We start from the raw sequence: 54,397 nt of genomic DNA, 5'->3' as shown, positions 1-54,397 counted from the left end.
CGGGGTGACGCCGAGCGGCGAAACGCGCGGCAGGGTGGCGTTCTGAATCGTAGGGCCATCGGCCAGCGGATCAGAGAATGGAATGCCCAGTTCCAGTGCGTCAGCACCGGCTTCAATCAGCGCATCAATGATTTTCAGCGACTGCTCAGGGCCAGGATCGCCAAGCGTGACGAAGGGAACAAACGCGCCTTCCTTGCGGGCCTTCAGTTGTGCAAACAAAGTCTCATAGCGTTCCATCAGATTTCCCCTCGCGCTTTCAGAATATCGTGTACGGTAAAGATGTCTTTATCACCGCGGCCGGACAGGTTCACTACCAGCAACTGCTCTTTCTGCGGATCGTCACGCATCATTTTCAGCGCGTGCGCCAGTGCATGCGACGACTCCAGCGCCGGGATGATGCCTTCGTGACGGCTCAGGGCTTTGAATGCATCCAGGGCTTCGTCATCGGTAATAGAGACATAATCCGCGCGACCGATGCTGTTGAGATACGCATGCTGCGGCCCGACAGACGGAAAATCGAGCCCGGCAGAAATAGAATAAGACTCTTCAATCTGACCTTCATCTGTTTGCATCATCGGCGATTTCATACCGAAGTAAATTCCCACGCGACCATGTTTCAGCGGCGCGCCGTGCTCGCCGGTTTCAATACCGTGGCCGGCAGGCTCCACACCAATCAGCCCAACGGACGTTTCATTGATAAAGTCAGCAAACATGCCGATGGCATTCGATCCGCCACCCACACAGGCAATAACCGCATCCGGCAGACGGCCTTCCTTTTCCTGAATCTGTGCTTTTGTCTCTTCGCCAATCATGCGCTGGAATTCACGCACGATGGTTGGGAACGGGTGTGGGCCTGCCGCAGTGCCGAGCATATAATGTGCGTTCTCGTAGCTGCCGGACCAGTCGCGCAGCGCCTCGTTGCAGGCATCTTTCAGGGTGGCGGAACCGCTGTGCACCGGGATCACTTCAGCGCCCATCAGACGCATACGGAAGACGTTCGGCGACTGACGTTCCACGTCTTTTGCGCCCATATAAATGCGGCATTTCAGGCCGAGCAGGGCGCTGGCGAGCGCGGAGGCCACGCCGTGCTGCCCGGCGCCAGTTTCGGCGATGATTTCGGTTTTACCCATGCGTTTCGCCAGCAGCGCCTGTCCCAGCACCTGGTTGGTTTTATGCGCGCCACCGTGGAGCAGATCTTCGCGCTTCAGGTACAGCGTGGTGTTGGTACCTGCCGTAAGGTTGCGGCATTTGGTCAGCGCGGTCGGTCGACCAGCATAGTTTTTCAGCAGGTCAGTAAATTCCGCCTGAAACGCAGGGTCTTTTTGCGCGCTGACAAACGCTTCTTCGAGCTGGCGCAGGGCAGGCATCAGGATCTGCGGCACGTACATGCCGCCAAACTCGCCGAAATACGGGTTAAGTAAAGTGCTCATTATTGCTCCTTAATATGCGCGCAGCGTCTGAAAAACCGAGGCCAGTTTGCTGGCATCTTTAATACCCGGTTGTGACTCTACACCTGAATTGAAATCGAGGCCGGCAGCACCGCTTCTGGCGGCTTCCACGCAGTTATCGGGGCTCAGGCCGCCTGCCAGCAACACGTTGCTGAGATCGGCACCGCTGAGCAATGACCAGTCAAAACGCACGCCTGTACCACCCTGGCCGTTGTCGAAAATGTATTTATCGACATGATTGAGATCGCGTGCGGGCAACGTGTCACCGACGCTGAGTGCTTTCCATATTTGCACCCGTTCCGGCAGCGTCGCGCGCAGGGCGTTGATGTACGCCTGGTTTTCGTCACCGTGTAACTGCACAGCGGCAAGTTTGAGCGTGGTGGCTTTCGCGACCACCTCATCAATGGTGGCGTTACGGAACACGCCGACGTAACTCAGCGGTGCCGCGCTGATGACATCGCGCGCCTGGGCGTCGTTCACGACGCGGGGTGATGAGGCGACAAAAATCAGTCCGCCATAAATGGCACCCGCTTCGTATGCCGCCTGGGCATCCTGTGCACGGGTCAGCCCGCAGACTTTATTTTCGCCCAGTAATACACGGCGTACGGCAGCGCTGAGATCATCATGGGACATCAGCGCCGAGCCAATCAGAAAACCGTTGGCGAAATGGCTCAGTTCGCGAACTTGGGCATACGTATTGATGCCGGATTCGCTGATCACCGTTACGCCGTGGCCCAGACGCGGCGCCAACTGGCGGGTACGGTTGAGATCGATAGAGAGATCACGCAAGTCACGGTTGTTAATTCCCACCACTTTCGCGCCGAGCGCCTGGGCTCGCGCCAGCTCTTCTTCGTTGCTCACTTCTGTCAGCACACCCATGCTCAGGCTGTGCGCGACCGCAGCAAGCTGTTGATATTGCTCGTCATCCAGTACGGAGAGCATCAGCAGGCAGGCATCGGCCTGGTAATAGCGCGCCAGGTAAATCTGGTAAGGATCGATAATGAAGTCCTTACACAAAATCGGTTGCGGCGCCATGTTGCTGACAATCGGCAGAAAATCAAAACTGCCCTGAAAGTATTTTTCATCTGTCAGCACGGAAATCGCCGAGGCATGATGCCGGTAAATACTGGCGATACGCGCCGGGTCGAAGTCGTCGCGGATCACCCCTTTGGATGGCGATGCCTTCTTACATTCCAGAATGAATGCGGTGCGCGCGCCCTGCAGGGCATCATAGAAGCTGCGCGTGCTGGGAATGATCTCGTTCTGAAAGGTCGCCAGCGGCTGCTGTTGTTTACGGGACTCTACCCAAATCGCTTTGTCGGCAACAATTTTCGCTAATACGGTCTGCATCATTTACCCTCTTGCCGCGAGTGCGGTCACTCTGTCATACGCTGCACCACTGTGCAGGACATCAATCACCTGCTGCGCATTGGCTTTGAGATCGTTATGGCCGTGCAAGCGCAACAACATCGCGACGTTGGCAGCCACCGCAGCCTCGTGAGCCGCGTCGCCCTTACCTTGTAGCAGACGGGTGAGAATGTCACGGTTTTCTTCCGGCGTGCCGCCCGCCAGCTGTTCCTGGCGATACGGCGTCAGACCGAAGTCCTCGGCGGTCAGCTGATAGCTGCTGATCTCGCCATCATTCAGTTCAGCAACGATGGTCGGCGCATGCAAGGAAACTTCGTCCATGCCGCCGCTATGCACTACGGCGGCACGCTGATAACCCAATACGCGCAGGGTTTCCGCAATCGGCAGCACCAGTTCGGCACTGTAGACGCCAATCAGCGCCAGCGGCGGATGCGCCGGGTTGATCAGTGGCCCAAGCACGTTAAACAGGGTGCGGGTTTTCAGTTGCTGACGCACCGGCATGGCGTGGCGGAACCCGGTGTGATATTTCGGCGCAAACAGGAAGCAAACGCCCAGCTCGTCCAGCGCGGCGCGGGATTTTTCGGCGTTCATATCGAGATTAATACCGAACGCGGCCAGCAGATCGGACGAACCGGATTTACTGGAGACGCTGCGGTTGCCGTGTTTCGCCACCTTCAGACCGCAGGCTGCCGCGACAAAGGCGCTGGCGGTGGAAATATTGATGCTGTTGCTGCCATCGCCGCCGGTGCCGACAATATCCGCAAACGGATAATCAGGGCGCGGGAAGGGTGCGGCATTTTCCAGCAGGGCCGTTGCGGCACCGGCAATCTCGTTCGGATGCTCGCCACGCACTTTCATGCTCACCAGCACCGCCGCAAGCTGCTCCGGTTTCATCTCGCCGCGCACCACGGCAGAGAAAAGCTGGTGGCTTTCCTGCTGCGTCAGCGTCTTCGCCTGGTAGAGTTTTTCCAGAATCGGCTGCAGCGTATTGACCGGCTCCAGCTTTTGCTGCGCCCAGGCCAGCGTCTGCTCAAGCAGGCGCGCGCCGTGGGTGGTCAGAATTGATTCCGGATGGAACTGGAAGCCACAGACGCGATCGGCGTCATGACGTACCGCCATCACCATGCCGCCAAAATGCGCGTTGATGGTCAGTCCCGCCGGAATGTCACTACCAACCAGCGAATGGTAGCGCGCCACCGGCAGCGGGTTTGGCAGCCCGGCAAACATCGCCTGGCTGTCGTGTTCAATGCTGGATGCCTTACCGTGCAGAATTTCCCCGGCCTGGCCGACATAACCGCCATACGCTTCAACAATCGCCTGATGGCCGAGACAGATGCCGATAATCGGCAGCTTGCCGCGCAGACGGGTCAGCAGTTCCGGCATGCAACCAGCCTCAGACGGTACGCCTGGTCCCGGTGATAACATCAGCACCGGATTTTTCATGGTCGCCAGACGGTCAATTAACGTTTGTGCCGGAACATGATTACGGTAAATCACCACATTGTGTCCCTTCGAACGCAGCTGATCCGCCAGGTTGTAAGTAAACGAGTCGATATTATCGAGCAGCAGAATATCAGCCATCAGAACGTCTCCTGTGCGTGGTGGGCCTGAGCGATTGCGCGCACCACTGCGCGTGCTTTATTACGAGTTTCATCCGCTTCCGCCTGCGGGATGGAGTCCAGCACCACGCCTGCGCCCGCCTGCACGGTGGCGATGCCATTTTCGACATAGGCCGAACGGATAACGATGCAGGTATCCAGATCGCCATGCGCGGTAAAGTAGCCCACCGCACCGCCGTAGCTGCCGCGACGTTTGCCTTCTGCGGCGGCAATCAGTTGCATCGCGCGGACTTTCGGCGCGCCGCTCAGGGTGCCCATATTCATGCAGGCGCGATAGGCGTGCAGTACATCAAGATCACTGCGCAGTTCACCCACCACACGGGAAACCAGATGCATCACGAAGGAATAGCGATCAACTTTGGTTAAGTCGGCGACGTAACGGCTGCCCGGTGTACAAATGCGCGCCAGATCGTTGCGCGCGAGGTCAACCAGCATCAGATGTTCAGAGAGCTCTTTATGGTCAGTCCGCATTTCCAGCTCGATGCGGCTGTCGAGGTCGCGATCCAGCGTGCCGTCAGCACGACGGCCGCGTGGACGGGTGCCGGCAATCGGGTAGATCTCAATCTGGCGCGTACTGGCGTCATATTTGAGCGAACTTTCCGGCGAGGCGCCAAACAGCGTGAAGTCATTGTCCTGCATGAAAAACATGTACGGGCTCGGGTTGCTTTTCTTCAGCACGTCATAGGCGGCGAGCGGTGACGGGCAGGGCAGCGAGAAACGACGGGATGGCACCACCTGGAAAATTTCCCCGGCACGAATTTCACGCTGCATTTTGCGCACCACCGCGCCGTACTGATCATCACTTTGATCGCACTCGCACGGCAGGTGTGCCATCAGCCGCACCGGCAGCGGCGATACCGGCTCGCCGAGTTGCTGCTCAAGTGCGGCAATGCGCTGCGTTAAGCGAGCTTTTTCGCTGGCGGACGGGGTGAACAGGCTGGCCTGAATACGGGTGCTTTTTGCCTGATGGTCGATGACCAGCAGCGTTTCTGCGAGGTAAAAGCAGTAATCGGGGCAGGCGTTGTCAGCATCAAGATGCGGCAATGCTTCGAACCCGGCCACCAGGTCATAGGCAAATAAGCCGCCGAAGAACATCGCTTCACGCTCGTTAGCCGGCACAGTGACCAGATCCTGCAGCAGACGGAAGGCGTCAAACACCGACAGCGAACGCAGGCGGGCGTCTTCGTCCAGTAGCGCGCTGACCGCCGGGAAACGCAGGACGCGGGACATCGGCTGGCGTTCGTTTTCAATCCCCGAGGGCAGCGCGTTATCGAGCAGCGCAAGCAGCGCAGCGCCGTTATCAGAAAGCGCCTGCAGGGTCACCGTATTACCGAGCGCGGTAATGCGCAGGGCGCTGTCGACCAGCAGCAGGCTCTTTAAATCATTTTTACTGTCGATATCTGCGGATTCGAGCAGCAGCGTGGCCGGACGCGCGCCGCACAACTGATGAAACAGTGCGGTCGGGTTATCCCGATAAAGGGCGTTACTGGTCAGAAGTTCAAGCGCAGGTTTTGGTGTTTGCATCTTTGTTCTCGCCTGTCTGGATAAAATTGTGTTCAAAAAAAAGCCCGCTTATACGCGGGCCTGGTATCTGTATGCGGATTGCAGACGTACGACACTTGCCCGTTAACAGGAAGTGCGCCACCAGCCATCATTAATGCGAATATGCGTTTTCATGTCAGATACCGATTTCTTATGAGCTTATGTACTAGTTAACTAGTTCGTGAAAATAAAGTCAACCCCGATTTCAGAAAAACCGCCTGACCCGCTATGATGTTGCGCTGACCCCACCGAAGTAACGGGTGCCATTTTGAGCGACCATAACGACAATTACGCGATTATTTACGACCTGCATAGCCACACCACCGCGTCAGACGGGCGTCTGACGCCACAGGAGCTGGTGCATCGCGCCCATGAAATGCGTGTCGGTACGCTGGCGATTACCGACCATGACAGCGTGGCGGCGATTCCGGCCGCACGGGCGGAAATCGCCCGCGCCGGTTTACCGCTGAACCTGATCACCGGCGTGGAGATCTCCACGGTCTGGGAAAACCATGAAATTCATATTGTGGGTCTGAATATCGACATTAACCATCCGCAAATGACCGACTTTCTGGCTGAGCAAAAAACACGCCGCCAGCAACGGGCGAAACTGATCGCCGAGCGGCTGGAAAGGGCGCATGTGCCGGGCGCCTGGGAAGGCGCGCTGGCATTGGCGGACGGCGGGGCGGTAACCCGCGGCCACTTCGCCCGTTTTCTGGTGGAAGCGGGGAAAGCGAGCAACATGGCCGATGTGTTTAAAAAATACCTCGCGCGCGGGAAAACGGGTTATGTTCCGCCGCAGTGGTGTACAATAGATCAAGCTATTGATGTGATTCATCATTCTGGCGGCAAAGCGGTGCTGGCGCATCCAGGGCGATACGATCTGTCCGCCAAATGGCTGAAAAGGCTATTGGCTTACTTCACCGAATGCGGTGGAGACGCGATGGAAGTTGCACAGTGTCAGCAGGCGCCGCATGAGCGTGCACTGCTTGCTACCTACGCCCGGCAGTATGGTTTACTGGGATCACAGGGCTCTGATTTTCACCAGCCCTGTCCGTGGATCGAACTCGGCCGGAAGCTATGGCTTCCCGCTGGCGTGGAAGGCGTGTGGCAGACCTGGGAACCGTCGCAGAATAATTCGTGAGAGGGAAGTATGAGTCAGTTTTTTTATATTCATCCGGACAATCCGCAGGCCCGCCTGATCAACCAGGCCGTGGAAATTGTGCGAAAAGGTGGCGTTATCGTTTATCCCACTGATTCCGGGTATGCGCTGGGCTGCAAAATTGAAGATAAAGGCGCGATGGAGCGCATCTGCCGCATCCGTCATCTCCCGGACGGGCATAACTTCACGCTGATGTGCCGCGATCTGTCCGAACTGTCGACCTACGCGTATGTCGACAACGTCGCGTTCCGCCTGATGAAAAACAACACGCCAGGCAACTACACGTTCATTCTTAAGGGTACCAAAGAGGTGCCGCGCCGTTTGTTGCAGGAGAAGCGTAAAACCATTGGGATGCGCGTGCCGTCGAATCCGATTGCGCAAATGCTGCTGGAAGCGCTTGGCGAGCCGATGCTTTCCACCTCACTGATGCTGCCCGGCAGCGATTTTACCGAGTCTGATCCGGAAGAGATCAAAGATCGTCTGGAGAAGCAGGTCGACCTGATCATTCATGGTGGTTACCTGGGCCAGCAACCGACTACGGTTATTGATTTGACCGACGAAGCGCCTGTGGTGCTACGTGAAGGCGTCGGTGACGTTAAGCCTTTCTTGTAACCAACGGGGCGACCGTGATGTCGCCCCTGCGGGAGTTAAAGTAAAACCAGAGGCATCCAGGTCAGCCCGGTGACGACCAGCAACACCAGGAAAACCAGCCCGAAAATGGCGCCCAGCCGCCAGTAATCCGCCGTCGGCAGATAACCACTACCGTAGTAGATCGGGCTTGGACCGGTCGCATATGGGGTAAGAATGCTGCCCAGACCAATTGCCGCGCCGACCATCAGGCCAAAGACAGGTAACGGAATGTCCGGCATAGCCAGCGCGGCCGCAATCATCATGGGCGCCAGCGCGGAGGTATATGCCGTGGCGCTGGCGAAGAAGTAGCGCAATAAATAAAACACCACGATCAGCGCCACCATCACCATCATCGGCGAGTAACCGCTCAGTCCGTTTGCCAGCAGCTTACCAAACCAGGTGATGAAGCCGGTGTCGTTAAGGCCGGTGGCAAGCGTTATCAGCGATGCCAGCCAGAAGAAGACGTTCCATGCTGATTTATTACTGATGATGTCATCCCAGCAGATGATGCGTAATACCAGCATCAGCGCGACCACGCTGTAGCCGACCATTGCGGCATCAATATAACTTCCCCCGAAGATCCACAACACCAGCGCGCCGACCATCAGCACCAGCATCTGTTTTTCGCGGGTGCAGAGCGGCCCCATCGCCTTCAGTTCCGCCTCTGCCCAGCGCGGTACCTGATCGCCTGATTTCAGAACTGGCGGGTACAACACATAGGCCAGCCACGGCACCAGCAGTACCAGCAGAATACTCAGCGGCAGCATACCCAGGAACCAGTCTCCCCAGCTCAGCGCGGTATGCGAGGCGCTCTTCATCAGACCAATCAGCAACAGGTTGGGCGCCATCGCCGTCAGGAATATGGCGCTGGTCACACAGTCGGCGGTGATCCCCATCCACATAATGTAAGAGCCAATGGAGCGGGCGCTGCCGTCGCCAGGTTGTGAGTTATACAGTGGTGGCAGGTTGCGGATGATCGGGTAGATAATCCCTGCGCCGCGCGCGGAGTTGGACGGCGTAACGGGGGAAAGGATCAGCTCAGAGAACATCACCGCGTAGCCCAGGAACAGCGTGCGATGCCCCATCTTTTTGACCAGCATCAGTGCGATACGCCGACCGAGGCCCGTTTTTTCATAGCCGGTACCAAACATAAAGGCGGCGAAAATCAGCCAGATAACGGAGTTGGAAAAACCCGACACCGCCCACGACAACGCTTTGGATGTAAATTTGAAACCCGCCTGGGCAAGTTGTTCCGGGCTGAACAGCAGCCAGGGCGAAAGGACAGCAATGATCGAAATGCCGATCATTGCCACGACCGCGCCCGGTACAGGCTCCAGAATGAGTCCCACGATGACGCCGGTAAAGACCGCAAAATAGAGCCAGGAATGGCTCTCAAGACCGGCGGGAACGGGCAAAACAGCAATAATGGCGATGACCACCAGCGGAGCCAGATATCGCCACCAACCAGTTAATGGTGCCATAGTCGTATCCCTGCATGAAGGGAGAGACAGCGCGTCTCTCCGGAAGGGTTATTTGATGTAATGCACGTGCTCGCAGATTTCGTCGACGATGGGGCCGCGACGCTCAGCGAACATTTTTTTGTTTTCGGCGATCAGGTTGTTGCCGTGGGTATCTATTGAGACGATCAGTGGCCCGAACTCTTTCACCCGACATACCCATAGTGATTCCGGCATGCCCAGTTCCGTCCAGTACACCTCTTCAATCTCTTCAACCTGGGTTGCCGCCAGCACGGCGCAACCTGCCGGGAAGATCACATGCAATGCCTTAAATTTCTGGCAGCCTTCTTCCGTCAGTGGTCCCATGCCGCCTTTCCCCACTACCAGTTTGACGCCAGTCTGTTCAATGAACTCCTTCTCGAAGGCTTCCATTCTCATGCTGGTGGTCGGACCAACGGAGACCATCTCCCATTTTTCACCGTTCTTACGCACGATCGGCCCGGCGTGGAAAATCGCCTTACCGTTCAGGTCGTACGGGATGGGGCGTTTGAGTTCAATCAGGCGGCGGTGACAGACATCGCGGCAGGTCACCAGCATGCCGGTCAGGTAGATAACATCACCCACGCGGATGTCTTCCAGATCGTCGGCTTTGATCGGGGTTGTCAGGATCTTTTTCATAACGCGCTCCGGGTGTGAGACAGGTTTTCGAAAGAGAGGTCAGAATGAACCCGCAGCGTGCCACGCCGGTGCGCCCAGCAACCGGTGGAGACCGCCACACCAATCGTTGACGGGTGACGCGCGGCGGATTCGATATGAACCCCCATCACCGAACTGTTGCCGGTGAGTCCTTGCGGACCAATCCCCAGGCGATTTAATCCCTCTTCCAGACGCAGTTCGAGCTCAGCCGCTTTTGGATTCGGGTGACGGGTACCGATAGGACGCAGGATGGCTTTGCGTGAAAGCACGGCGGCGGTTTCAACGGAAGTGGCAATCCCCACACCGACCAGCACCGGCGGGCAGGCATTTACTGCTAACGTCGAAATATTTTCAAAGACGAATTTGACGACGCCTTCGTAGCCTTCCGAGGGCATCAGTACTTTCGAGCGCCCTGGCAGCGTGCAGCCGCCGCCCGCCATGTAAACTTCGATTTCAGCATTGTCGCCATCCGGGATGATGTCCCAGGTCACCCACGGCACGCCGCTGCCGGTATTTTTCCCGGTATTCACCTCGTCAAAAATCTCTACCGCGTTATGACGCAGCGGCGCTTTCGCCGTGGCATCTTCTACTGCCTGTTTAAGGATTCGTTGCAGTTCGCCGAGCAGAGGAAAGCGCGAGCCCACCTTCACAAAGAACATGATTTCACCCGTGTCCTGGCAGGCCGGACGATTAAGATCGATAGCCTTTTGCATGTTGTCGAACATCGTGTGGTAGATGATTTTCCCCATGGAGGATGTTTCGGCGTCCCGCAGCTGTTTTAATTTATCCACCACGTCATCGGGCATCCGGGTGGATATCATGGCGGTAAAATTAGCGACAATTTCCGTCAGCGTATTCACCGCGGCTTGATTATTTTGATTGCTCATCCTGTTAACTCCAGTTCTTTTATTTATCTGGAAAGAAACTCTCCGCAGTAAACTAACACTAAAAATGTGGTTTTATATTTTTTGGTACTGTGAATGTGCAATTAACACTTCGTAAATCACGCTGAAGAAAGACGCTGAAAATTGAGCAAGGGCAGGGATTAATCGCTTTTTGCGAATTACACTGCGGGTATTAACATCACGGGTAATGTGACGATGCTGAAAACGTGGCCCTTAGCCAAAGATCTGCAAGTGCTGGTGGAAATTGTTCATACAGGAAGCTTCAGCGCTGCCGCCGCCGCGTTGGGGCAGACACCGGCGTTTGTCACCAAGCGGATTCAGATCCTGGAGACGACGCTTGATACCACACTGCTTAACCGCTCGGCGCGGGCGGTCGCGCTCACGGAGAGCGGGCAGCGCTGCTATGAACAGGCGCTGACGATCCTCACGCAATACCAGCGGTTAGTTGATGAGGTCACGCAAATCAGAATGCGGCCAGAAGGGATGATTCGCATTGGTTGTAGCTTTGGATTTGGCCGTAGTCATATTGCGCCAGCCATTACTGAATTGATGCGCATCTATCCTGAGTTACAGGTTCACTTTGAGCTCTTCGATCGGCAAATTGATTTGGTGCAGGATAATATCGATCTGGATATCCGTATTAATGATGAGATTCCTGATTATTATATTGCGCATTTGTTAACGAAGAATAAAAGGATATTGTGTGCGTCCCCGGAGTATTTGCAAAAATATTCCATGCCTGAGTCCCTGCAGGAATTAAGTCGACATGATTGCCTGGTAACAAAAGAACGTGATATGACGCACGGAATATGGGAGCTGGATAATGGCACAACGAAAAAGTCAGTCAAAGTAAGCGGGCACCTCTCCTCAAACAGTGGTGAAATTGTGCTGCAATGGGCGCTGGAAGGAAAAGGGATTATGCTGCGCTCGCAATGGGATGTGCAGCCGTTTCTGGCGAGCGGCAAGCTGGTTCGGGTTCTGCCGGCGTATGCGCAGAGTGCAAATATCTGGGCAGTCTATCAGGAGCCACTGTATCGCAGCGTGAAACTCAGAGTCTGCGTAGAGTTTCTGGCGGCATGGTGCCAGCAGAGGCTGGGCAAGCCAGATGAGGGTTATCAGGTGCCCCGTCATCCTTAAACCCCCCATATCCCACGGGTTGTTCTGACCAGGGCTGATGAAACTAGATGAATCATTTAGACTAAAGTTCGTGTAGTATGTGCGCCCACGAATCAGCGTGTGAGACACGTTGTGTGCCATGAAATAGTTTCATAGCAGTGAGTTAATATGAGATTGTTATTAACTTATTGTTTTATAAAGTATATCAGACGCCTGTGAAGGCGACACCTATAGGAAGCTCTATGAGCGAAAAATTGCAGAAAGTGCTGGCCCGTGCGGGCCACGGCTCGCGTCGTGAAATTGAATCCATTATTGAAGCCGGTCGCGTGAGTGTGGACGGCAAAATCGCCACGCTGGGTGATCGCGTGGAAATCACGCCGGGTCTGCGGATCCGCATTGATGGTCATCTTGTCTCCGTAAAAGAATCCGCCGAACAGATTTGCCGTGTACTGGCGTACTACAAGCCGGAAGGCGAACTCTGTACCCGTAACGATCCAGAAGGGCGCCCGACCGTGTTTGACCGCCTGCCGAAGTTGCGCGGCGCACGGTGGATTGCTGTCGGTCGTCTGGACGTTAACACCTGTGGTCTGCTGCTGTTCACCACCGATGGCGAACTGGCGAACCGTCTGATGCACCCGAGCCGCGAAGTTGAACGTGAATATGCGGTGCGTGTGTTTGGTCAGGTGGAAGAGAGCAAAGTGCGCGATCTGGCGCGTGGCGTTCAACTGGAAGATGGTCCGGCGGCGTTCAAAACCATCAAGTTCAGTGGTGGTGAAGGCATTAACCAGTGGTACAACGTCACCCTGACAGAAGGGCGTAACCGCGAGGTGCGTCGCCTGTGGGAAGCGGTCGGTGTGCAGGTCAGCCGCCTGATCCGCGTACGCTATGGTGATATCCCGCTGCCAAAAGGCCTGCCTCGCGGCGGCTGGACGGAACTCGACCTGGCGCAGACCAACTACCTGCGCGAGCTGGTGGGGCTGAAGCCTGAAACCGAATCCAAAGTGGCTGTCGAAAAAGATCGTCGTCGGATGAAGGCGAATCAGATCCGCCGTGCCGTGAAGCGTCACAGCCAGGTCAGCAGTAATCGCCGCTCTGGTAGCCGCAACAACAACGGCTAATCTTCTCTCCCGGCTCAGGGGCGAATACCGCCCCTGACGTCGTTTCCCGCCGCAAGAAAAAATCTCATTTTGTAGACGGCTCGATTCCCACACGTTTACTGCCAGAATAAAATTCCTCCTTCACAGAAAGGCGTTTTAGCTTCGCTGCAAAGGGACAGGACACGCATGGAAATTTATCTGGTACTCGCCGTTATTGCCGTTGTCATTATCTGGTTCATCTTCACCTATAACCGTTTTATTCGTCTGCGCCGTTTTAAGGATGAGGCGTGGAGTGGTATTGCCGTCCAGCTTAAACGTCGTCACGATCTGGCACCAAACCTGCTGAGCCTGGTGAAGCGCTATGCCGGGCATGAAAAAGAACTGCTGGAAGCGATTTCACGCCAGCGCGGCGATCTGACAGGCAACACGCGCGATATTGCCGAAAACGAGCGCGATTATGCCGGTATTCTGGGGCGTGTCTTCGCCCTCGCCGAAGCCTGGCCTGAACTCAAGGCGAATGAGAACTTCCTCTCACTACAGCAAACCCTTGAAGAAATCGAAGAACAACTCCAGCTGGCCCGTCGCTATTTCAACGGTACGGTACGCGATCTGAATATTCTGGTGGAGTCTTTCCCGAGTCTTATCGTGGCGCGGGTTTTTGCGTTTAAAACCGGTGACTTTTTTGAGCTGGAGGAGCCGACTGATGCTGCTGTTCCACGGATGGACGTTTAGTCGTAAAAGCGTGCGCGGACTGTTGTTCTGGGGATGGATCTGTTTCTGGTCACCGTTTTCCTTCGCGGCGTCTGATTATGAGCATATTCTCGCCTTCGACGTGCAGGCCAGCTTCAGTAACGATGGCAGCATGGCGGTGACCGAGTCGATTACGGTCTATGCCACTGGTGACGAGATCAACCACGGTATTTTCCGCACGCTGCCACTGACCTGGAATCGTCAGGACGGCAAAATTTTCCGCGTCGGGTATCAGGTGGAACGGGTGCTGCGCGACGGTAGCCCTGAGCCGTACAGCGAAGCGCGCACCGGCGACATGCTGGAACTGCGCATCGGAGATGCCTTCCGCACGGTGGACACCGGCGAGCATACGTACGTCATTTACTATCGGGTCTCCAACCATTTCAGCCGCTTCCCGGACTGGGATGAACTTTACTGGAACGTGACGGGCAACGGCTGGCCGTACGACATCGACAGCGCCAGTTTTCAGCTAACGTTGCCAGACTCAGCGGCCCATCTGAACAGCGAAGGCTATGACCAGCGTCTGCGCAGCATCGATGTCTATACCGGTTATCAGGGCGAACGCGACGCGCAGGCCGAAATTCTGGCGGACGGCAGCGTCAGCACGGTGGCATCGCTGAGTGCGCAACAGGGACTGACGGTGGTCTATACCTGGCCGCGCGGGATTCTGGCAAATGCCCCCGACCCGAATGCGGTCAATCCGTGGATTTATGCGCTGCTGCCGAACGAAAAATCACTGGTATTGTGGATGCCGGTACTGGCGATGCTCGTCTGGTTCCCGGTCTGGTGCTGGCGAAAATTTGTCCGCGCCGGGTTGAAAAAGCCGCCGGTGATCCCGTTGTACGATATTCCGGAAGGTATTACACCGGGTTTCATTCGCTACGTCAGCCAGCGCCGTTTTGATAACGTCGTATTCAGCAGCGACCTGCTGGATCTGGTGGCCCGGCGGGCGCTCTCCCTGACGCTGAAAACGCCGAAAGTGGGCAAGCAGGGGTTCTGGTCCTCATCACCGAAAGAAGAACAGTGGCTGTCACGACAGACTGAGGGCCGGACGGTGGATATCACCCCGGATGATCAGCAACTGCTGAAAACGCTGTTTCCCGATGCAAAGAGAAGCATCAACCTCAATCAGGCGCATCAGCCAGTGATGCAGAAAGCGCTCAGGCTGGTGGAACAACGTTACAGCGCCCAAAAGAGCGCGCTGTTTCTGGGCTGGAGAAAAGCATTCTGGGTCGGCATTCTTCTCCTGCTGGCTGTCCCGTTGCTGTGTGCCGTTTTTATCAATGGCGGGGTGGGCGTGTTGACGCTACTGGCGCTGGCCTTCCTTCTTTTTACCGCGATTTTTGCGTTTATCGCGTTTACTGTTCTGCGAGCATCAAGCCGGGGTGTCGTGCGCTGGGGCTGTGCGCCGCTTATTCTGCTGGCTGTCTCGATACCAAACGTTATCGCTGTGCTGAGCTGGACTACGTCGATGTCGCTGGGGCAACTGCCTGCGGGGTATATCGGCGCATTACTGGCGGGGATGGCGATCCTGCTGGTGTTCGGGATAACGGTGCCGAAATACACACAGCAAGGGCTGGAGGCGCTGGCGATGGCGGAAGGGCTAAAGCGTTATCTGAGTACCGCTGAAACGCATCGTTATGAAACGCTCTATCCGCCGGAGCAGCGGGTGACACATTTCGAGCGCATGCTGCCTTATGCGCTGGCGCTGGGCGTCGGAGAAACCTGGGCCAATGCGTTTTCGGATTATCTGGTGGATAGCGGCAGCATGTCGGAGATCTTTAGCAACACGGACTGGCACCATGTGCGCTCCTTCAGTGATTCATGTCGCTCATCGGCGATGGCAAAACCCAGCGCGGGTCGTGGCAGGTCTGGATCGCGATCCAGCGGTTCGGGTTCATCGGGCAGAGGGTCGTCAGGGGGCGGTTCGGGTGGCGGCGGAGGCGGCGGCTGGTAAAAACGGCTGGCGCTGAGGCCAGCCGCAGGGCACTAGTAATCTATGCCCGGCTGCGCTTTGACGCCTGCATCAAACGCATGTTTTACCGGACGAAGCTCGCTGACGGTGTCTGCCAGTTCCGTAATCTCACGGTGACAACCACGACCGGTGATGATCACTGATTGCTGCGTCGGGCGGTTTTTCAGCGCTGTCAGCACCTCTTCCAGTGGCAGATAGTCATACGCCACCATATAGGTGAGCTCATCAAGCACCACCAGGTCGAGGGTCGGGTCGGCAAGCATGCGTTTGCCATGCTGCCACACGTCGAGACAAGCCGCGGTATCGCTTTCCCGGTTTTGTGTGTCCCAGGTAAACCCGGTCGCCATCACCTGAAACTCGACGCCGTGCGGCTCAAGTAAATTGCGCTCGCCGTTCGGCCAGTTGCCTTTAATAAACTGCACCACACCGACTTTTTTGCCGTGCCCGACGGCGCGTGTGGCGGTACCAAACGCCGCGGTCGTTTTACCTTTACCGTTGCCGGTAAACACCATCAAAACGCCACGTTCGTCCTGCGCTGCGGCTACGCGGGCATCGACCTTCTCTTTGACCCGCTGCTGACGCTCACGATAACGTTCTTCACTCATTGTGCGATCCCCGGTTTACGGCCTGGCTGGGCGTCAAACGTCATTCCGGTTTTGCGGCGACTGTCGTCGCCCATCAGCCACAGGTAAACCGGCATAATGTCCGCCGGGGTTTTCAGTTTTAACGGATCTTCTGTCGGGAACGCGCTGGCACGCATACCGGTTCGGGTGCCGCCCGGGTTGATACAGTTCACGCGCAGTCGACCCTGGTACTCTTCCGCCAGCACCTGCATCATGCCTTCGGTGGCGAATTTCGAGGCGGCATAGGCGCCCCAGTTGGCGCGACCTTCACGCCCGACGCTCGATGATGTGAACACCAGCGATCCGGCATCGGATTTGAGTAATAAAGGAAGCAACGCCTGTGTCAGCATAAAGGTGGCGTTCACGTTGACCTGCATCACCTGCTGCCAGACGTCGGGACGCTGTTCTGCCATCGGGGCGACATCGCCCAGTAAGCCCGCATTATGCAGAACGCCGTCCAGACGCGGCGAATGAATAGCGATTTTCTGCGCTAGCTGCTGGCACTCTTCCGGTGTGCAGGTCAGCAAATCGAGAGTGAACCAGGTAGCGGGAAGAAGCCCTTCGGTGTCGAACTGTTGAGCAACGGCACGGAGCTTGTCTTCGTTTCGCCCGAGCAGGATCACGGACGCACCGTGACGGGCGTAGGTTATCGCAGCTTCGCGACCAATACCGTCGCTGGCGCCGGTGACCAGAATAATATGATTTTGCAGCAAATCGCGCTGTGGTTGGTAATGCACGGTGACTCCTTGACTGGTCACTTTCGGACCAGACCTTGTTCATTTGATCTGACTTTTCGGCTTTATGCCCTAAATAGCGCCTCATTACAATCAGCCAGGCGGAAAGTCCGCCATACTGTTAACATTTTGCAACGCTTTCATTGTTCAGGAAAAAAACGGGAAGGCGGCTCGCAGCGTAGAATAACGCCAGAGACGCTGCCCGGGCTGTGATGTAAACTGAGCGCGTATGTTGGGTGAACTTAACCAAGGTGGAAGAGTGGAATTACTTTCTCAATACGGGTTGTTTTTAGCAAAGATTGTCACCGTCGTGGTGGCGATTGCCGTCGTTGCAACCATCATCGTTAACCTGACTCAACGGAAACGACAGCGGGGCGAATTGCGGGTTACCAACCTGAGCGAGCAGTATCAGGAGATGCAGGAAGATATGTCAGTCGCGATGCTCGACAACACGCAGCAGAAGCTCTGGCATAAAGCGCAGAAGAAGAAACGCAAGCAGGAAGCCAAAGCCGCAAAGGCCAAAGCGAAGCAGGGCGACCTGAAAGAGGCCGGGAAACCGCGCGTCTGGGTGCTCGATTTCAAAGGCAGTATGGATGCCCATGAAGTCGGCAGTCTGCGCGAAGAGATAACCGCCGTGCTGGCGGTCGCAAAACCACAGGATGAAGTGGTGTTGCGTCTCGAAAGCCCCGGTGGCGTGGTGCACGGCTACGGGCTTGCGGCGTCCCAGTTGCAGCGTCTGCGCGAGAAAGCTATTCCTCTGACAGTGGCGGTGGACAAAGTCGCTGCCAGCGGTGGCTATATGATGGCCTGTGTAGCGAACAAAATCGTCGCCGCGCCGTTCTCTATCATTGGCTCGATTGGCGTAGTAGCGCAGATCCCCAACTTTAACCGTTTTCTGAAAAACAAAGATATCGACGTAGAATTGCACACCGCGGGTCAGTACAAACGTACGCTGACGCTACTCGGTGAAAATACCGAAGAAGGACGACAGAAGTTTCGCGAAGATCTGAACGAAACTCATCATTTGTTTAAGTCGTTCGTGCAGCGTATGCGTCCGGAACTGGATATCGACAACGTGGCGACCGGCGAGCACTGGTATGGCGTTCAGGCGCAGGAGAAGGGGCTGGTCGACGAAGTCGGCACCAGCGATGATCTGCTGCTGCGTCTGATGGATGGCCGCGAGGTGATTAGCGTCCGCTACCTGCAACGCAAGCGGTTGATGGATCGCCTGACGGGCAGCGTAGCGGAAAGCGCCGACAGGTTGTTGCTGCGCTGGTGGCAGCGCGGTCAGAAACCGATGCTGTAAAAACGAAAACGCGAGGCTCGGCCTCGCGTTTTTGTTTAATCGATCAGATGGTATTTCTCTGAGAGTTCATGCGCCAGGTATTTAAACATGTTGAATACCGCAGTGCTTTTTGGGGTGGGTAATCCCTGCTCATCAAGATAATACTCGCCGCTGAAAACCAGCACGCCGTTACGCTGGCTGACATCAGTCGCTTCGATGCCCTTCATGGTATCGTCATGCTCGCGAATGAGGCGGTTCGCCTCAGCCAGTAAGGTCTGTTTGTCGATGGGTTGGGTTGTACCTTGCATTTATTACTCCTTAAATCACTGGCGTTAGTCTACGCTGCAAGCGGATTATCGGCAAATTTCCCCTTGTTTTTCCAGGGAAATGGAATAAGTTACACCGCTGGCAGGATCCGCGTTTGCATGCTAATAAAGTTGCGTAACGAATTTTATCAGGTAGAGTGTCACGCTTTCAGCAATCTGGTATCAGATTTGCTTGACAATCGACCGAAAATTCTTCGTGCTATACCACCTGACGGGAAAACGTCAGTAAACTCAGCCATCTGGCGCCGGCATTCCGGGTTCAGTTCAGATAAGGGGTTGATATCCATTGACGTCGCCGCAATATCAGGGCTCGTCGCCAGTGGAAGGTGAATCTGTGTGCGATGCATTCAATCAGGTAAAGGTGAATATGGGTAAAGCTCTCGTTATCGTTGAGTCCCCGGCAAAAGCCAAAACGATCAATAAGTATCTGGGTAATGACTACGTGGTGAAATCCAGCGTCGGTCATATCCGCGATTTGCCGACAAGTGGCTCAGCCTCCAAAAAGAGCGCCGACTCTACCTCCACCAAAACGGCTAAGAAGCCGAAGAAGGATGAACGTGGTGCTCTCGTCAACCGTATGGGCGTCGACCCATGGCATGACTGGAAAGCACAATACGAAGTGCTGCCGGGCAAAGAAAAGGTAGTTTCGGAGCTCAAACAACTGGCGGAAAAAGCCGACCACATCTATCTCGCAACCGACCTTGACCGCGAAGGGGAAGCCATTGCCTGGCACCTGCGGGAAGTGATCGGCGGAGATGACAAACGTTACAGCCGCGTGGTGTTTAACGAAATCACCAAAAACGCGATTCGTCAGGCGTTCGAACAGCCTGGTGAACTCAATATTGACCGTGTGAACGCTCAGCAGGCGCGTCGTTTTATGGACCGCGTTGTGGGTTACATGGTCTCTCCACTGCTGTGGAAGAAAATTGCCCGTGGTTTATCCGCCGGGCGCGTCCAGTCTGTGGCCGTGCGTCTGGTGGTGGAGCGCGAGCGTGAAATTAAAGCCTTCGTTCCGGAAGAGTTCTGGGAAGTCGGCGCGAACACAACCACGCCTGCGGGCGACGCGTTGTCGCTGGAAGTGACTCACCAGAACGATAAACCGTTCCGTCCGGTCACCCGTGACGAAACCATGGCGGCGGTGAGTCTGCTTGAAAAAGCGCGCTACAGCGTGGTGGAACGTGAAGATAAGCCGACCAGCAGCAAGCCGGGTGCGCCGTTCATCACCTCCACATTGCAACAGGCTGCCAGCACGCGTCTGGGTTTCGGCGTCAAGAAAACCATGATGATGGCGCAGCGTCTGTATGAGGCGGGCCATATTACCTACATGCGTACCGACTCTACCAACCTGAGTCAGGATGCGCTGAGCATGGTTCGTGGTTATATCGGCGACAATTTCGGTAAGAAATACCTGCCGGCCAGTGCCAATCTGTATGCCAGCAAAGAGAATTCCCAGGAAGCGCACGAAGCGATTCGTCCGTCTGATGTTAGCGTCATAGCGGAAAGCCTGAAGGATATGGAAGCGGATGCGCAGAAACTGTATCAGCTGATCTGGCGCCAGTTTGTCGCCTGTCAGATGACGCCGGCGCAGTACGATTCCACCACCCTGACCGTCGAAGCGGGCGCGTTCAAACTGAAAGCGCGTGGTCGTACGCTGCGATTTGACGGCTGGACGAAAGTGATGCCTGCATTGCGTAAGGGTGATGAAGATCGTACCCTGCCGGCGGTAAATCAGGGCGATACGTTGTCGCTGATTGATCTGGTGCCTGCGCAACACTTCACCAAACCACCGGCACGTTTCAGCGAAGCGTCACTGGTGCGTGAACTGGAAAAACGCGGTATCGGCCGTCCGTCGACTTATGCGTCTATCATCTCCACCATTCAGGATCGCGGTTACGTGCGGGTGGAAAACCGTCGCTTCTATGCTGAAAAAATGGGTGAGATCGTCACCGACCGTCTGGAAGATAATTTCCGTGATCTGATGAACTACGATTTCACCGCACAGATGGAAGATCACCTTGATGAGGTGGCGAACCATAAAGCCGAGTGGAAACAGGTACTGAATAACTTCTTCGGCGACTTTACCCGTCAGCTTGAAATGGCGGAAAAAGATCCGGAAGAGGGCGGCATGCAGCCGAATCAGATGGTGCTGACCAGCATCGACTGCCCGACCTGTGGCCGTAAAATGGGGATCCGTACCGCCAGTACCGGCGTGTTCCTTGGCTGCTCCGGTTACGCGTTGCCGCCGAAAGAGCGCTGCAAAACCACCATTAACCTGGTGCCGGAAAACGAAGTGCTTAACGTGCTGGAAGGCGATGATGCCGAAACCAATGCGCTGCGTGCGAAACGTCGTTGTCCAAAATGCGGCACAGCGATGGACAGCTATCTTATTGATCCAAAACGTAAGCTGCATGTCTGCGGTAACAACCCGACCTGCGACGGTTACGAGATTGAAGAGGGCGAGTTCCGCATCAAGGGCTATGACGGCCCGATCGTTGAATGTGAGAAGTGTGGTTCTGAAATGCACCTGAAAATGGGGCGTTTCGGCAAGTACATGGCCTGCACCAACGACGACTGCAAGAACACGCGAAAAATCCTGCGTAATGGCGAAGTCGCGCCGCCGAAGGAAGATCCGGTACCGTTGCCGGAACTGCCGTGCGAGAAGTCTGATGCCTACTTCGTACTTCGCGATGGTGCAGCAGGCGTGTTCCTGGCGGCCAACACTTTCCCCAAATCACGCGAAACCCGTGCGCCGCTGGTGGAAGAGCTGTTCCGTTTCCGTGACCGTCTGCCGGAAAAACTGCGCTATCTTGCCGACGCACCGCAGCAGGATCCGGAAGGCAACAAGACAATGGTGCGCTTCAGCCGCAAAACCAAACAGCAGTATGTTGCGTCCGAAAAAGAGGGGAAAGCCACTGGCTGGTCTGCCTTCTTCGTTGACGGGAAGTGGGTGGAAGGGAAGAAATAATTCTCAGATTTTCCCGCATCTTTCCGCAAAAAGGGCCACACAGTGGCCCTTTTTTATAACCTTGTTATTATTTTTTGTTCCCGTCTATACACATCCGGTATAAATGATATAGTGGTTATAGTTAACCCGATTTTTATTCTCTAATCGTCTTAAGCGATGGATATCGCCGAGTCAATACCGGATACCCGCCATGAAATTACAACAGCTCCGCTATATCGTTGAGGTCGTCAATCACAATCTGAACGTCTCTTCTACGGCTGAAGGTCTTTACACCTCGCAGCCAGGCATTAGTAAGCAGGTGCGAATGCTGGAGGATGAGCTGGGGATTCAGATCTTTGCCCGCAGCGGTAAACACCTGACGCAAGTGACCCCCGCGGGCCAGGAGATCATTCGCATCGCCCGTGAAGTGCTGTCGAAGGTCGATGCTATCAAGTCCGTAGCCGGAGAACACACCTGGCCGGATAAAGGCTCGCTATATGTCGCCACGACGCACACGCAGGCCCGGTATGCGCTGCCAGGGGTCATTAAAGGGTTTATTGAGCGTTACCCGCGCGTTTCGCTGCATATGCATCAGGGCTCGCCGACGCAAATCGCGGAAGCGGTCTCTAAAGGCAACGCTGACTTTGCCATCGCCACCGAAGCGCTGCACCTTTATGACGATTTGGTGATGTTGCCGTGCTACCACTGGAATCGCTCGATCGTGGTGACGCCAGAACATCCGCTGGCGTCGAAATCCTCGGTCTCCATTGAAGAGCTGGCGCAATACCCCTTGGTAACGTATACCTTTGGTTTTACCGGTCGCTCTGAACTCGACACCGCCTTTAATCGTGCCGGGCTGACGCCGCGTATCGTGTTTACCGCCACGGATGCCGACGTCATTAAAACCTATGTCCGTCTGGGGCTTGGCGTGGGTGTTATCGCTAGTATGGCGGTGGATCCGGTCTCCGATCCTGATCTGATTAAGCTTGATGCGCATGAAATTTTCAGCCACAGCACGACCAAAATCGGCTTCCGCCGTAGCACCTTCCTGCGCAGCTATATGTATGATTTTATTCAGCGCTTTGCACCGCACCTGACGCGTGATGTGGTCGATACCGCCGTCGCATTACGCTCGAATGACGACATCGAAGAGATGTTTAAAGATATTAAATTACCCGAGAAATAATTCCGCGAGTGATAATGATATCCCCGGAAGCGGGGATATCGTGAATTAGATCACTAAAGCTAAATTATAACTGCGCGCATTATCATTTCTGTATTAATCAATTTCCCCTCCACACTAATACTTTACTAGTACTAAAGTGTCGCCAAAGCCCGACAATAGTAGAAACTATTTATCCGTAGCGCAAATTTTATGGGTCAATTATTTATTTGCCGTCAAAAGAATGAATTATTCCATGGTCGAATTGAGTAAATTCACTGGATTTTTGGTTGATTTTTAATTAGGATTTATCTCAGTGATGATTACTTGTACCGATTGTTTGGTGCCAAAATGATAAGCGATGTCGATTGTAAGAGGTTAGCGATGCCATCAGGAAGCGAAGGGCCGCAAAGGGATCCGGCGCTCAAGCGCAAAGCCTGGCTAGCGGTATTTCTGGGTTCAGCGCTGTTCTGGATTGTCGTCGCATTGCTCATCTGGAAATTCTGGGGTTAAGAATGGTCGTTTCTGGTCAGTTTCAGTCAGTAAAACCAATGTGTAAATCTGATGACAAAGTGAAAGCGTCCGCTAAGGTTCGGTCAACGATTCCGCCGTCCTGGAAACTGACGCCGCAACAGCAGTCATTTATTGACGCATTTGCCGAAGACGAATCTAAGAAACAATAAGTTATTTAATAAACCCATCTAATTATCAGGACTATTTATCCTGAATATCCGCATATTATTATGCACATCAGCAATATACGTTCTGCCTGAGAAGGCAGTTCAGTTGAATAAATACTTAAATGGTAGTGGAATTATGAATCAACATAGCGAGATGAAATACTGGTCGTGGATCGGTGCTTTCACGCTATCGGTCCTGTTCTGGGGCCAGATGGCCTGGATGCTGATCAACTAATCCTCCGCAAAGACCCGGCCCTGGCGCCGGGTTTTGTTTTTCCTGCCGGCAAAGAAATATTCTGATTTATCATTTTGGGTTGTTATCAAATCGTTACGACATGTTTGTGTTATCTTTAATAACAGACCCTGAGGATTATCAGGGTATCGTCATATCTGTCATTAAGGAGGAGCTATGTCGTCGACCCTACGAGAAGCCAGTAAGGATACACTGCAGGTCAAAGATAAAACGTATCATTACTACAGCCTGCCGCTGGCTGCTAAACAGCTTGGAGACATTTCCCGTCTGCCGAAATCGCTGAAAGTGCTGCTGGAGAACCTGCTGCGCTGGCAGGACGGGGATTCCGTCACAGAAGAAGACATTCATGCCCTCGCCGGATGGCTGAAGAGCGCCCATGCCGACCGCGAAATTGCCTACCGTCCCGCCAGAGTTCTGATGCAGGATTTTACCGGTGTGCCGGCGGTGGTCGACCTGGCCGCGATGCGTGAAGCCGTTAAACGCCTTGGTGGTGATACCGCCAAAGTAAACCCGCTGTCTCCCGTCGATCTGGTCATTGACCACTCGGTTACTGTTGATCACTTTGGTACCGATGACGCTTTTGGTGAAAACGTACGTCTGGAAATGGAGCGTAACCATGAGCGTTACGTTTTTCTGCGCTGGGGACAGCAGGCGTTCAGCCGTTTCAGCGTGGTTCCGCCAGGAACCGGCATCTGCCACCAGGTCAATCTGGAATATTTAGGCAAAGCCATCTGGAGTGAAGAGCAGAACGGTGAATGGGTGGCTTATCCGGATACGCTGGTCGGCACCGATTCTCACACCACCATGATCAACGGCCTGGGCGTCCTCGGCTGGGGCGTCGGGGGGATCGAAGCGGAAGCGGCAATGCTCGGCCAGCCAGTGTCGATGCTTATCCCGGATGTCGTCGGATTCAAACTGACCGGCAAATTGCGTGAAGGGATCACCGCGACTGACCTGGTCCTGACCGTTACCCAGATGCTGCGTAAACACGGCGTGGTAGGCAAATTTGTTGAGTTCTACGGCGACGGTCTTGATTCGCTGCCATTGGCCGACCGTGCCACTATCGGCAACATGTCGCCGGAATACGGCGCGACATGTGGTTTCTTCCCCATTGATGCGGTAACACTGGATTATATGTTGCTGAGCGGACGCAGCGAAGAACAGGTGGCGCTGGTGGAAGCCTACGCCAAAGCACAGGGGATGTGGCGCAATACCGGTGACGAACCAGTATTCACCAGCTCGCTTGAACTGAATATGGCGGATGTGGAAGCCAGTCTCGCCGGGCCGAAACGTCCTCAGGATCGCGTATCGCTGGCGGATGTGCCAAAAGCGTTTGCCGCCAGTAACGAACTGGAAGTCAATGCGGCGCAAAAAGATCACCGGCCTGTCGACTTTACGCTGAACGGTCAGCAGTATCAGCTACCGGATGGCGCTGTGGTGATTGCAGCCATTACCTCATGTACCAATACCTCGAACCCCAGCGTACTGATGGCGGCGGGGCTGCTGGCGAAAAAGGCGGTCGAACGCGGCCTGAAACCACAACCCTGGGTTAAAGCCTCGCTGGCGCCGGGCTCGAAAGTGGTCTCTGACTATTTAGCTCACGCGCAGCTTACCACCTCGCTGGATGCCCTCGGCTTTAACCTTGTCGGTTATGGCTGTACCACCTGTATCGGTAACTCCGGGCCGTTGCCCGATCCTATTGAGACGGCGATAAAGCAGGGCGATCTGACGGTGGGTGCAGTACTGTCCGGCAACCGTAACTTTGAAGGGCGAATTCATCCGCTGGTGAAAACCAACTGGCTGGCGTCACCGCCGCTGGTAGTAGCTTATGCGCTGGCGGGCAACATGAATATCAACCTGACGACCGATCCACTTGGCCACGACTGGCAGGGCAATCCGGTCTACCTGAAAGATATCTGGCCAAGCGGTCAGGAGATTGCGCACGAAGTCGAAAAAGTCTCGACCGAGATGTTCCACAAAGAATATGCCGAGGTCTTTGAGGGCACGCCGGAATGGAAAGCCATTCAGATCACGCGCTCCGATACCTATGGCTGGCAAAATGATTCCACCTATATTCGCCTCTCGCCGTTCTTTGATGACATGCAGGCGCAGCCGAAACCGGTGGAAGATATTTGCGGGGCACGTATTCTCGCCATGCTGGGCGATTCGGTCACTACCGACCACATCTCGCCTGCGGGCAGCATCAAGCTCGACAGCCCGGCAGGGCGCTATCTGCTAAGTCACGGCGTTGAGCGTCGCGATTTTAACTCCTACGGTTCACGACGCGGCAACCATGAAGTGATGATGCGCGGGACATTTGCCAACATCCGTATCCGTAACGAGATGGTACCGGGTATTGAAGGCGGCATGACGCGGCACCTGCCGGGCACCGAGGTGGTCTCCATTTATGACGCAGCCATGCGTTATAAAGAAGAGAACACGCCACTGGCAGTCATTGCCGGTAAAGAGTACGGTTCAGGCTCCAGCCGTGACTGGGCCGCGAAAGGGCCTCGTCTGCTGGGAGTTCGCGTGGTCATCGCTGAGTCGTTTGAACGTATTCACCGTTCAAACCTGATCGGTATGGGGATTCTGCCGCTGGAGTTCCCGCAAGGGACGACGCGGAAATCGCTGGGGCTGACCGGGGAAGAAAAAATCGATATCCGCGATTTGAACCAGCTCAAGCCAGGGGCAACGATACCGGTTATCGTCACGCGTGCGGATGGTCGTGAAGAGGTGATCCCTTGCCGCTGCCGTATCGATACCGCGACGGAGCTGACCTATTACCAGAACGACGGTATCTTACATTACGTGATACGTAATATGCTTAACTAACCTGTCAAAAACGGCGCCCTGGGCGCCGTTATCGTTTATTCGTCGAGAAGGTGACCCATTTTCGCCGCCTTGGTATCGAGGTACCCGGCGTTTTTCGGGTTGCGCCCGACGATCAGCGGCACGCGCTCAACAATGTTAATGCCTGCCTCGGTCAGTACTTCGACTTTCCGCGGGTTGTTGGTCAGCAGTCGCACTTCGTCAACGCCGAGCAGTTTGAACATGTCCGCGCAGAGGGTGAAATCACGCTCGTCGGCGGCAAAACCCAACTGGTGATTCGCTTCGACCGTGTCGTAGCCTTGATCCTGCAGCGCATACGCACGGATTTTATTCAGCAGACCGATGTTACGTCCTTCCTGACGGTGATACAGCAGGACGCCGCGACCCTCTTCCGCAATATGAGCTAACGCAGCTTCCAGTTGAAACCCGCAATCACAGCGCAGACTAAAAAGCGCGTCGCCCGTCAGACATTCTGAATGGACACGCGCCAGTACAGGTATCTGGCCGGAAATATCGCCAAAAACTAAGGCGACGTGATCCTGCCCGGTTGCCAGTTCTTCAAAGCCCACCATCAGGAAATCGCCCCAGGGGGTTGGCAGTTTGGCTTCTGCCACACGTTTAAGCTGCATGTGATTCTCCAGATTATTCCGGCACGTAGTGTGCCTTCTGTTTGCCGTTATTTTGCCACAGTGCGACAGACTTCACCTAATCGCTCACCGGTGGGGCTGCACAAAGCGCACAATTTTGTCACTTTTACCGTCACGTGGGTTTTCAGTTATGATGAGAAAAGACAGACGATAAGGAGTTCAGATGCTTTCAATCGCCAGACGTACTACTCTCGGTGCGGCGCTGTTGCTGATAATGCCGCTCGTGGTCTGGGTTTCCGGCTGGCGCTGGGTGCCGGGGCATGACAATCAGTGGCTGAAACTGCTCTACTGGATGACGGAAACGGTGACGCAACCGTGGGGGGTAATCACCCACGTACTGCTGTGTGGCTGGTTTTTGTGGTGTCTGCGTTTCCGCCTGCGCGCGGCCATTATGCTATTTGCCATTCTGGCGGGAGCGATCCTCATCGGTCAGGGCATGAAATCGTGGGTCAAGGAGCGGGTTCAGGAGCCGCGTCCTTTCGTCATCTGGCTGGAAAAAACACAGCAGATCCCAGTCGAGGAGTTCTACACTTTAAAACGGAAGGATCGGGCCAGTCTGGTGAAAAAGCAGCTGGCGCAACAGACGGAAATCCCTCATTTTTTACGCAAACACTGGCAAAAAGAGACGGGGTTTGCTTTTCCGTCCGGCCACACAATGTTTGCCGCCAGTTGGGCGTTGCTGGGTGTTGGATTGCTCTGGCCGCGTCGTCGCACCGTAACCATTGCGATTCTGCTGGTGTGGGCTACCGCGGTGATGGGCAGCCGGTTGCTGCTGGGGATGCACTGGCCACGAGACCTGGTGGTGGCAACGCTGATGTCATGGCTGTTGGTGACGCTGGCAACGTGGCTGGCGCAGCGTGTCTGTGGGCCGCTCACCCCGCCAGGGGAAGAGGCGCTGGACATCAAAAAGCGCGATCCACTGCCGTAGCGAAGGTTGATTTTCAGTAGAATTAACCGCAGATCAAGTTGTGACATTGCGGTTAACCGTTTCGCAGGTAAGGCGAAGATGGTACTTTATAGGGCTGGAAGCGTCATGTTGCATAAACTTTATTCGCGCAAACCACATAACGGGAAGTAATGTGAAATATTTACTCATTTTCTTACTGGTGTTAGCGATCTTCGTCGTCTCCGTCACGCTTGGAGCGCAAAACGATCAGCAGGTGACGTTTAATTATCTGCTGGCGCAGGGTGAATTCCGGATCTCTACGTTACTGGCCGTGCTGTTTGCTGCAGGGTTTATCATTGGCTGGCTGGTATGCGGGATTTTCTGGCTTCGCGTGCGCGTTTCATTGATGCGTGCCGAGCGCAAAGTCAAGCGCCTGGAAAACCAGATTACGCCTGCAACCGTGCCACCGTCCGAACCGGGTGTCCCGGCTGTGAAGGAATAATTATCTATGCTGGAGTTGTTGTTTCTGCTTTTGCCTGTTGCCGCAGCGTATGGCTGGTATATGGGTCGCAGAAGTGCACAACAGTCCAAACAGGACGAAGCTAACCGTTTATCCCGTGACTATGTCGCGGGGGTTAACTTTCTGCTCAGTAATCAGCAAGATAAAGCGGTGGATCTGTTCCTCGACATGCTCAAAGAGGACACCGGCACCGTCGAAGCGCATCTCACCCTCGGTAACCTCTTCCGCTCGCGCGGCGAAGTAGACCGCGCGATCCGCATCCACCAGACGTTAATGGAAAGCGCCTCCCTGACCTACGACCAGCGCCTGCTGGCCGTACAGCAACTGGGGCGTGATTACATGGCGGCAGGGTTGTATGACCGCGCCGAAGACATGTTCAGCCAGCTGGTGGATGAAACGGATTTTCGCATCGGCGCGTTACAGCAGCTGTTGCAGATTTATCAGGCAACCAGCGACTGGCAGAAAGCCATTGACGTCGCCGAGCGGCTGGTAAAGCTTGGCAAAGAGCGGCATCGGGTGGAGATCGCCCATTTCTGGTGCGAACTGGCGCTCCAGCAGATGGCCTGCGATGACATGGATAAAGCCATGCAATTGCTGCGCAAAGGCGCGGCTGCTGATCGCAACAGCGCGCGTATTTCCATCATGATGGGCCGCGTCTGGATGGCGAAGGGCGATTTCGCCAGAGCGGTGGAAAGCCTGCAACGGGTTATCGATCAGGACCGCGAACTGGTCAGTGAAACGCTGGAAATGCTCCAGACCTGCTACCAGCAGCTCGGTAAAAACGACGAATGGGAAGCTTTCCTGCGTCGCTGCGTTGACGAAAACACCGGTGCGACAGCCGAACTGATGATGGCGCAAATTCTCGAGCAAAAAGAGGGCAGCGACAACGCGCAGACCTATATCACTCGCCAGCTCCAGCGCCACCCGACGATGCGGGTGTTCTATAAGCTGATGGATTACCATCTTAATGAAGCGGAAGAAGGGCGCGCGAAAGAGAGCCTGATGGTGCTGCGTGATATGGTCGGTGAACAGGTGCGCAGCAAACCGCGCTATCGCTGCCAGAAATGCGGCTTTACCGCTTATACCCTTTACTGGCATTGTCCCTCCTGCCGCGCCTGGTCGACTGTTAAGCCGATTCGCGGTCTTGACGGGCAGTAATTTTTAAAAAAATCCCGCTTTAGTTACAACATACTGTGTGCTGGCTTTTTCCGCCTGTTCTGCCGCTGTGCCCGCATCGCATGGCAGAGGAGAACCGCCCCTGTCAATTTTCCGACATCGCAGGTAGAATGCTCGCCGTTTACCTTTTTCGCGCCTGAACGGCGCCCATCAATAAGAAGGTCTGCTCATGACGTCACCTGCTTCATCTTCTTCCTCTGTGGTTACCACTTCTCCCGTTGTTGTTGCGCTCGATTACGCCGATCGCGATAAGGCGCTGGCATTTGTCGATCGCATCGATCCGCGCGACTGCAGTCTGAAAGTCGGAAAAGAGATGTTTACGCTGTTCGGACCGCAGTTTGTCCGTGAATTACAACAGCGCGGTTTTGATATTTTCCTCGACCTGAAATTTCACGATATTCCTAACACGACAGCGCATGCAGTCGCTGCCGCGGCAGACCTTGGCGTATGGATGGTGAACGTTCATGCCTCGGGCGGGGCGCGTATGATGACCGCCGCGCGTGAAGCGCTGCTGCCGTTTGGTAAAGACGCGCCGTTGCTGATTGCCGTTACGGTACTGACCAGCATGGAAGCCAGTGATTTGCAGGATCTGGGCGTGACGTTGTCTCCGGCAGATTACGCTGAGAAGCTGGCTGCGCTGACGCAAAAATGTGGCTTAGATGGCGTCGTCTGCTCGGCCCAGGAAGCTGTTCGCTTCAAACAGGCGTTTGGTCAGTCATTCCGGCTGGTGACGCCGGGGATTCGTCCGGCAGGAAGTGAGGCGGGAGATCAGCGCCGTATCATGACGCCGGAGCAGGCGCAGGCGGCGGGCGTAGACTATATGGTTATAGGACGTCCGGTGACTCAATCTGCCGATCCGGCACAAACGTTGCGCGCGATTAACGCGTCGCTGCGAAAGGAGGGCTAATGAGCGATTCAAACAGCCGTCTGGTCTATTCGACGCAGATCGGGCGAATCGACGAACCGAAAACCGCGCCGGTGCGGCCTAAAGGCGACGGCATCGTGCGTATTCAGCGCCAGACCAGCGGGCGTAAAGGCAAAGGCGTCAGTCTCATCACGGGTATTGATGAAAGCGATGATGTACTGACGAAACTGGCGGCAGAGCTGAAAAAGAAATGTGGTTGTGGTGGTTCAGTAAAAGATGGCGTGATTGAAATTCAGGGAGATAAACGCGATCTGATTAAATCGCTGCTTGAAGCTAAAGGCTATAATGTGAAACTGGCAGGCGGCTGATATATTTTGGGCCACGGTGCAAAGCACGTGGCCCATCATTATTTTGGTGCGTAAGTCAGACCTGAAAACCTAATACTTTATTTTCGTTATAAGGCTGGTATGGCTTATTTTCCAACCTGGTGACCGATAATACCACCGACGGCGGCGCCACCCAATGTACCCAGAGTGCTTCCGTCAGTTAAGACTGCACCACCGAGCGCACCTGCACCCGCGCCGATAGCGGTGTTGCGGTCACGTTTAGACCAGTGAGAACAGGCGCTAAGCGACATTACCAGTGCTACCGCGAGAGCGGCCGCTGTCATTTTTTTGCTCATTGAAGTCATCATTTTTTCTCCTGAATTATCGATTCATGGAAGAAACTCCCTTTAAGCGTAGTCGAAAAGAACTGCTTTGAGGAATTCCATGAAACACGGTTGCGCAGGTAACAAGTAGTGCTAAAAATCACGCAGGTGATAATCACGTCCTGTTATATCGCTAATATTAATTTTACTTCTCCGGAGAATAACAGACAGGTAAAAACTCTTAATTGACAGTTAAGAAAAGTCTCATATGAAAGGAATAATGTCCGATACGCACAGAGAACGTACCGGACGTTAATTATCAGGGGCGTTGAACGATATCAACGTGGAGGCCTGACTGTTCCAGCAACAACTGATTGGAGGCAGCAAGACCGCTGTCGGTAATCACACGGTTAAATTTGCTGACCGGGCCGAGCGTATACGGGTGCACGGCGCCAAATTTTGAGCTGTCGGTGAGAATAATGGCTTCGCAGCCTTTTTCCAGCACGCCGTTAACCACATCTGTACGCATCATATCGCGGCCGGTAAAGCCTGTTTCTGGCTGCCAGCCGTCAATGCCAATAAATGCTTTACTGAAATGAACCTGCTGGAGAAATTGCCGCGTCAACGGGCCGACCATGCTTTCACTTTTTTTCTGATAGATGCCGCCGAGCAAAATCACTTCGCCAGGGGTTTCTTTCAGCAGGTGGGCGATATAGCTGCTGACAGTGATAATTGTCACATCACCGCGCTCCGCCAGCGTCCGGGCGAGCAGGGCGTTGCTACTGCCGTTTTCAATAAACACGGTTTCTCCCGCATTGACGAGCGAGGCGGCAAACGCTGCCAGTTCGCGCTTCAGGGAGAAGTTATTCATCATGCGCGTTTCCATATCTTCGCTGTCGAGTGGCACCGCGAAGCCGTGAGTACGGCGCAAATAGTTTTGTTTTTCCAGCAGATTCAGATCCTGGCGAATCGTCACTTCCGAGACGCCGGTCATTCTGGCGAGATCGGTCACACTCATGCGACCTTTATCGATCACGGTCTGAAGAATAGATTGTTGTCGGGCGTTCATATTATATTTCCCAGGGCGATTTAGCCGACCCTGATTTGTTTTCCTGCTCATCCTGCGCTTGCGCCAGCAGTTCAGCTTTTAAAATTTCCAGATTATTTATTGCCGAGTGAGTATCACCGGCGACAAGAATGTCCAGAACGGTATCAATACGTTGGGCGACCTGTCGGGCATTGAAATCTGACATGGCGAGATCCTGACAATAAAAATGAATGAATTCAATGATGCAAAAAATAGCGGCAAAAGAGAAGTGAAAAAAAATCCTGGAGGGGTAACTTGCCGTAATTGATTAATAGTCAACCCTGATTACCCGGTGCTGATGGCTGGATTAGGCTATTCCTGCGCGCAATGCGCTTTTTTTATGAGGAATCTATCATGACAGTCATTAATCAGCCCACCTGTACCTTGTTCACTGATGCTGAACGTTTCACCCAGCTCTCTGCGTATTACGAGGAGGAGCGTCGAACTGTCTGGATGATGTTGCGATCCCAGCCGCGGCCCTGCTTTAACCACAGTCTGATTGAAGAGATCATGAATCTCTCCTGGCTGGTAAGACAGTCCGGTTTCGCGGTGGATTTCTGGGTGACCGGTTCGCTGGTCACCGGGATGTACAACACCGGCGGCGACCTGCGTTTTTTTGTCGACTGCATTCGTCACGGTCGGCGTGAGGCGTTACGTGCTTACGCCCGTGCCTGCGTGGATTGCGTACACGCCGCGTCACAGGGTTTTGGCACCGGGGCGCTGTCGTTAGCCATGATTGAAGGCAGCGCGCTGGGAGGCGGCTTTGAGGCGGCTCTGGCGCACCATTTTGTCATTGCGCAGCGTGATGCCCGACTCGGCTTCCCGGAAATTGCTTTTAATCTCTTTCCCGGTATGGGCGGCTATTCGCTTGTCAGCCGTCGCGCCGGAATGAAGCTGGCGGAAGAGCTGATATACCGCGGCGAATCACATACTGCGGAATGGCATGAGCAACGCGGTCTGGTGGATGTGCTGTTTGAGCCAGGCGACGGTTATGTGACCACGCGGACCTTCATCGACACGCTGCGGCCAAAACTGAACGGTGTCCGGGCGATGCTCCGCGCCCGTCAGCGCGTACTGCAACTGCCGCGCAGCGAACTGATGGATATCACCGAAGACTGGGTGGACGCCGCATTCTGTCTGGAAGAGAAAGACATCGCTTACATGGAGCGTCTGGTCCTGCTACAGGATCGGCATACGTCGGTCGTTTTGCGTAAAGCCAGCTAACGGGCTTTACGTGACTGACGCCGCTTAAACCATCGCTCGAAAACGGCTGCGGGCATGGGCTTAGCAAAGAAAAATCCCTGCCGTTCATTGACGCCGTTCTTGGTAAGAAAGGCGTCTTCTTTTGCATTTTCGACACCCTCAGCAATCACTTGCAAATTCAACGCTTGCGCCACCGCCATAATCGCCCGCACCAGCGATTGAGAGACGGGATGTTTATGAATATCGCGCACGAAGGTCTGATCAAGCTTAATAGCGTCTATCGGGAAACGCGCCAGTTGCGACAGCGACGAATACCCCGTACCAAAATCATCAAGATGGATCTGTGCGCCGAGTTTGCTGAACTGCTCGATGACCGATTGCGCTAACTCTTCGTTTTCAATCAGACAGCTTTCCGTCAGCTCGACATCAACAGGGCAATACTCCAGATTGAGATCATGCAGCGCCTGCTTCAGATCGCTGAAAATGGTCTGGTCAGCAAGCTGTCGCGCGGAGACGTTGACTGCCACACGCAAATCGATACCTTTCTCCCGCCACTTCGCCACCTGGCGGACCACATCCAGCATCACCCAGCGCCCCAGCGGTACGATAAGACCGGATTCCTCGGCATAAGAGATAAACTCTGCGGGCGGGATCAGCCCGCGTTCCGGCGACTGCCAGCGTACCAGCGCTTCCAGACTGCGCACTTCGCCACGCCAGGTAATTTTCGGCTGGTAGTGGATGACCAGCTGATCGTTTTCCAGCGCTTTACGCAGATTGGTGTCCAGCCACAGATATTCGAATACCCGCTGGTTCATTTCTGGCGAAAAGACACAGAATTTCCCGCGTCCGCTCTCTTTCGCTGTATACATGGCGGTATCGGCGTTGCGGATCAGGCTTTCACGATCGGTACCGTGCTGTGGGGCAAGGGAGATACCCAATGAACAGCCGGAGTAGACTTCAATCAGCCCGATGCGAAACGGTTCGCGCAGACGCGTCAGTATGCGCGAGGCCATTGCTTCCAGTGAGCTCTGTGATGAGTCGGTCGCCAGCACAATGAACTCATCGCCACCGAGGCGCGCCAGCGTCTGACCTTCTTCGAGACAGCTCAGAATCGACAGTGACACCGACTGCAACAACTGGTCGCCGAACATATGCCCGTACGCATCGTTAACCTTCTTGAAGTTATCGAGGTCAAGATAGACCACGCCAACTTGCGTCTCGCCGCGGTGGGTAATCGCGTCGGCAATCATATCGTGAATGGCGTTGCGGTTGGGCAGGCCGGTAATGGTATCGGTGTTCGCCAGCACGCGCAGGCGCTCCTGGGCGCGACGTTCTTCGGTGATATCCGTGCCGGAACAAATCAGAAATATTTCATTTTTGCCGCTACCGCTGTGTACGAACTTATTACGAAACAGAAACAGCCGCTGCCCTTTGCGCGTTTTGATCCAGCGTTCGACTTCATAGGAGTTGCCATTGCGGAAAAAGCCGGTGATGTTCTTCTTTGATGCTGCAGCCTCGGTGCGGCTCATAAACAGCTTAAACACGTTCTGACCAATCACTTCATGCTCTTTCATGCCGGTATATTCTTCGCTGAGCCGATTGAAGCGCTGAATATTTCCCTGTTTGTCGAGAATGACGATCACCGAATTGGCTTCTGAAACCACCTGTTCAGCAAAAGAGAGTCCCTGCACCAGGTCGCGGGCGACAGAAGGGGTGTCATGCCAGGCTGATGCAGTACCGGCCCATTGTGATTTGCTGATTTTTCGACCGACAAGATGAACAGGGACTTCCTCGCCGTACAGCGAAATAGTCATAGTGATGCTGGAGGTGATCACGGTCATTTCACGAATGCTGCTGGCCTGTTCGGGGCTCAGAGCGATGACCTGGCGAGTTTCCGTCCCTTCTGTTGCCGCCAGTTGCAGGGCGTTGCTGTCGCCCGCCAGTCGCCAGTACGGGCTGGTGGTTCCCAGATAACGATAGAGCAAATTTTGCTCCAGATCCTCAGTCATGACTTCTCCTGGCCTGATCGCGCATAAACATATGTCCATATCGGAGTCGCGGTATTTCTTTTTATTGTGAACGGTTTTGGTGTTTTGTGGGGGGAATTGCAAAAAAATTGTGGCGGGAAAAGGATAAGAGGAATAAATGAGCGATCTCCGATCGGAGACCGCTCAGTCAGGCATCAGGCAACTGGACGTGCAATCACGCTGCGGGTTTCCATGCGCACTTCGGCGATAGTGACGTCAATCACATCGGTGACTTTGTACACAGTTTCGCCTTTGATCTGCACAGTACCGTTTTCCTGGCTGCACACCAGTTCGTCGCGAACGGCATGCAGGAACGGGGCAGGAATGAATGCCACCGCACCGTTATCCACCAGACGAACACGCATACCGCCACGGCTGACATCAATGATCTCAGCGGCGTAACGGGTGTCAGTCCCGGCTTTTGCATTCAGGAAACGCGCATACAGCCAGTCAGCAACGTCGCGTTCCGCCATACGGTTCAGGCGGCGGCGCTCTGCCATCTGTACCGTCACCTCGTCCTGTGGACGGGCAATGGTTTCACCTTTGATGATCGCTTTCAGCAGACGATGGTTAATCATGTCGCCATATTTACGAATCGGTGACGTCCAGGTGGCGTAGGCTTCGAGGCCAAGACCAAAGTGCGGACCAGGCTCGGTGCTGATTTCCGCGAAGGACTGGAAGCGACGAATGCGGCTGTCAAGGAAGCCGGAGGGCTGCGCATCCAGTTCACGACGCAGCTTGCAGAAGCCATCCAGCGTCAGTACTTCCTGCGGATCGACATGTACGTCATGGGTTTTCAGCAGGGCAGCCAGCTGTTCGCTGTTGGTGGGATCGAAACCGGTATGAACGTTGTAAATGCCAAAGCCGAGTTTATCGCGCAACACGCGGGCAGCGCAGATATTAGCGGCGATCATGGACTCTTCAACGATACGGTTAGCAATGCGGCGCGGTTCGGCAATGATATCCAGCACTTCGCCTTTCTCGCCAAGCACAAAGCGGTAATCCGGGCGATCTTTAAACACCAGCGCATGGTTATGACGCCATTCGCCGCGCAGCTGACAAATACGCTGCAGCAGTGTGATTTGCTGCGCGATAGCCTCGTTTTCTGGCTTCCAGCTACCGCTGTTTTCCAGCCAGTCGGAGACATCGTCATAAGCCAGTTTCGCTTTTGATTCGATGGTCGCGGCGAAGAAGTCGATATCGTCTTCAATGGTGCCGTCAGCGGCAATAGTCATGCGGCAGGCCAGTACCGGTCGCACTTCGTTTGCGCGCAGTGAGCAGAGATCGTCAGACAGCTCGCGCGGCAGCATCGGAATGTTGAAACCCGGCAGATAGTTGGTAAAAGCGCGGATTTTCGCGGCGTTATCCAGTTTGCTGCCTTCAACAATCCAGGCAGTCGGATCGGCAATCGCCACTGTAAGATGCATTTTTCCATCTTCAGCGGCTTCAGCGTACAGCGCGTCGTCCATATCTTCCGTACTGGCGCTGTCGATAGTGACAAATGTCAGGCCGGTCAGATCGCGACGCTCAAGCCCTTCGTCCTGCATCTCGGTCGCAACGCCGTCCGGCGCTTCTTTTTCGAGGTTATGACGGGCGAGGGTCACCCACCATGGCACGAAGTGATCGTCGCCAAAGGTGATGAACTGGGTCAGTTCGGCGTAAAAACTGCGATCACCTTTCAGCGGGTGACGGCGCATTTCTGCAACGGCCCAGTCGCCCTCTTTAAAATCGTGCTCAACGCCACGAACGGCGCGGCAGGGAATAGCTTCTTTCAACAGGGGATGGTCAGGTGTAATCGACAGACGGTCGTCTTTCTTGTGGATACGTCCGACGAAACGTGTCAGGAACGGCTCGACCAGTTCTTCCGGCTCGGCGCTTTCGCGATCTTTCTCAGAGTGAATAACCGCAATGATGCGATCGCCATGCATCACCTTTTTCATCTGCGGCGGCGGAATGAAGTAGCTTTTTTGCGCGTCCACTTCAAGGAAGCCAAAGCCTTTTTCCGTGCCTTTTACCACCCCTTCAGCACGCGGCGTCTGGGAATGAAGTTGCTGTTTAAGCTGAGCAAGCAGCGGGTTGTCCTGAAACATAGTGATGTATTTTCGTGACCAAAAGAGCGGCTGACAGTTTTACGCGAATCTCACGGTGTCAGCAAGCGCTCTTTCGGTATTTTCCGCTGAGGTTACTCATTTCCCAGCGCGATGTTCAGACGGTTCAACCAACCGCTGAGTCCGCACCATGCCAGCAATGCGACGGCGTCGGCGGTCGAAAACCCTTGTTCCTGCAGGGGAATAAGCTGCGCGGCGCTGAACCGGTCAGGCGCGCGGGTTAAGAGTTGTGCTGCCTGAATGACGGCGTGCTCGAAAGGGTGATTATGTCCCCAGGCCTGTAATGCGCGTTCACCGTTGCGTACCGCATCGGGCAAGCCTGTCGCGCCATGCCAGCGCTCAGCCAACGCAAGGAAACAATGCTGGCTGCCGTTGATACGCGCGGTGAGCAGCGCCACCAGCAGATGCGGCGTGGATGGTTGCGATAATGCGGTCAGCGTCTCGCCGAGCAAGGAAAGCGCATCGGGATCGATTGCCAGCAGCGGCGCCAGCCCGGCGAGTTCAGGCTGCAATTGCCAGCGCTCCAGCGCCGCCAGTTGCGCAGCGGTGGCATAGCTCAGTGTGATGGCAGGGAGATCAGAAGACCAGCCCGCGGTCACTACGGCAAAACGTTCTGCCGGGGCATCTTCCTGCATCGGCATGCCGGGGAGCCAGCGTACCGGGTGACCGAGACTGGCCTGAAATACCGCCAGCACCCGTGCCTGAAAACCCACGAAACCGATAATCTGATTGATGAGGATGATATCCGGCGTGGTGAGTCCGACCTCATCGAGTTGCCCGCGCGACACGCTGCCAATCACGGACGGTGAGCTGGCAAGCTGGCGCGCATATTGCGTGATCTGCGCCAGTCGGCGGTTGCTTTCACGTGAAGAGTCCGGGCCGGGCAGTGGCGCCAGACGCGCCGCGTAATGATTGCATAACCGCTGTACGCCATAGACTTGCGCGACGGTCAGCGCGGTACTGAGGCGGTCATAGGCGCTGAAAGTATGCAGGCGGTTTACCTGGACCACATCCGGGAAAAGCATTTCGCTTAACGCTCTGGCGGGTTGCAACCAGCGGTCGCAGGCATTAAGGAGATCATCAGGCAGGGTGAGATCCAGCAAAAAACGATCGTCAACATGGGCGGCTTCCGGGACCAGCGGCAGAGCGTCTCCCCGGGTGGCTCGTGACTGGGTTTCATGATACCAGTGGCTTTTGCCGTAAATGCGGCGTTGCTCCATGGGTGTTCCTTGATCGAAAAGTGGCGATCCGGAGACAACACGTGGTACACCGGACCGTTTATGAATAAATATCCTGGCGTAAGGCGCTAAAGGGAGAAAATAATGTTGGGCGATAACAAATAGCAGAAAGATATAACGCAGAAGGGGAGCAGGTGAGACCCCTCTTCACGAATGCGAAGAGGGGGAGGGAAATTATTTAATTTCCAGTTCGTTCATCGCCGCGATGTTGAAGCCACCGTCAACGTGAACGACTTCACCGGAGATACCGGCAGACAGGTTGGAGCACAGGAATGCTGCGGTGTTACCCACGTCTTCGATGGTAACGGTACGACGAATCGGGGTAACCGCTTCGCAATGCGCCAGCATTTTACGGAAGTCTTTAATACCGGACGCCGCCAGCGTACGGATCGGACCTGCAGAGATAGCATTGACGCGAACACCTTCCGGACCCATCGCGTTCGCCATGTAGCGGACGTTCGCTTCCAGAGAGGCTTTCGCCAGACCCATCACGTTGTAGTTCGGGATGGCGCGTTCTGCACCGAGGTAAGAGAGCGTCAGCAGCGCGGAATCCGGGTTCAGCATGGAACGGCAGGCTTTTGCCAGTGCTACGAAGCTGTAAGCGCTGATGTCATGCGCGATTTTGAAGCCATCGCGGGTCACCGCGTTAACGTAGTCACCATCCAGTTGATCGCCCGGCGCAAAACCGATGGAGTGAACGAAACCATCGAATTTCGGCCACACTTTCGCCAGATCGGTGAACAGCGCGTCGATGCTTTCATCTTTAGCAACGTCACATTCGAGAACGATGCTGGAACCCAGTTGAGCGGCGAACTCTTCAACGCGGCCTTTCAGTTTGTCGTTCTGATAGGTGAAAGCCAGCTCAGCCCCTTCACGGTGCATCGCCTGTGCGATACCGTAGGCGATGGACAATTTACTGGCCACGCCAGTGACCAGAATGCGCTTACCGGAAAGAAAACCCATAGCTTGTAATCCTTATCGTCATTGTTATGGCGATCTGCGCAGAAATCCGGCAGACCGTCGTTAAAACGCGGCGATTCTAACATGAAGAATCACCGGAGTTAATCCGACCACTGAATGTCAGCGATCCTTACGCCAGGCATCCGCGGTTAACGCTTCGCCGAAATGACCGGCAATTAACCGTTTGGTCAGCTCATGCAGGGGAGAAGCCAGTACGTCGGCGGTGCTGCCGCGCTCCACCACTTCGCCCTGATGCATCACCAGCACCTGATCGCTGATGTGCTTCATCATGCCCAGATGTTGGGTCACATAGATATAAGAGATACCTTGCTTATCCTGTAATTCCAGCATCAGATTCACCAGTTGCGATCGCATCGACATATCCAGCGAGGCCAGTGCTTCGTCGCAGATGATCACTTTCGGGCGCAGGATCAGCGCGCGCGCCAGCCCCAGACGCTGTTTCTGCCCGGGGGCCAGCATGTGCGGATAGTAGCTTGCGTGATCCGGCAACAGGCCGACCATTCGCAACGTTTCATAAATGTGTTTTTGCCGCGCGTCCACATCCAGTTCGGTGTTCAGGCGCAGCGGAAAATCAAGAATTTGCGAAATGCGCTGGCGCGGGTTCAGCGATGTTGACGGATCCTGAAAAATCATGCGGATCCGCTGGCTGCGGAACGAATAATCGCCAAAATGCAGTGGATGGTCGTCAATCAACAACTCGCCGGTGGTTGGCTCCACCATGCCCGCCAGCATTTTTGCCAGCGTTGATTTGCCTGAACCGTTTTCACCGATGATCGCCAGCGTCTGCTTCTCGCGTAGCGTGAAGCTGAGCGGTTTTACCGCTTCGACGTTCTGACGATGGAACCAGCCAGTTCGATAACGAAAGGTCTTACTCAGATTGCGAACTTCCAGCAGGGTTTCGACCATCTCACTCTCTCTCCATGTTCAGCGGGAAATGACAGGCGTACAGATGGTTTTTCGCCCCCGTCAGTCGCGGCGTCTCAATGCATTTACGCTGGGCGTAAGGGCAGCGGGGGCCCAGACGACAGCCCATCGGCAACTGTTCGAGTAACGGAATCGCCCCTGGCAGGGTATTCAGACGGCTCTTGTGGGGCATCGCGCTGCCGAAATCAGGGATCGCGCGGATCAACGCCTGCGTATACGGATGATGCGGCGTAGTGATCAGCTCCTCACTGGGGGCGGTCTCCACGGTTTGCCCGCAATACAGTACGTTCACTTTATCTGCCCACTGGCTGAGCATTTGCAGGTCGTGGCTGATCAGTAAAATGGTGGTGTTGTTGTTCTGATTGAGGCGCGTCAGCAGGCGGAAAATCTGCGCCTGGGTCGTTGGCTCCATCGCGTTAGTCGGTTCGTCGGCGATCAATAACCGCGGCTGATTGGCGAGCGCAATGGCGATCATCACTTTCTGACACTCGCCATCAGTCAGTTCATAGGGAAAGCTGCGCATTGCGTCTTTGTGATCTTTAATTCCCACGCGGTGCAACAGCTCAATGGCGCGGCGCTTGCGCCAGCCGACGCGTTGCCACCAGCGGCCTTTAAAGGTCCAGGCGGGAATGTTTTGCATCAGTTGACGGCCAATTCTCGCGGAGGGATCCAGACAACTTTGCGGCTCCTGGAAAATCATCGAGACGTTGTGACCCACCAGTTTACGGCGCTCGCGACTGGAGAGACGCAACAGATCGATATCGTCAAAACGCATACGGTCTGCCGTCACCCGCCAGTTATCTTTAGTGACACCGCAGATAGCTTTAGCAATAAGGCTTTTCCCTGAGCCGGATTCGCCAACCAGCCCGCGAATTTCTCCCTCTGCCAGCGTCATGCTGACGCGGTCAACGGCTTTTACCCAGTCGTCACCGGTTTTAAACTCAATGGTCAGATTGCGGATATCGAGTAATGGCATTATTCCACCCCCGCAATAATGGCGCGGCGGATCCCTTCGCCAAGCAGGTTAATCAGCAGCACGCTCAGCATAATAGCCCCCCCCGGCAGCATCACGGTCCATGGCGCGACATAGATTAGCTCCAGCGCATCACCGAGCATTGCGCCCCATTCCGGAGAGGGCAGTTGCGCGCCCAGATCGAGAAAGCCGAGGGCGGCGATATCCAGGATCGCCATCGACAGTGCGCGGGTGATTTCCGTCACCAGCCCGGAGGCGATATTCGGCAGCACCGCAAACCAGAGAATATTCAATGTTGACGCGCCATCCAGCCGCGCCGCCACTACATACTCTTTTTCCAGTTCGTCGTGCACCATGCTGTAGACCGAACGCACCATGCGCGGCAGCAGCGCCAGCCAGACGGCAAACATTGCGTGGACCAGATGCGGGCCGGCAAACGCCACCACGATAATCGCCAGCAACAGCGAGGGAATCGACAGCAATGTATCGAGAATGTGGTTCATCACCGCCGAACGCAGGCCATGTGTCGCACCGGCGATAACGCCGAGCATCAGACCAAACAGCGTGGCGGCGAGCGTGACGACAAAGGCACCGCCGACGGTCGGCGCCGCGCCACTGAGCAGGCGGCTTAACACATCGCGACCTAAATCGTCAGTGCCGAGAAAGAACGACACCTCGCCATAACGTGACCACGACGGCGGCATCAACTGGTAACCCAGAAACTGCTGATCAATGCCATAAGGCGCAAACCAGCCGCCAAACACGCACAATATCACCAGACCGGCGCAGCCATACAGACCCACCATCGCGCTGGTATCGCCATAGAATTTCCGCCACACGGTGCGCAGCGCACCGGGCGGGCGCTTTTCTAAATAGACGCTATCGTAGGGCATACCATTCCTTATGTTTCAGTGGGTTAGCCATCGCACCCAGAATATCGGAGATCACGTTAATGATGATGACCAGCGAACCGATAACCATCACCCCGGCAGAGATCGCCGCGTAATCCTGCTGGCGAATCGCGTTAATCAGCCAGCGGCCCAGCCCCGGCCAGCTAAAGACCATTTCGGTGATCATCGCCAGCGTCAGCATGGTGGAAAACTGCAAACCCAGACGTGGGATCACCGGCGGCAGCGCGTTATGCAGGACATGGCGGCGCAGAATGGTCAGCCGTGAAACTCCGCGTGTGGCGGCGGCTTTGACATAATTGCTGTCGTACACCTCGATGGTGCTGATACGCATCAGGCGGATCACTTCCGTCGTCGGGGCGACCGCCAGCGTCAGCACCGGCAACACCATATGACGCAGGGCGCTGATGATCATCTCATCACGCCACGGCGAGTCGGAAAGCCAGGCGTCGATCAGCGCAAAACCGGTGACGTTTTTCACCTCATAGAGCAGATCAAATCGCCCTGAGACCGGGAACCAGCCCAGTGTCAGCGAGAAGAAAAGGGTGAGTAGTAACGCCAGCCAGAAAACGGGAATAGAGAAACCGATCAACGCAGCGGCACTGATGAATTTATCCTGCCATTTGTTACGCATAATGCCTGCCAGCATACCGACGGGGATCCCCACCATCAGGGCAAAACCAAAGGCCAGAATGCACAACTCCATGGTTGCCGGAAACACCTCTTTTAGCTGATCGGCAATCAACTGCCCGTTGATGCTGGAGACGCCAAAATCCCAGTGCAGCACGCCGCTAAACCAGAACAGCCACGCGTTCCAGAATGACGCGCCCTGTAACGGCGCGTGCGGTGTGAAATAGCTCAGGCTGAAGCCAATAAAGGTCAGGAAAAAGAGCGTCACCAGTAGCAGCAACAAACGACGCAGAGTAAAGATAATCATGGCTTTTTCACCTCGCTTACTTTTTCCCTTGAGACCCCGGCGAACGACGCGTTACCAAACGGACTCAGCACCAACCCTTTGATATCGTAGCGGTACGCCTGCAAACGCAGCGACGATGCCAGCGGCAGCACCGGCAGCTCTTTTGCCAGGATCTGCTGCGCTTCGTCATAGGCGTCAATCCGTGACGCCAGCTGTTGCGATGCCAGCGCTTTGCGCAGGACATCGTCAAAATCGTTATTGCACCAGTGAGCGAAATTAGTCTGCGAACTGATGGCCGCACAGCTTAACAGCGGACGGAAGAAGCTGTCCGGGTCGTTACTGTCCGTCGCCCACCCGGTGAGGGTGAGATCATGAGTCATGTCCATCAGTCGCGCTTCCTGAAAACGCCCTTCGATAGGCACGATCACCACGTTAACGCCCACCTGAGCCATATCGGCCTGAATCAGCTCGGCGGTTTTGAGCGGACTGGGGTTCCACGCCTGCGAGCTGGTCGGTACCCACAGATGAAGCGTCAGGTTTTCCTGCCCTAACGCTTTCAACTGCGCTCGCGCTTTTTCGGGGTTGTATTCCGTAATTTTAGCTTCATTGTCGTAGGCCCACGACGCGCGCGGCAGAATGGAGGCCGCCGTTTCCGCTGTACCGTAATAGATCGACTGCATCAGGCGCTGGTTATTGATAGCCAGCGACAACGCGTGGCGCACCGCCGGGTTATTCAGCGGCGGTTTATTGGTGTTAAACGCCAGATAAGCGATGTTCATGCCAGGGCGCAACGTCAGACGCAGACGAGGATCGTCACGCAGGATAGTCAACTGGCTGGCGGCAGGCCAGGCCAGCACGTCGCATTCGCCGGTCAGCAGCCGTGACAGACGCCCGGTTCCTCCGGCGCCGAGGTCAACGACCACCTGTGGCATCAGGGGTTCGCCGCGCCAGAATTTTTCATGACGCAACAGGCGAATGTACTGACCGGAGCGGTATTCACCGAGCCGGAACGGTCCGGTACCCACCGGCTGACGGTCCAGTTGCTCCTGACGATCCTCTTTGGTCAGCATCGCGGCATATTCCGCTGACATGACCGAGGCGTAGTGGGTCGCAAGATGCCACAGGAATGAAGCATCCGGGCGCTTTAAGCGAAACTCAACGGTGCGGTTGTCCAGTTTACGAACGCTGTCAACGCTGTCGGCAAACTGCAGACTGTCGAAATAGGGGAAGTTGCCGCCATTGATGTAGTGCCAGGGATGGTTACGATTGAAAATACGCTGAAAGGTGAAGACAACATCATCGGCATTGAGGGCGCGCGTCGGAGTAAACCAGTCGGTGGTCTGAAACTGTACGTTGCCGCGCAGACGGAAGCGGTAGGTCGCGCCATTGTCGAGCACCTCCCAGCTTTCCGCCAGCTCTGGCACCAGCCGATAAGTATAGGGATCAACATCCAGCAGCCGATCATAAAGCTGTGCGGCGAGCGTATCGACGATCAGGCCGCTGCCCGCCTTTTGCGGGTTGAAGGTATTGACCTGGCCGCTGACGCAGTAAACAAAACCGCTGTCACGAATGTCGGCTTGCCCGGGATGCGGGGCGGGAGGAGCGGCGGCGGCAAAAACCTGGCCGCTCAGCAATCCGGCCGCAGCCAGCAGGGATGACAATTTTAGTCGCATAATTTCTTTGCAATTTAGGCTGATCTGCAAAGTGTATCGCACTTAAGGCTACCAGGTACAAATGTCTGCGTACAACTGATGTAAAAGTCAGCAGTCGCGATGGTTCAGAGTTGATGTTTCTTCAGTAGCGCCCGCAACTGATGATAAGTAAGACCCAGTAATTCTGCGGCTTTTTTCTGGTTAAATCGTGCCTGTTTGAGACTCTGCTCAAGCAGCGATTTTTCCTGCTGTTGCTGGAATTCGCGCAGATCGAGCGGCAGTGTCAGCGTGTTTTCCACTGGCACCGGCGGCGCGGTCTGGCGCCGGAATGGATCGATAATAATTTCATCCAGCGGCGTTTCGCTGGTGCCGTGGCGGTAAACGGAGCGTTCCACCACGTTTTTAAGCTCACGAATATTGCCCGGCCAGGGATAACTCAACAGTGTTTCGCGCGCATGTTCGGTGAAGCCGGGGAATAGCGGTAATTTGAGTTCGCGGCACATCTGAATGGCAAAGTGATCCGCCATCAGCATGATATCGCTCTGGCGCTCGCGTAGCGGCGGGAGTTGTACGACGTCAAACGCCAGTCGGTCGAGCAGGTCAGCCCGGAAATGCCCTTGTTCCACCATCGCTGGCAGGTCGGCATTGGTCGCACACACCAGCCGGACGTTAACCTGCAATGGCTGGCTGCCGCCCACGCGTTCCAGCTCGCCGTATTCAATCACCCGAAGTAATTTTTCCTGCACCAGCATCGGCGCGGTGGCGAGTTCATCAAGAAACAACGTGCCGCCGTCCGCCCGTTCAAAACGGCCCGGATGGCGCTTCTGGGCGCCGGTAAAAGCGCCCGCTTCATGACCGAACAGCTCGGAGTCGAGTAGGTTTTCGTTCAGCGCCGCGCAATTCAGAGAGATAAACGGCCCCTGCCAACGGCCAGAGAGAAAATGCAGTCGGTTAGCGATAAGCTCTTTCCCGGTGCCGCGTTCACCGATGATCAGCACCGGTTTATCGAGCGGTGCCAGCCGGGAGACCTGTTCGAGGACTTCAATAAAGCGGTTCGCTTCGCCGAGCAGATTGTCTTTGTATTCAGCCATGATGAAATTAACCATTTGTTGGTGTGATTCACCAGGCTACTGTAATTCCTTGCTGAATAAATATCAATCAGTTCATTTAAAATCAACAAGATAAAAAACTGGCACGCGATTTGTATTACTCAGTCAGCAGGGCCTTGCCCGATAACAGAACTGTGAGGATTGTAATTATGGGTATTTTTTCTCGTTTTGCCGACATCGTGAACGCCAACATCAATTCGCTGCTTGAGAAAGCGGAAGATCCGCAGAAGCTGGTGCGTCTGATGATTCAGGAAATGGAAGATACGCTGGTGGAAGTGCGTTCCACCTCCGCCCGTGCGCTGGCAGAAAAGAAACAACTGACCCGTCGCGTTGAGCTGGCGACTGCCCAGCAGACCGAATGGCAGGAAAAAGCCGAACTGGCGTTGCGTAAAGAGAAAGAAGATCTGGCGCGTTCCGCTTTGATTGAGAAGCAGAAACTGACGGATCTGATCAGCTCGCTGGAGCATGAAATTACGCTGGTTGACGAAACGTTAACCCGCATGAAAAAAGAGATCGCCGAGCTTGAGAACAAACTCAGCGAAACCCGTTCACGCCAGCAGGCGCTGATGCTGCGTCATCAGGCGGCCAGTTCTTCCCGCGACGTGCGTCGTCAACTGGACAGCGGCAAGCTGGATGAAGCAATGGCGCGTTTCGAATCCTTTGAACGTCGCATCGATCATATGGAAGCGGAAGCCGAGAGCCACAGTTTTGGCAAGCAGAAAACGCTCGACCAGCAGTTTGCCGAACTGAAAGCAGATGATGAAATCAGCGTACAACTGGCTGAACTGAAAGCCAAAATGAAACAGAACGATCAATAATAAAAACACAATTTGCCGGATGGCACCGGCTCCGGTGCCATCGCATCATCTGTAAGGAGTACATATGAGCGCGCTTTTTCTTGCTATCCCGTTGACCCTGTTTGTGCTGTTTGTCCTGCCCGTGTGGCTGTGGCTGCATTACAGCAACCGTTCCAAAAATGGTGGGCTGGCGCAAAGTGAACAGCAACGGTTGTTGCAACTGACGGACGAAGCGAAACGCATGCGCGAGCGTATTCAGGCGCTGGAAGCGATTCTTGACGCTGAGCACCCGAACTGGAGAGAAAAATAATGGCTGGACTGGATCTGAACAAAAAGCTGTGGCGTATTCCGCAGCAGGGCATGGTGAAAGGCGTCTGTGCCGGGATCGCGCAATATCTGGACGTCCCGGTCAAACTGATCCGCCTTATCACGGTACTGGCGATGCTGTTTGGTCTGTTCTTCTTTGTGATCGTCGCCTACATCGTTCTGTCCTTTGCGCTCGATCCGATGCCGGACGATGCGTTATATGGCGAAAAACAGCCGTCCAGCGGCGATCTGCTGGACACGGTGGATGACGAACTGGCCGCAGGTGAACAGCGCTTGCGCGAAATAGAACGCTACGTGACGTCCGATACCTTCACGTTACGCAGTCGCTTTCGTCAGCTTTAACGTCTTTTAGCTTTAATGAACATGAGGCGAGCAATGAATAAATGGCAACAGGCAGGGCAGAAAGTGAAACCCGGCATCAAAATCGCCGGGAAACTGGTACTGCTGACCGCGCTACGTTATGGTCCCGGTGGTCTGGCGGGCTGGGCGGTGAAATCGGTCGCCCGCCGTCCGGTGAAGCTACTGCTGGCAGTTGCGCTGGAGCCGTTGCTAAGGAAAGCCGCCAGTCGTTTTTCGCGTCGTTATTTCTCTGATAGCAGGGGATAGTGGATCCTCTGACATCCTGTTAACGCCATTTATAGCCTTTCCTGCGATCTTTGCGGCAGCTCACAATAATGAATTGAGCTGCCTTGCTATATCTTTTTTTCATCGGTTGAACGTTGACAGTAAAATTCCATGGGAGTAAATTCCCTTTTCGTGGGACCGCTACCATGGAAAGTCAAATGAGAGCCAAAATTAATGATTTAATTCGCGGTGTGTATGGAAATACATTTTCCGCCACACATTTTAAAATACTTCAACAGCAAATAGATGATGCGCAATCGTTAAATCTTTCAGCCCGAAAAAAAGAATGGGATGAGAGTGATGTTGTATTAATAACGTATGCCGACCAGTTTTTTGATTCACAAGGGAAGGGGATTCCTGCTCTTACACGATTCTTTAATCGGTGGCTGGGGGCGTTTTTTTCACACACCCACTTACTTCCGTTTTACCCCTGGTCGTCAGATGATGGTTTTTCAGTTGTAGATTACCACAGTGTCGATCCTGAAATGGGAACATGGCATGATATTGCGAATCTAAAAAAATCGACGAAACTCATGTTCGATTTTGTTTGCAATCATATGTCTGCGAAGAGTAAATGGTTCGCTAATTATTTACAGCAACAAACTGGCTATGAGGATTTTTTTATCGCGGTTGATCCCTCAACGGATTTATCAGCCGTTACTCGCCCGCGTGCATTACCACTTTTGACTCCGTTTACTCTGCATACGGGTGAAGTGCGTTATTTGTGGACAACGTTCAGCGAGGATCAGATAGACCTTAACTTTGCCTCTCCCAATGTGTTTATCGCCATGGTTGACGTACTGCTTCGTTACCTGAAAGAAGGCGCGGATTACATCCGTCTTGATGCCGTTGGCTTCATGTGGAAAACACCAGGCACGAGCTGTCTTCATCTGGAAAAAACTCACCAGCTTATCCAGATATTCCGCGCGATTGTTGACGTTGTCGCGCCCGGCACGGTCATCATTACAGAGACTAACGTGCCGCATAAAGACAATATTGCCTATTATGGTAATGGGTACAACGAGGCGCAGATGGTCTATCAGTTTTCATTGCCGCCACTGATACTCCATGCCATGCATTGTGGTAATGTGCAAACTCTGTGCCACTGGGCGCAGGGGTTAAAGCTACCTTCAAAAAAAACTACATGGTTTAATTTTCTCGCCTCCCATGATGGTATTGGTCTGAATCCGTTACGTGGACTTTTACCGGAGCAAGATATTCTTGACCTGGTAGATACGTTACAAAGTGAAGGTGCGTTAATTAGCTGGAAGAATAATCCTGATGGCACCCGAAGTCCATATGAAGTCAATGTTACTTATCTTGATGCGCTGAGCCAGAAAAACGACGGCAATGAACAGATAATCGCTAAGTTCATACTTGCTCATGCACTTTTATTAACATTCCCAGGTGTGCCAGCCATTTATATTCAAAGTCTTCTTGGTTCCCGTAACGATCATGAGGCAGTTAAACGACTCGGTTATAATCGTGCAATTAATCGTACAAAGCTTAATAGTGAAGAAATTGCGCATGAGCTTGAGGCGTCAGCTCACCTGCGTCATGCGATTTATAATGAGATGGTGAAATTGATCACTCTTCGACGTCAACACAAAGTGTTTCATCCCGACGCTGAGGCTATTTTTGAATGCCCGAATGATTCGGTGTTGAAAATAAACCGCGTTACTGACGAAGGCGAGCGTCTCACGGCGTTGTTTAATTTTAGTTCGTCATGCTGCAATCTGGACTCAGAAATAAAATGTGGCAGAGACATTATAACGGATACGCTTATTCACAAGAAAACTCTAACCCTGCAGCCATGGCAGGTAATGTGGATTACAGAAAACTAAAAGGATAATAAATCATGAAAATGCCAAATAAAGTACTGGTCTCAGTACTGGTTTCGTGCGCCCTGTTGTCAGGATGTAAGGATGACAAATCTGCTTCTGTGACAATTGAATTCATGCATTCCTCAGTTGAGCAGGAGCGTCAGGCGGTGATCACGCAACTGATTACCCGTTTCGAAAAGGAGAATCCTTCCATCAAGGTGAAACAGGTACCCGTGGAAGAAGATGCCTACAACACGAAAGTCATCACCCTGGCGCGGACCGGGGCGCTGCCGGAAGTGATTGAAGTGAGCCATGACTACGCCAGGGTGATGGATAAAGAGCAACTGCTGGATCGTAAGGCCATCAGTGAGGCTATCAACGCGGTGGGAGAAAACACCTTCTACGATGGCATTTTACGTGTGGTGCGCACAGAAGATGGTACTTCATGGACGGGGGTACCCATTAGCGCCTGGCTTTCCGGTATCTGGTACAAGAAGGACGCGCTGGCCGCGGCGGGCCTGCAGGAGCCGCATAACTGGCAGCAATTACTGCATACCAGTCAGGTGCTGAGCAACCCGGCGAACAAACAATATGGCATTGCGCTGCCGACCGCAGAAAGTGTCATGACCGAGCAGGCTTTCTCACAATTTGCACTTTCCGGCGGTGCGAATGTCTTTGACGCGCAGGGGCGCGTGGGCATCAACACCCCGGAAATGACCCGCGCGCTGGCGTTTTACCGTGAACTGGCAGCAACCACCATGCCTGGCTCCAACGATGTTATGGAAATTAAGGACGCCTTTATGAACGGTACGGCGCCCATGGCGATGTACTCGACCTACATTCTGCCGGCCGTGTTCAAAGAGGGGGATCCTGCGAAGTTGGGATTTGTGGTGCCTACAGAGACCTCTTCTGCGGTCTATGGCATGGTGACGTCTCTGACGATCACTTCAGGCCAGACCGTGGACGAAACGCAGGCCGCTGAGAAATTTGTTACCTGGATGGAACAGGCACAGAACGCCGCGGATTGGGTAATGATGTCACCCGCTGCGGCCCTACCGGTTAACAAGCGGGTAGTGGAAACGGACACCTGGAAAGAGAACGACGTCATTAAGGCGTTTGACCAACTTCCCTACGAATTGATCGCTCAATTTCCCAATATCCAGGTCTTTGGCGCGGTGGGCGACAAAAACTTTGCCCGAATGGGCGACGTCACAGGTTCCGGCGTTATCAGTACGATGGTGCACAACGTCACCGTGGGTCAGCAGGATCTTGTCACCACCTTAAGCGACAGTCAGCGGCGTCTGGCCGAACTGATGGCGCAATAACGGGAGCGCACCGCGAAGGGAATTATGAAAAGGTGGTTTTCTGCTCATTCAGAGTTGTCGTTCGCCATGCTGCTGCTGGCTCCCAGCTTGCTATTGCTGGGAGGCCTGGTGGCATGGCCAATGATCTCCAATATAGAAATCAGTTTTTTACGTTTGCCGCTGAATCCACGCATCAGCGCCACGTTCGTTGGCATTGAAAATTACAAGCGTATTCTGAGTGATGCCGCATTCTGGCATTCGCTGTGGATGACGTTCTGGTATACCGCGCTGGTGGTGGCGGGTAGTACGGGACTGGGGCTGGCGACTGCCATTTTCTTTAACCGCGAGTTTCGCTTGCGTAAAACGGCACGATCACTGGTGATACTGTCTTACGTGACACCCTCGATATCACTGGTGTTCGCCTGGAAGTACATGTTCAACAACGGCTACGGCATTGTGAATTATCTTGGTGTGGATTTACTGCACGTCTATGAGCAGGCACCGCTGTGGTTTGACAACCCCAGTAGCAGTTTTGTGCTGGTCGTGCTTTTCGCCATCTGGCGCTATTTCCCCTACGCCTTCATTTCTTTTCTGGCGATTTTACAGACTATCGATAAGTCGCTGTATGAAGCAGCAGAAATGGACGGCGCAAATAGCTGGCAGCGCTTTCGTATTGTTACGTTGCCGGCGATTTTGCCCGTACTGGCAACCGTGGTCACCCTGCGGACCATCTGGATGTTCTACATGTTTGCTGATGTTTATTTGCTCACCACGAAGGTCGATATTCTCGGCGTTTACCTCTACAAAACGGCTTTTGCTTTCAATGATCTTGGTAAGGCTGCCGCTATTTCAGTGGTGTTATTTGCGATCATTTTTGCCGTCATTTTGCTGACCAGAAAAAGGATAAATCTCAATGGCCACAAGTAAAAGCATTCTCAATCGCGTGAGTTTTTATCTTGGGCTGTCGTTGTTCTTAGTCGTAACGCTATTCCCGTTTTTTATGATGTTAGTGACGTCATTCAAAAGTGCGAAAGAGGCGATCTCGCTGCATCCGACGATACTGCCGCAATCGTGGACCTTTCAGCACTACATCGACATCTTTAATCCGCAGATCTTTCCGTTCGTCGACTATTTCAGCAATAGCATGGTGGTTTCACTGACCGCTTCGGTGATTGCGGTATTTCTTGGGACGCTGGGGGCGTACGCGTTGTCGAAGCTGCGTTTTAAAGGGCGCTCAATGATTAACGCCAGTTTTTACAGCGTCTACATGTTCTCCGGGATTTTGCTGGTGGTACCGTTGTTCAAAATCATCACCGCGCTTGGAATCTACGACACCGAACTGGCGCTGATTATCACCATGGTCACCCAAACCCTGCCAACGGCGATTTTTATGCTGCGCAGCTACTTTGACACCATCCCGGATGAGATAGAAGAAGCGGCAATGATGGACGGTCTGAACCGACTGCAAATCATCTTCCGTATCACTGTTCCGCTGGCGATCTCAGGTCTGGTCTCGGTCTTTGTCTACTGCTTCATGGTGGCGTGGAATGACTACCTTTTCGCGTCAATTTTTCTCTCCAGCGCCAGTCATTTCACCCTACCCGTTGGGCTGAATACGCTTTTTAGCACACCAGACTATATCTGGGGCCGCATGATGGCGGCATCGCTGGTAACTGCGTTACCCGTGGTCGTGATGTACGCGCTGTCGGAACGATTTATTAAAAGTGGTTTGACTGCTGGCGGCGTTAAAGGCTAGGGCAGTCAGTTATTAACAAGGAGTCAGTAATGAAAAAGTTAGTTGCGACAGCGCCACGGGTAGCCGCGCTGGTGGAATATGAAGACCGTGCGGTGATGGCCCATGAAGTCAAAATCCAGGTCTGTTATGGCGCGCCAAAGCATGGCACTGAAGTGGTGGATTTTCGCGCTGCCAGTCCGTTTATCGACGAAGAGTTTAATGCCGAATGGCAGATGTTTACGCCGCGTGAAAGGGGAACCGCCCGGGGGATAGAATTCGGCAAATTCCAGCTCGGTAACATGATCGTTGGCGACATCATTGAGTGCGGCACGTCGGTGACTGACTACCGTGCGGGGGATCGCGTTTGTTGCTATGGCCCCCTTCAGGAGACAGTCATTGTTAACGCGGTGAACAACTACAAACTTCGCAAAATGCCACAGGGCGCGAGCTGGAAAAACGCCGTCTGCTATGACCCGGCTCAGTTCGCCATGAGTGGCGTGCGCGATGCAAACGTTCGGGTTGGCGATTTTGTCGTGGTGGTTGGGCTGGGCGCCATCGGCCAGATTGCGGTTCAATTGGCAAAAAAGGCGGGCGCTTCCGTGGTGATTGGCGTGGATCCCATTGCCCACCGGGGTGAGATTGCCTGCCGTCATGGGGCTGACTACTGGCTGGATCCTGTCGGCACTGACGTTGGGCTGGAAATCAAAAAGCTCACCGGCAAACAAGGGGCGGACGTCATTATCGAAACCAGCGGCTTCGCGGACGCATTACAGTCAGCGCTTCGCGGACTGGCCTACGGCGGAACGATCTCTTACGTGGCGTTTGCCAAACCTTTTACTGAAGGGTTTAACCTAGGGCGTGAAGCCCATTTCAACAATGCAAAGATTGTTTTTTCCCGCGCCTGCAGCGAACCAAACCCGGATTATCCGCGCTGGAACCGGCAGCGCATCGAGGAGACCTGCTGGGAATTGCTGATGAACGGGTATCTCAACTGTGAGGATTTAATCGATCCGGTAGTGACCTTTCAGTCCAGTGCTGAAAGCTATATGAACTTTGTCGATCAACATCCGGAACTGAGCATCAAGATGGGTGTGACGTTTTAAGCTACGGAGAGCAGAAATGAAAATCGCAACACAGAACCAATCTTTTTTCCCAGCGACCATTCTTGAAAAATTTAAATATATCAAAGCAATGGGTTTCGATGGTTATGAAATTGACGGCAAATTGCTGGTGGATAACCTCGCTGAAGTCAAGGCGGCTATCAAGGCGACTGATTTACCTGTCATCACTGCCTGTGGCGGTTATGACGGCTGGATC

At 54.4% G+C, this 54,397-nt stretch carries 52 protein-coding genes, 1 pseudogene and 1 other annotated feature; of the genes and pseudogenes, 28 read left to right on the top strand and 25 right to left on the bottom strand.

Going from position 1 to position 54,397, the window contains the following annotated elements; translation table 11 throughout:
- The 5 genes from GTGU_RS03725 to GTGU_RS03705 all read right to left on the bottom strand — a co-directional run.
- A partial coding sequence (locus GTGU_RS03725; protein ID WP_038154317.1) for a tryptophan synthase subunit alpha occupies window positions 1-237 on the bottom strand: 237 nt, incomplete at its 3' end.
- Entirely contained in the window at window positions 237-1,430 is a 1,194-nt protein-coding gene (gene trpB / locus GTGU_RS03720; protein ID WP_038154316.1) for a tryptophan synthase subunit beta, read from the bottom strand. The genes trpB and GTGU_RS03725, both read right to left, overlap by 1 nt.
- A gap of 9 nt (window positions 1,431-1,439) precedes the next feature.
- On the bottom strand, window positions 1,440-2,798 hold the full coding sequence (gene trpCF, locus GTGU_RS03715; RefSeq protein ID WP_038154323.1) for a bifunctional indole-3-glycerol-phosphate synthase TrpC/phosphoribosylanthranilate isomerase TrpF: 1,359 nt from the start codon (window positions 2,796-2,798) through the stop codon (window positions 1,440-1,442).
- Between the two features lie 3 nt (window positions 2,799-2,801).
- Window positions 2,802-4,397, bottom strand: a complete 1,596-nt coding sequence (trpD, locus tag GTGU_RS03710) for a bifunctional anthranilate synthase glutamate amidotransferase component TrpG/anthranilate phosphoribosyltransferase TrpD (RefSeq protein WP_038154315.1) — start codon at window positions 4,395-4,397, stop codon at window positions 2,802-2,804.
- Entirely contained in the window at window positions 4,397-5,959 is a 1,563-nt protein-coding gene (locus tag GTGU_RS03705) for an anthranilate synthase component 1 (protein ID WP_038154314.1), read from the bottom strand. Before GTGU_RS03705 ends, trpD begins: the two co-directional genes overlap by 1 nt.
- Before the next feature lie 34 nt (window positions 5,960-5,993).
- Window positions 5,994-6,088, bottom strand: a sequence feature (Trp leader region).
- A 157-nt stretch (window positions 6,089-6,245) separates the two neighbouring features.
- On the opposite strand from GTGU_RS03705, the gene rnm reads away from it, so the two are divergent.
- Together rnm and GTGU_RS03695 are read left to right on the top strand one after the other, a co-directional pair.
- Window positions 6,246-7,121, top strand: coding sequence for an RNase RNM (rnm, locus tag GTGU_RS03700; RefSeq protein ID WP_038154313.1), 876 nt, complete (start codon window positions 6,246-6,248; stop codon window positions 7,119-7,121).
- A gap of 9 nt (window positions 7,122-7,130) precedes the next feature.
- Window positions 7,131-7,751 (top strand): L-threonylcarbamoyladenylate synthase, encoded by a 621-nt coding sequence (locus tag GTGU_RS03695; protein WP_038154311.1) that lies wholly within the window; start codon window positions 7,131-7,133, stop codon window positions 7,749-7,751.
- A 35-nt stretch (window positions 7,752-7,786) separates the two neighbouring features.
- On the opposite strand, the gene GTGU_RS03690 is transcribed toward GTGU_RS03695, so the two are convergent.
- The 3 genes from GTGU_RS03690 to ttdA are packed head-to-tail and all read right to left on the bottom strand — an operon-like array spanning window position 7,787 to window position 10,809.
- A complete protein-coding gene (locus GTGU_RS03690) occupies window positions 7,787-9,250 on the bottom strand; it encodes an anion permease (RefSeq protein WP_038154310.1) in 1,464 nt (487 codons plus the stop codon).
- 48 nt (window positions 9,251-9,298) lie between these two features.
- Complete coding sequence (gene ttdB / locus GTGU_RS03685) at window positions 9,299-9,904, bottom strand: L(+)-tartrate dehydratase subunit beta (RefSeq protein WP_038154309.1); 606 nt, start codon at window positions 9,902-9,904, stop codon at window positions 9,299-9,301.
- A complete protein-coding gene (gene ttdA / locus GTGU_RS03680; protein WP_038154308.1) occupies window positions 9,901-10,809 on the bottom strand; it encodes a L(+)-tartrate dehydratase subunit alpha in 909 nt (302 codons plus the stop codon). The genes ttdB and ttdA overlap by 4 nt, the downstream gene beginning before the upstream one ends.
- A 213-nt stretch (window positions 10,810-11,022) precedes the next feature.
- Here ttdA and ttdR point away from each other — a divergent pair, with 213 nt between their 5' ends.
- The 4 genes from ttdR (at window position 11,023) to GTGU_RS03660 (ending at window position 15,747) form a co-directional block, all read left to right on the top strand.
- Window positions 11,023-11,964: an L-tartrate utilization transcriptional activator TtdR gene (gene ttdR / locus GTGU_RS03675; RefSeq protein WP_038154307.1), complete on the top strand. Its 942-nt coding sequence runs from the start codon at window positions 11,023-11,025 to the stop codon at window positions 11,962-11,964.
- Between the two features lie 221 nt (window positions 11,965-12,185).
- Window positions 12,186-13,061 carry a 23S rRNA pseudouridine(2605) synthase RluB gene (rluB, locus tag GTGU_RS03670; protein ID WP_038154305.1) on the top strand — a complete coding sequence of 292 codons (876 nt, stop codon included), beginning with the start codon at window positions 12,186-12,188 and terminating at the stop codon, window positions 13,059-13,061.
- Window positions 13,062-13,226: 165 nt separating this feature from the next.
- A complete protein-coding gene (locus GTGU_RS03665) occupies window positions 13,227-13,772 on the top strand; it encodes a LemA family protein (protein ID WP_038154304.1) in 546 nt (181 codons plus the stop codon).
- On the top strand, window positions 13,744-15,747 hold the full coding sequence (locus tag GTGU_RS03660) for a DUF2207 domain-containing protein (RefSeq protein ID WP_084222737.1): 2,004 nt from the start codon (window positions 13,744-13,746) through the stop codon (window positions 15,745-15,747). The genes GTGU_RS03665 and GTGU_RS03660 overlap by 29 nt, the downstream gene beginning before the upstream one ends.
- Window positions 15,748-15,779: 32 nt before the next feature.
- Here GTGU_RS03660 and cobO read toward each other — a convergent pair whose 3' ends face one another.
- Both cobO and GTGU_RS03650 read right to left on the bottom strand, forming a co-directional pair.
- The gene (gene cobO / locus GTGU_RS03655; RefSeq protein ID WP_038154302.1) at window positions 15,780-16,370 is read right to left on the bottom strand and encodes a cob(I)yrinic acid a,c-diamide adenosyltransferase; all 591 of its coding nucleotides are present in this window, start codon (window positions 16,368-16,370) and stop codon (window positions 15,780-15,782) included.
- The gene (locus tag GTGU_RS03650) at window positions 16,367-17,125 is read right to left on the bottom strand and encodes a YciK family oxidoreductase (RefSeq protein ID WP_038154300.1); all 759 of its coding nucleotides are present in this window, start codon (window positions 17,123-17,125) and stop codon (window positions 16,367-16,369) included. The genes cobO and GTGU_RS03650 overlap by 4 nt, the downstream gene beginning before the upstream one ends.
- 256 nt (window positions 17,126-17,381) lie before the next feature.
- Here GTGU_RS03650 and sohB point away from each other — a divergent pair, with 256 nt between their 5' ends.
- Complete coding sequence (gene sohB / locus GTGU_RS03645) at window positions 17,382-18,428, top strand: protease SohB (protein ID WP_038154299.1); 1,047 nt, start codon at window positions 17,382-17,384, stop codon at window positions 18,426-18,428.
- Between the two features lie 35 nt (window positions 18,429-18,463).
- On the opposite strand, the gene GTGU_RS03640 is transcribed toward sohB, so the two are convergent.
- Entirely contained in the window at window positions 18,464-18,715 is a 252-nt protein-coding gene (locus tag GTGU_RS03640) for a YciN family protein (RefSeq protein WP_038154298.1), read from the bottom strand.
- A 385-nt stretch (window positions 18,716-19,100) separates the two neighbouring features.
- Between GTGU_RS03640 and topA the strand changes: the two genes are divergently transcribed.
- The 5 genes from topA (at window position 19,101) to acnA (ending at window position 26,604) form a co-directional block, all read left to right on the top strand.
- Window positions 19,101-21,698 carry a type I DNA topoisomerase gene (gene topA / locus GTGU_RS03635; protein WP_038154321.1) on the top strand — a complete coding sequence of 866 codons (2,598 nt, stop codon included), beginning with the start codon at window positions 19,101-19,103 and terminating at the stop codon, window positions 21,696-21,698.
- A 190-nt stretch (window positions 21,699-21,888) separates the two neighbouring features.
- Window positions 21,889-22,863, top strand: a complete 975-nt coding sequence (gene cysB / locus GTGU_RS03630) for an HTH-type transcriptional regulator CysB (RefSeq protein ID WP_038154297.1) — start codon at window positions 21,889-21,891, stop codon at window positions 22,861-22,863.
- A 327-nt stretch (window positions 22,864-23,190) separates the two neighbouring features.
- Complete coding sequence (locus GTGU_RS24290) at window positions 23,191-23,352, top strand: YmiA family putative membrane protein (protein WP_072170945.1); 162 nt, start codon at window positions 23,191-23,193, stop codon at window positions 23,350-23,352.
- 303 nt (window positions 23,353-23,655) lie between these two features.
- Window positions 23,656-23,754, top strand: coding sequence for a small membrane protein YmiC (gene ymiC / locus GTGU_RS26505; RefSeq protein WP_235501647.1), 99 nt, complete (start codon window positions 23,656-23,658; stop codon window positions 23,752-23,754).
- Between the two features lie 174 nt (window positions 23,755-23,928).
- Window positions 23,929-26,604 carry an aconitate hydratase AcnA gene (gene acnA, locus GTGU_RS03625; protein ID WP_038154296.1) on the top strand — a complete coding sequence of 892 codons (2,676 nt, stop codon included), beginning with the start codon at window positions 23,929-23,931 and terminating at the stop codon, window positions 26,602-26,604.
- A 35-nt stretch (window positions 26,605-26,639) separates the two neighbouring features.
- On the opposite strand, the gene ribA is transcribed toward acnA, so the two are convergent.
- Complete coding sequence (gene ribA / locus GTGU_RS03620; protein WP_038154295.1) at window positions 26,640-27,230, bottom strand: GTP cyclohydrolase II; 591 nt, start codon at window positions 27,228-27,230, stop codon at window positions 26,640-26,642.
- Between the two features lie 181 nt (window positions 27,231-27,411).
- Between ribA and pgpB the strand changes: the two genes are divergently transcribed.
- The 5 genes from pgpB to yciH all read left to right on the top strand — a co-directional run bounded on the left by pgpB (window position 27,412) and on the right by yciH (window position 31,063).
- Complete coding sequence (pgpB, locus tag GTGU_RS03615; protein WP_038154293.1) at window positions 27,412-28,176, top strand: phosphatidylglycerophosphatase B; 765 nt, start codon at window positions 27,412-27,414, stop codon at window positions 28,174-28,176.
- A gap of 151 nt (window positions 28,177-28,327) precedes the next feature.
- The gene (locus GTGU_RS03610; protein WP_038154292.1) at window positions 28,328-28,636 is read left to right on the top strand and encodes a LapA family protein; all 309 of its coding nucleotides are present in this window, start codon (window positions 28,328-28,330) and stop codon (window positions 28,634-28,636) included.
- Window positions 28,637-28,642: 6 nt separating this feature from the next.
- On the top strand, window positions 28,643-29,812 hold the full coding sequence (lapB, locus tag GTGU_RS03605; RefSeq protein WP_038154290.1) for a lipopolysaccharide assembly protein LapB: 1,170 nt from the start codon (window positions 28,643-28,645) through the stop codon (window positions 29,810-29,812).
- Window positions 29,813-29,999: 187 nt separating this feature from the next.
- The gene (pyrF, locus tag GTGU_RS03600) at window positions 30,000-30,737 is read left to right on the top strand and encodes an orotidine-5'-phosphate decarboxylase (RefSeq protein ID WP_038154289.1); all 738 of its coding nucleotides are present in this window, start codon (window positions 30,000-30,002) and stop codon (window positions 30,735-30,737) included.
- A complete protein-coding gene (gene yciH, locus GTGU_RS03595) occupies window positions 30,737-31,063 on the top strand; it encodes a stress response translation initiation inhibitor YciH (protein ID WP_038154288.1) in 327 nt (108 codons plus the stop codon). Before pyrF ends, yciH begins: the two co-directional genes overlap by 1 nt.
- A 104-nt stretch (window positions 31,064-31,167) precedes the next feature.
- On the opposite strand, the gene osmB is transcribed toward yciH, so the two are convergent.
- The 3 genes from osmB to GTGU_RS03580 all read right to left on the bottom strand — a co-directional run bounded on the left by osmB (window position 31,168) and on the right by GTGU_RS03580 (window position 32,597).
- On the bottom strand, window positions 31,168-31,386 hold the full coding sequence (osmB, locus tag GTGU_RS03590; protein WP_038154319.1) for an osmotically-inducible lipoprotein OsmB: 219 nt from the start codon (window positions 31,384-31,386) through the stop codon (window positions 31,168-31,170).
- 277 nt (window positions 31,387-31,663) lie between these two features.
- On the bottom strand, window positions 31,664-32,413 hold the full coding sequence (gene yciT, locus GTGU_RS03585) for a DNA-binding transcriptional regulator YciT (protein WP_038154287.1): 750 nt from the start codon (window positions 32,411-32,413) through the stop codon (window positions 31,664-31,666).
- A 1-nt stretch (window position 32,414) separates the two neighbouring features.
- Complete coding sequence (locus GTGU_RS03580) at window positions 32,415-32,597, bottom strand: YciZ family protein (RefSeq protein ID WP_038154285.1); 183 nt, start codon at window positions 32,595-32,597, stop codon at window positions 32,415-32,417.
- A gap of 188 nt (window positions 32,598-32,785) precedes the next feature.
- Here GTGU_RS03580 and GTGU_RS03575 point away from each other — a divergent pair, with 188 nt between their 5' ends.
- On the top strand, window positions 32,786-33,655 hold the full coding sequence (locus tag GTGU_RS03575; protein ID WP_038154284.1) for a crotonase/enoyl-CoA hydratase family protein: 870 nt from the start codon (window positions 32,786-32,788) through the stop codon (window positions 33,653-33,655).
- Here the strand turns inward: GTGU_RS03575 and pdeR are convergent.
- The 10 genes from pdeR to pspF all read right to left on the bottom strand — a co-directional run bounded on the left by pdeR (window position 33,652) and on the right by pspF (window position 46,467).
- Window positions 33,652-35,643, bottom strand: coding sequence for a cyclic di-GMP phosphodiesterase (gene pdeR, locus GTGU_RS03570; protein ID WP_038154282.1), 1,992 nt, complete (start codon window positions 35,641-35,643; stop codon window positions 33,652-33,654). The two genes, GTGU_RS03575 and pdeR, sit on opposite strands and share 4 nt — an antisense overlap.
- A 173-nt stretch (window positions 35,644-35,816) precedes the next feature.
- Complete coding sequence (locus tag GTGU_RS03565) at window positions 35,817-37,751, bottom strand: exoribonuclease II (protein ID WP_038154281.1); 1,935 nt, start codon at window positions 37,749-37,751, stop codon at window positions 35,817-35,819.
- A gap of 92 nt (window positions 37,752-37,843) precedes the next feature.
- A complete protein-coding gene (locus GTGU_RS03560) occupies window positions 37,844-38,989 on the bottom strand; it encodes a CMD domain-containing protein (RefSeq protein WP_038154280.1) in 1,146 nt (381 codons plus the stop codon).
- Window positions 38,990-39,181: 192 nt separating this feature from the next.
- A complete protein-coding gene (gene fabI, locus GTGU_RS03555) occupies window positions 39,182-39,970 on the bottom strand; it encodes an enoyl-ACP reductase FabI (protein ID WP_038154279.1) in 789 nt (262 codons plus the stop codon).
- A gap of 117 nt (window positions 39,971-40,087) precedes the next feature.
- Window positions 40,088-40,894, bottom strand: a complete 807-nt coding sequence (sapF, locus tag GTGU_RS03550) for a putrescine export ABC transporter ATP-binding protein SapF (RefSeq protein ID WP_038154278.1) — start codon at window positions 40,892-40,894, stop codon at window positions 40,088-40,090.
- Between the two features lies 1 nt (window position 40,895).
- Window positions 40,896-41,888, bottom strand: a complete 993-nt coding sequence (gene sapD / locus GTGU_RS03545) for a peptide ABC transporter ATP-binding protein SapD (protein WP_038154277.1) — start codon at window positions 41,886-41,888, stop codon at window positions 40,896-40,898.
- A complete protein-coding gene (gene sapC, locus GTGU_RS03540) occupies window positions 41,888-42,778 on the bottom strand; it encodes a putrescine export ABC transporter permease SapC (protein ID WP_038154275.1) in 891 nt (296 codons plus the stop codon). The genes sapD and sapC overlap by 1 nt, the downstream gene beginning before the upstream one ends.
- Window positions 42,765-43,730, bottom strand: coding sequence for a putrescine export ABC transporter permease SapB (gene sapB, locus GTGU_RS03535; protein ID WP_038154274.1), 966 nt, complete (start codon window positions 43,728-43,730; stop codon window positions 42,765-42,767). Before sapB ends, sapC begins: the two co-directional genes overlap by 14 nt.
- A complete protein-coding gene (gene sapA / locus GTGU_RS03530; protein ID WP_038154273.1) occupies window positions 43,727-45,382 on the bottom strand; it encodes an ABC transporter substrate-binding protein SapA in 1,656 nt (551 codons plus the stop codon). Before sapA ends, sapB begins: the two co-directional genes overlap by 4 nt.
- Before the next feature lie 104 nt (window positions 45,383-45,486).
- Window positions 45,487-46,467 carry a phage shock protein operon transcriptional activator gene (gene pspF, locus GTGU_RS03525; protein WP_038154272.1) on the bottom strand — a complete coding sequence of 327 codons (981 nt, stop codon included), beginning with the start codon at window positions 46,465-46,467 and terminating at the stop codon, window positions 45,487-45,489.
- A gap of 152 nt (window positions 46,468-46,619) precedes the next feature.
- Between pspF and pspA the strand changes: the two genes are divergently transcribed.
- From pspA to ycjR, 10 genes and pseudogenes are all read left to right on the top strand, one after another.
- Window positions 46,620-47,288, top strand: a complete 669-nt coding sequence (gene pspA, locus GTGU_RS03520; protein WP_038154270.1) for a phage shock protein PspA — start codon at window positions 46,620-46,622, stop codon at window positions 47,286-47,288.
- A 64-nt stretch (window positions 47,289-47,352) separates the two neighbouring features.
- Window positions 47,353-47,577, top strand: coding sequence for an envelope stress response membrane protein PspB (gene pspB, locus GTGU_RS03515; RefSeq protein ID WP_038154269.1), 225 nt, complete (start codon window positions 47,353-47,355; stop codon window positions 47,575-47,577).
- Window positions 47,577-47,936, top strand: coding sequence for an envelope stress response membrane protein PspC (pspC, locus tag GTGU_RS03510; RefSeq protein WP_038154268.1), 360 nt, complete (start codon window positions 47,577-47,579; stop codon window positions 47,934-47,936). Before pspB ends, pspC begins: the two co-directional genes overlap by 1 nt.
- Window positions 47,937-47,969: 33 nt before the next feature.
- The gene (gene pspD / locus GTGU_RS03505) at window positions 47,970-48,200 is read left to right on the top strand and encodes a phage shock protein PspD (RefSeq protein ID WP_038154267.1); all 231 of its coding nucleotides are present in this window, start codon (window positions 47,970-47,972) and stop codon (window positions 48,198-48,200) included.
- Window positions 48,201-48,364: 164 nt separating this feature from the next.
- Window positions 48,365-50,062, top strand: coding sequence for a sugar phosphorylase (locus GTGU_RS03500; protein WP_038154266.1), 1,698 nt, complete (start codon window positions 48,365-48,367; stop codon window positions 50,060-50,062).
- Between the two features lie 14 nt (window positions 50,063-50,076).
- A complete protein-coding gene (locus tag GTGU_RS03495) occupies window positions 50,077-51,366 on the top strand; it encodes an ABC transporter substrate-binding protein (protein ID WP_038154265.1) in 1,290 nt (429 codons plus the stop codon).
- A 24-nt stretch (window positions 51,367-51,390) separates the two neighbouring features.
- On the top strand, window positions 51,391-52,272 hold the full coding sequence (locus tag GTGU_RS03490) for a carbohydrate ABC transporter permease (RefSeq protein WP_038154264.1): 882 nt from the start codon (window positions 51,391-51,393) through the stop codon (window positions 52,270-52,272).
- Window positions 52,259-53,101: a carbohydrate ABC transporter permease gene (locus tag GTGU_RS03485; RefSeq protein ID WP_038154263.1), complete on the top strand. Its 843-nt coding sequence runs from the start codon at window positions 52,259-52,261 to the stop codon at window positions 53,099-53,101. The genes GTGU_RS03490 and GTGU_RS03485 overlap by 14 nt, the downstream gene beginning before the upstream one ends.
- A 29-nt stretch (window positions 53,102-53,130) precedes the next feature.
- On the top strand, window positions 53,131-54,183 hold the full coding sequence (gene ycjQ / locus GTGU_RS03480) for a D-guloside 3-dehydrogenase (RefSeq protein WP_038154262.1): 1,053 nt from the start codon (window positions 53,131-53,133) through the stop codon (window positions 54,181-54,183).
- A gap of 16 nt (window positions 54,184-54,199) precedes the next feature.
- A pseudogene (ycjR, locus tag GTGU_RS03475) lies at window positions 54,200-54,397 on the top strand (3-dehydro-D-guloside 4-epimerase); the annotation flags it as partial.

It is taken from the genome of Trabulsiella guamensis ATCC 49490, assembly GCF_000734965.1.
In the GTDB taxonomy this organism is placed as follows: domain Bacteria; phylum Pseudomonadota; class Gammaproteobacteria; order Enterobacterales; family Enterobacteriaceae; genus Trabulsiella; species Trabulsiella guamensis.
This window is presented reverse-complemented; position numbering and strand designations above follow the sequence as displayed.

Excerpts from the sequence above, each read along its gene's own strand:
- pyrF (WP_038154289.1), top strand. The coding sequence starts at position 30,000 with ATGACGTCACCTGCTTCATCTTCTTCCTCTGTGGTTACCACTTCTCCC.
- ttdB (WP_038154309.1), bottom strand. The coding sequence starts at position 9,904 with ATGAAAAAGATCCTGACAACCCCGATCAAAGCCGACGATCTGGAAGAC.
- cobO (WP_038154302.1), bottom strand. The coding sequence starts at position 16,370 with ATGAGTGAAGAACGTTATCGTGAGCGTCAGCAGCGGGTCAAAGAGAAG.
- ymiC (WP_235501647.1), top strand. The coding sequence starts at position 23,656 with ATGAATCAACATAGCGAGATGAAATACTGGTCGTGGATCGGTGCTTTC.
- yciT (WP_038154287.1), bottom strand. The coding sequence starts at position 32,413 with ATGAACGCCCGACAACAATCTATTCTTCAGACCGTGATCGATAAAGGT.
- sapF (WP_038154278.1), bottom strand. The coding sequence starts at position 40,894 with ATGGTCGAAACCCTGCTGGAAGTTCGCAATCTGAGTAAGACCTTTCGT.
- GTGU_RS03485 (WP_038154263.1), top strand. The coding sequence starts at position 52,259 with ATGGCCACAAGTAAAAGCATTCTCAATCGCGTGAGTTTTTATCTTGGG.
- rluB (WP_038154305.1), top strand. The coding sequence starts at position 12,186 with ATGAGCGAAAAATTGCAGAAAGTGCTGGCCCGTGCGGGCCACGGCTCG.
- GTGU_RS03705 (WP_038154314.1), bottom strand. The coding sequence starts at position 5,959 with ATGCAAACACCAAAACCTGCGCTTGAACTTCTGACCAGTAACGCCCTT.
- GTGU_RS03580 (WP_038154285.1), bottom strand. The coding sequence starts at position 32,597 with ATGTCAGATTTCAATGCCCGACAGGTCGCCCAACGTATTGATACCGTT.
- trpB (WP_038154316.1), bottom strand. The coding sequence starts at position 1,430 with ATGAGCACTTTACTTAACCCGTATTTCGGCGAGTTTGGCGGCATGTAC.
- pspB (WP_038154269.1), top strand. The coding sequence starts at position 47,353 with ATGAGCGCGCTTTTTCTTGCTATCCCGTTGACCCTGTTTGTGCTGTTT.
- pspC (WP_038154268.1), top strand. The coding sequence starts at position 47,577 with ATGGCTGGACTGGATCTGAACAAAAAGCTGTGGCGTATTCCGCAGCAG.
- GTGU_RS03575 (WP_038154284.1), top strand. The coding sequence starts at position 32,786 with ATGACAGTCATTAATCAGCCCACCTGTACCTTGTTCACTGATGCTGAA.
- fabI (WP_038154279.1), bottom strand. The coding sequence starts at position 39,970 with ATGGGTTTTCTTTCCGGTAAGCGCATTCTGGTCACTGGCGTGGCCAGT.
- lapB (WP_038154290.1), top strand. The coding sequence starts at position 28,643 with ATGCTGGAGTTGTTGTTTCTGCTTTTGCCTGTTGCCGCAGCGTATGGC.
- GTGU_RS03660 (WP_084222737.1), top strand. The coding sequence starts at position 13,744 with ATGCTGCTGTTCCACGGATGGACGTTTAGTCGTAAAAGCGTGCGCGGA.
- yciH (WP_038154288.1), top strand. The coding sequence starts at position 30,737 with ATGAGCGATTCAAACAGCCGTCTGGTCTATTCGACGCAGATCGGGCGA.
- GTGU_RS03490 (WP_038154264.1), top strand. The coding sequence starts at position 51,391 with ATGAAAAGGTGGTTTTCTGCTCATTCAGAGTTGTCGTTCGCCATGCTG.
- GTGU_RS03695 (WP_038154311.1), top strand. The coding sequence starts at position 7,131 with ATGAGTCAGTTTTTTTATATTCATCCGGACAATCCGCAGGCCCGCCTG.
- GTGU_RS03560 (WP_038154280.1), bottom strand. The coding sequence starts at position 38,989 with ATGGAGCAACGCCGCATTTACGGCAAAAGCCACTGGTATCATGAAACC.
- ycjQ (WP_038154262.1), top strand. The coding sequence starts at position 53,131 with ATGAAAAAGTTAGTTGCGACAGCGCCACGGGTAGCCGCGCTGGTGGAA.
- pspA (WP_038154270.1), top strand. The coding sequence starts at position 46,620 with ATGGGTATTTTTTCTCGTTTTGCCGACATCGTGAACGCCAACATCAAT.
- cysB (WP_038154297.1), top strand. The coding sequence starts at position 21,889 with ATGAAATTACAACAGCTCCGCTATATCGTTGAGGTCGTCAATCACAAT.
- pspD (WP_038154267.1), top strand. The coding sequence starts at position 47,970 with ATGAATAAATGGCAACAGGCAGGGCAGAAAGTGAAACCCGGCATCAAA.
- GTGU_RS03690 (WP_038154310.1), bottom strand. The coding sequence starts at position 9,250 with ATGGCACCATTAACTGGTTGGTGGCGATATCTGGCTCCGCTGGTGGTC.
- pgpB (WP_038154293.1), top strand. The coding sequence starts at position 27,412 with ATGCTTTCAATCGCCAGACGTACTACTCTCGGTGCGGCGCTGTTGCTG.
- ribA (WP_038154295.1), bottom strand. The coding sequence starts at position 27,230 with ATGCAGCTTAAACGTGTGGCAGAAGCCAAACTGCCAACCCCCTGGGGC.
- trpD (WP_038154315.1), bottom strand. The coding sequence starts at position 4,397 with ATGGCTGATATTCTGCTGCTCGATAATATCGACTCGTTTACTTACAAC.
- GTGU_RS24290 (WP_072170945.1), top strand. The coding sequence starts at position 23,191 with ATGATAAGCGATGTCGATTGTAAGAGGTTAGCGATGCCATCAGGAAGC.
- acnA (WP_038154296.1), top strand. The coding sequence starts at position 23,929 with ATGTCGTCGACCCTACGAGAAGCCAGTAAGGATACACTGCAGGTCAAA.
- GTGU_RS03565 (WP_038154281.1), bottom strand. The coding sequence starts at position 37,751 with ATGTTTCAGGACAACCCGCTGCTTGCTCAGCTTAAACAGCAACTTCAT.
- pdeR (WP_038154282.1), bottom strand. The coding sequence starts at position 35,643 with ATGACTGAGGATCTGGAGCAAAATTTGCTCTATCGTTATCTGGGAACC.
- sapD (WP_038154277.1), bottom strand. The coding sequence starts at position 41,888 with ATGCCATTACTCGATATCCGCAATCTGACCATTGAGTTTAAAACCGGT.
- ttdR (WP_038154307.1), top strand. The coding sequence starts at position 11,023 with ATGCTGAAAACGTGGCCCTTAGCCAAAGATCTGCAAGTGCTGGTGGAA.
- sapB (WP_038154274.1), bottom strand. The coding sequence starts at position 43,730 with ATGATTATCTTTACTCTGCGTCGTTTGTTGCTGCTACTGGTGACGCTC.
- GTGU_RS03665 (WP_038154304.1), top strand. The coding sequence starts at position 13,227 with ATGGAAATTTATCTGGTACTCGCCGTTATTGCCGTTGTCATTATCTGG.
- pspF (WP_038154272.1), bottom strand. The coding sequence starts at position 46,467 with ATGGTTAATTTCATCATGGCTGAATACAAAGACAATCTGCTCGGCGAA.
- osmB (WP_038154319.1), bottom strand. The coding sequence starts at position 31,386 with ATGACTTCAATGAGCAAAAAAATGACAGCGGCCGCTCTCGCGGTAGCA.
- trpCF (WP_038154323.1), bottom strand. The coding sequence starts at position 2,798 with ATGCAGACCGTATTAGCGAAAATTGTTGCCGACAAAGCGATTTGGGTA.
- topA (WP_038154321.1), top strand. The coding sequence starts at position 19,101 with ATGGGTAAAGCTCTCGTTATCGTTGAGTCCCCGGCAAAAGCCAAAACG.
- GTGU_RS03640 (WP_038154298.1), bottom strand. The coding sequence starts at position 18,715 with ATGCAAGGTACAACCCAACCCATCGACAAACAGACCTTACTGGCTGAG.
- sapC (WP_038154275.1), bottom strand. The coding sequence starts at position 42,778 with ATGCCCTACGATAGCGTCTATTTAGAAAAGCGCCCGCCCGGTGCGCTG.
- sapA (WP_038154273.1), bottom strand. The coding sequence starts at position 45,382 with ATGCGACTAAAATTGTCATCCCTGCTGGCTGCGGCCGGATTGCTGAGC.
- ttdA (WP_038154308.1), bottom strand. The coding sequence starts at position 10,809 with ATGAGCAATCAAAATAATCAAGCCGCGGTGAATACGCTGACGGAAATT.
- GTGU_RS03500 (WP_038154266.1), top strand. The coding sequence starts at position 48,365 with ATGGAAAGTCAAATGAGAGCCAAAATTAATGATTTAATTCGCGGTGTG.
- GTGU_RS03495 (WP_038154265.1), top strand. The coding sequence starts at position 50,077 with ATGAAAATGCCAAATAAAGTACTGGTCTCAGTACTGGTTTCGTGCGCC.